Raw genomic sequence first — 55,373 nt, 5'->3', positions numbered from 1 at the left:
CTTCGTCCTCGCCGACCCCGTGCACGGCGATCATGTCGCGATCGTCGGAGGGGGTGGAGAGGGCCGAGCCGTAGAGGGTCTTCAGCCGCTCGGCCGCGGCCATGCGGGTGGAGAGGCCCCGAGCAATGTCCATGGTGACGTGGTGGCCGCCGACCGCCACCGCGTCCACGTGGACAAGGTGGCCGCCCGAGAACACCCCGACGCTGGTCGTGCCGCCGCCCATGTCGACGACGCACACGCCCATCTCGGCCTCGTCGTCCACCAGGGCCGAGAGCCCGGCGGCGTAGGGCGTGGCGATCACCGCCTCGACCCCGAGATGGCAATGCTCGACCGCCAGCATGACGTTGCGGGCGGCGGCGAGCTCGCTGGTGACGACGTGCAGGTCGACCCCCAGCGCCTCGCCGATCATGCCCGACGGGTCGATGACCGCGCCCTGCCCGTCCAGCGCGTAGCCGGTGGGCAGCGCGTGCAGCACGGCCCGGCCAGGGCTGACGCCGTGGGCGCTCGCCGTCTCCAGCACCCGCTCGACATCGCTGCCGGTGACGGTGCCCGACCGGACGTTCACCCGGGCCTGGAAATGCTGCGAGGCGAGCCGGCCGCCGGACATGTTGACGATGACCGACTGGACTTCGACCTTCGCCATCCGCTCGGCGGCGTGCACCGCCTGGCGGATCGCGCCCTCGGCGGCGGCGAGGTCGACGATCGCCCCGCCCTTCAGCCCCAGGGAGCGCTGATGGCCGATACCGATGATGCGGGCGAGGTGCGTCCGGCCGCGCAGGGTCGAGAGCGCTTCGGCCGGCTGCAGCTCGGCGATGAGGCAGACGACCTTGCTGGTGCCGATATCGAGCACCGAGAGGGTGGTCGAGCGCCGGGCGGAGAGCGGCTTCAGTCGCGGCGTGAGGCCGTGTTGGCTGTGCATTGACGCTACCGGACGCAGAAGGCGGGACGGGCGGAGATCGACAGGAAGGGCATCAGCTGGCCGCGCCCTTCTTCTTCGCCTTCTGGGCTTCCGCGCGGGCGGCGGCGGCCTCCTCGGTCAGGCGCACCACGAGGCGGTCGGGCATGCGCAGATCCACCGCGATGATGTCTTTCTCGAGCAGGCCGGCCTCGCGCTCGAACCGGACGAGACGCGCGAGCGCCGCGGCCGGGTCGATCTCGGGCAGCCGCACGTCGACACCGTCGAGCTTGAGCGTCCAGCGCCGGCCCGAGACATAGGTCCCGGCCTTAATCCGCTCGGAGAGCGGGCCGGCGGCGGCGATCAGGGCGAGATATTCCGGCAGCTTGTTGTTGGCGTCGTCGCCGACGACCAGGGGCAGGCTGGCGTAGCGGTCGTCCCGCATGGCGTCGATCACGGTGCCGTCGGCGGCGATCACGTTGATCTCGCCGTTCTTCTGCCAGAGGGCGGCGGGCTCGCGCTCGACCTGGGTGATCGCGATCTCGTTGGGGTAGATCTTCCGGACCGAAGCCTGGGCGATCAGGGGCACGCGCAGAAGCTTCTCGCGCACCGCGACGACATCCAGGAAGGGGACCGAGGAGCGCCAGTCGATGCCGGCCGCGGCCAGCACCTCACGCTCGTACATCCTTGAGATACCCGAGATGGTCACGCGCTCGACGCCGAAGCCGAGGACGCGCGCCGCGATATCGAGGGGCTGGCCCTGCTCGGCCACGAAGGACTCGTAGCGCCCGCTCGCCACGAAGCCGGCGAGCGCCACAGCGGCGAAGGAGAGGGAGACGCCGACGGCGCCGACGCCCCGCGGCAAGCGCTCGGTCAGCTGCTGACCCTTGCGGGACCGGCGCACCGAGAGGGAGCGGGAGGGGACGCGTCCGGTCAGCCGATCCAGCGCTGCGCCGACAAGGCGCGCGGGAAGGCCACGACCGGCAGCGTCACCGCCGCTCAGCGATTCAGAGAAGCGTCCTCCACCATCCATCGGACGAGCTCACCGAAACCAAGGCCCGCATGGGCCGCCATCTCTGGCACAAGGCTCGTCTGGGTCATGCCGGGTTGCGTGTTGACCTCCAGAACCACGAGCAGACCGGTTCCACCCGGTGTGTCGTCGTAGCGAAGGTCGGCACGGCTGACGCCCCGGCAGCCCAGTGCTTGATGCGCCGTTAACGACAACTCTTGGACACGCTGGTAAACATTTGGTTTAAGTTCGGCCGGCAGCACGTGTACCGAGCCGCCCGGGGCGTACTTCGCGTCGTAGTCGTACCAATCCCCCGTGGCGGCCTTCACCTCGATCACCCCGAGGGCCTTGTCGCCCATCACCCCGCAGGTGAGTTCGCGACCGGCTATGTAAGGTTCTGCAAGGACTTGCTCGCCGAAGGTCCATTCCTCGGAGGCGAGGATCTGGGGCGGGTGCGTCCGGCCGTCGCGCACGATGATGACGCCCACCGAGGAGCCTTCGGCGATCGGCTTGACCACGTAGGGCGGCGGCAGCGGGTGGTTTTTTGCGGCCTCGAAGCGGTTAACGATCCGACCCTCCGGGACGTCGACGCCGGCGGCGCGCATCACAGTCTTCGCCCGCTCCTTGTTCATGGCGAGCGCCGAGGCGAGCACGCCCGAATGGGTGTAGGGAATCTTCAGGATCTCCAGGAGCCCCTGGATCGTGCCGTCCTCTCCGTCCGGGCCGTGCAGCGCGTTGAAGGCGACGTCCGGCCGCAAGGCGGTGAGCACCGACGCGATGTCGGGGCCGACGTCGACCCGGGTGACCCGGAACCCCTCCCCTTCGAGGGCCGCCGCGCAGGCCGCGCCGGAGCTGAGCGAGACCTCGCGTTCGGCGGAGGTGCCGCCCAGGAGGACGGCGACGTGCTTGGACATGGTGGGCTCCGGGGAAAGCTGGGTCGGGGATCGGATCACGCTTGGCCAACCATGCCACGGATCGCGGCGTAGACCGCTGCCGCCGCGTCGGGATGCAGGGCGCCGAGGCGGCGGAGGATCCGGTTGGGTTCGATGCAGGCGATCTTCAGCGGGCGCACCACGGAGGCGACGCCCAGGCCGGCCGCGTCGAGATCCGCGATCGCAATGTCGCCGGCCAAGCGGGTGTTGCGGGCGCTGGTGATCATCGCGATCCACACATAGCCGGCCTCTGCGACCGCGGTTCCGGACACGACGAGTGCAGGGCGCCGCTTCTCGGCCAGCCGGTCCGAATAGGGGAACGGCACGACCACGATGGTGCCGGCCGGAACATGCGAGGCATCAGAGGTCGGCATAATCTTCGTCGTCGATGGGGCCGCCCCATTCCGTGAACGCCACGAACGGATCCTCCCCTTCCGGCGGAGCCTTGTCGATCTGGATGCCCTCCGGCGTGATCCGGTAGCGCAGACGATCGCCCGGGCCGATTGCGAGACGCTCGCGCACCTCCGCGGGCAGTACCGTCTGGCTCTTGACGGAGATCTTCGAATAGGCGGTGCGGGCGCGTTTTTCGGGCATGGCCGATACGCCTCCGGCTCAACTTACATCTTACCGGCTTACCATCGTCGAATCTACGCCGATCCGCCGGATCTCCCAGCGCAGCGCGATCCCGCTGGTCTCTCGCACCCGGCGCCGGACCTCCTCGCCCAGCCCCTCGATGTCGGCGGCGGTGGCGCCGCCGGTGTTGATCAGGAAGTTGCAGTGCATCGGCGAGACCTGGGCGCCGCCCCGAGTCAGGCCCCGGCAGCCGGCGGCGTCGATCAGCTGCCAGGCCTTGCCGCCGTCCGGGTTCGCGAAGGTCGAGCCGCCGGTGCGCTCACGGATCGGCTGCGCGGCCTCCCGGGCCGCGGTCACCCGCTCCATTTCGGCCTCGATGGCGGCGCGGTCGCCGGGCTTTCCGCGGAACAGGGCCCGGGTGAAGATCACGTCCTCGGGCGCATCGGAATGCCGGTAGGAAAAGCCCATCGCGGCATGGCTGAAGCGGCGCGACGCGCCCGTCCGGTCGACGCCGTGGGCCTCGACCAGCACGTCGGTGGTCTCACCGCCATGGGCGCCGGCGTTCATCCGCAGGGCGCCGCCGATCGAGCCAGGGATGCCGCGGTAGAAGGCGAGTCCGTCGAGCCCGGCCTCGGCCGCCGCTTTCGCGAGGCGCATATCCGGCACGGCGGTGCCGACCTGCAGCGTGTCGCCCTCGACCGCGATGCTGCCGAACGCCTTGCCGCCGAGGCGGATGACCACGCCCGGCACCCCGCCGTCGCGGACGATCAGGTTCGAGCCGAGGCCGATCACCGTGACCGGCACGTCGGGTTCCAGGGCGGCGAGCAGGCGCGCAAGATCCTCCTCGTCGGCCGGGGTGAACAGAACCTCGGCCGGGCCGCCGACCCGGAACCAGGTGAGGTCTGCGAGCGGCTGGTCGGCGAGCAGGCGCCCGCGCAAGTCCGGCGCGGCGGCGCGGATACGGTCGTGAAGCGATGCGGTCATGGTGTGATCTCCCCTCTCCCCGCTTGCGGGGAGAGGGATGCGACGACCCTGTCGTCGTCGCATCGAGGCGGCAGCCGAGGGTGAGGGGGCGGCTCCGGCAAAGGCTCGTCCGGAGCCGCCCCCTCACCTTCGCCCTTCGGGCTTGCCGCGCCGACGGCGAGGTCGTCGCGGCCCTCTCCCCGCGTGCGGGGAGAGGGGGGAAGCGCGGCCAGGATCGTGTCCAGAACCGCTACGATATCGTCCGCAATCTCGGGGTTCCAGAAGCGCAGGACGCGGTAGCCCCGCGCGACCAGCCATGCGTCCCGGACGCGATCGCGCGCATTGTCCGCATGCTGACTGCCATCGATCTCGACGATCAGACGTGCCTCGCGACAGCAGAAATCCGCGACGTAGCGTCCGATCGATTCCTGACGCACGAACTTGAAGCCGCCGAGGCGTCGGTCGCGCAGCCGGTTCCAGAGACGGCGCTCCGCCTCTGTTTGGGACTGCCGCAGATGCCGACGGAACCAGGTACGTTCCGTCTCGGCCGCTCGCATCCCGCTCACTTCCCCCGCGCGGCGAGTTCGCCCGGCAGCGCGTAGGCCCATTGGGTGATCGTGCCGGCGCCCAGGCACACGACGTAGTCGCTGGGCTTTGCGAGCTCGGCGATGATCCCGGCCAGCTCCTCCGGCCGGTCGAGGGGACGGGCGTCGCGGTGGCCGCGGGAGCGTAGGCCGGAGACCAGGGCGTCGCGGTCGACCCCTTCGATCGGGGCCTCGCCCGCCGTGTAGACCGGGGCGACGATCACGGTGTCGGCGTCGTTGAAGCAGGTGCAGAAATCGTCGAACAGGGAGGCGAGACGGGTATAGCGGTGCGGCTGGACCACCGCGATGACGTTGCCGTCGGTCGAGGCGCGAGCGGCCTTGAGCACCGCCTTGATCTCCACCGGATGGTGTCCGTAATCGTCGAAGATCGTCGCCCCGTTCCATTCGCCGGTGCGGGTGAAGCGGCGCTTGACGCCACCGAACCCCGCGAGGGCCCGGCGGATCGCGTCGTGCGAGACGCCGAGCTCGTTGGCGACGGCCAGAGCCGCAGTGGCATTCAGCGCGTTGTGCTTGCCGGGCATCGGCAGGACCAGATCTTCCATCTCCATGCGGAAGCCCGGGCGCCGGTCGCGGATCATGACGCGGAACCGGCTCTGGCCGCCCCTCAGGTCCACGTCGAGCAGGCGCACGTCGGCCTGGGGATTCTCGCCGTAGGTGATGATCCGCCGGTCCTCGATATGGCCGACCATGTCCTGCACCACCGGGTGGTCGGTGCACATCACCGCGAACCCGTAAAACGGGATGTTGTCGATGAAGCGCCGGAACGCGTCCTTCACCGCATCGAACGAGCCGAAATGGTCGAGATGCTCGGGATCGATGTTGGTCACAATCGCGACGTCAGCCGGCAGCTTGAGGAAGGTGCCGTCGGATTCGTCGGCCTCCACCACCATCCAGTCGCCGTCGCCCATCCGGGCGTTGGTGCCGTAGGCGTTGATGATGCCGCCATTGATCACGGTCGGGTCGAGGTTGCCGGCATCGAGCAGCGTGGCAACCAGCGAGGTCGTGGTGGTCTTGCCATGGGTGCCCGCGATGGCGACGCAGGACTTGAAGCGCATCAGCTCGGCCAGCATCTCGGCGCGCCGGACCACGGGGAGCCGGCGCTCGCGGGCGGCCTGGAGTTCCGGGTTGTCCCGCCGGATTGCGGTCGAGACCACCACCAGGGCGGCCGCGTCGACGTTCTCGGCCTGATGGCCGACGAAGGTGCGGATCCCCTTCTCGGCGAGCCGGCGGACATTGGCGTTGTCCGAGGCGTCGGAGCCCTGGACCGTGTAGCCGAGGTTGTTCATCACCTCGGCGATGCCGGACATGCCGATGCCGCCGATGCCGATGAAGTGGATGGGTCCGAGCTTGTCGGGCAGCTTCATCTGTCGTCGTACCTTCCGTAACGTCATGGTTTCGAAAGGCCTGCGACCTTTCGCGGGTGCGGGCGGGCCCGCCGGTCTCAGGGGCTGCGCCCCGACACCCCGCCAAAGGGCTCAGCCCTTTGGAAACCCCCTTGCTACAAGCGGCGAGCCGTCTCGATGACGACTTCGGCCAGCCGCTCAGCGGCGTCGTGAATGCCTGCGCTTCTGGCCGCATCGGCCGCCGCGGTCAATTTTGCCGGCGTCGCGAAGCACGCGACCAGCTCGGCGGCGAGGCGATCCGGGGTGAAGGCGGTCTGCTTCAGGGCCAGCGCCGCGCCGATCGCGTCGAGGGTCGCGGCGTTGGCGGCCTGGTCCTGATCGAGGGCGCCGGGCAGCGGCACCAGGATCGAGGGCCGGCCGATCGCCGCGAGTTCCGAGACCGTCGAGGCGCCCGAGCGCGAGATCACCAGGTGGCTGGCGGCCATGCGAGCCGGCAGGTCCTTGAAGAACGGTGCCGCCTCGATCCCGGCGAGGCCCATGGCGAGGTAGCGGTTCTGCACCGCCGTCAGGTCCTCGGGCCGGACCTGCTGGACGAGGTGCAGGCGGGCTCTCAGGTCGGCGGGCAGGCGCTCGATCGCCTCGGGCACGACCTCGCCCATGACCCGGGCGCCCTGGCTGCCGCCGAACACCAGGAGCCGCAGGGCATCGCCGGCACCGAAGGCCGGATACGGGATCCCGGCCGCCTCGATCACCGCGGGGCGAAGCGGGTTGCCGGTGTGGATCCGCGGGGCGCGCGCCTTGTCGGGCACGCCGCGGACGTCCTTGAAGCCGGTGGCGATGGTCCGGGCGCCCCGCGCCAGGAAGGCGTTGGCCCGGCCCATCACGGCGTTCTGCTCGTGCAGCACCGTCGGCACCCGCAGAATCTGGCCGGCGAGCACCGGCGGCACGGTCGGGTAGCCGCCGAAGCCGACGATCGCGGCCGGGTTGATCCGGCGGATCTCCTTGGCGGCGACCCCGAAGCCGCGGCCCAGCGTGAGCACGGCGGCGGCCCGCTTCAGCGGCGAACGGCCGGACGGCGTGGCCGAGGCGATCGTGACGACCTCGGAGGCCGGGAACTCGCCCGAGATCGCGTCGACCCGGGCATCGGTGGCGAGCGCCACCCGGATGCCCCGGGCGCGCAGGGCGTGGGCGAGGCTCTCGGCCGGGAACAGGTGCCCGCCGGTGCCACCGGCACAGAGCAGGATCGTGGGGGTAAAGACGGTCACCGCATCACTCCGGCGACGGTGGCCGACGCGGTGCCGGGGGGCTTCTGGCTGAGCAGGACGGTGCGCGGGCGCTTGCGGGTCAGGGCGACGAGGAAGCCGGTGCCGAGCGCCAGGGAGATCATCGACGAGCCGCCGAAGGAGACGAACGGCAGGGTCATGCCCTTAGCCGGCATCAGCTGCGTGTTCACCGCCATGTTGATGCAAGCCTGCAATCCGAACAGGGTGGTCAGGCCGGTGATCGCCAGGCGCGAGAAGGTGTCGTCGGTGCGCCGCGCCAGCTTGAGGCCGCGCAGGACGATGAAGGCGAACAGGGCCACGAGGCACAAGCAGACGATCACGCCGAACTCCTCGCCGGTGACGGAGAAGATGAAGTCGGTATGTGCGTCCGGAAGGTGCCGCTTGGCCACCCCCTCCCCCGGGCCGGTGCCGAACCAGCCGCCCGAGCGGAACGACTCGCGCGACCAGAAATCCTGGAAGCCACCGCCGGAATCCCGATCGAGGAACTTGTTGAAGCGCTCGCGGACGTGATGGAAGAACAGGTAGGCCGCGAACACGCCGCCGAGCCCGAGCACGCCGAGCAGCGCCACCCAGATCAGGTGCAGGCCGGCGACGAAGAACAGCGCGCACCACACCATGGTGATCAGCATGGTCTGGCCGAAATCCGGCTGGAGCAGCAGCGGCACGATGGTGACCGGCAGGAGCAGCAGCGCCAGGAAGCCGCCCGGCATGTCGCGGCGCTGCGCGCCCTCCGAGAACGCCCAGGCGGCCACGACCACGAAGGCGGGCTTCACGAATTCCGACGGCTGCAGGCCGATCGGCCCGAACTGGATCCAGCGATGCGCGCCCTTGATCTCAGGGCCGAACTTGCCGGCGAGTAGGCAGAGCGCGACGCCGCAGATCCAGGTGACCAGCGCCAGCCGCCGGACCCCGCGCAGGGACAGGAACGACACTGCGCAGATCAGCAGGATGGTCGGCGCCAGGTAGAGCGCCTGCCGATTGAGGAAGTAGAAGGTCGGCAGGCCGATGCGCTCGGCGACCGGTGGGCCGCCGCCCATCAGGAAGACCAGGCCGGCCACCATCAGCGCGAACAGCGCTGCGAGCAGCCCGCGGTCCACCGTCCACCACCAGTCGGTGAGGGGTGTGCGTTCCGCGCGTGAGATCATGCCGGGCAACGACTCCAGGCCACACGGAGGCCGGTCCGCGTGGGTCGGGCCGATCCTGTGGGGGAATGGTAAACGGAGCCTTATGACCGGGCGGCCCAGCGGTTGGCGGCGCTCGCGCGGCCGCGGGGAGCTAGCGTATTTGGCCGCCCTGTACTGTGGTCGATGTCATCGAATGTTAATCCTCGCCACGCAACCTTGAGATGCATCGCCATCAGGTTCTGGAAGCGGCCCGTCGCGCGCCGCCGCGCCAGCCCCAATCTCCCCACAGCAGAAGTCGGTCCGCCATGTTCGCTGCCCTGAAGGCTCGTGAAACGTCTGCGAAGCTGGCCGCCCTCGACCGCGTGCAGGGGATGATCGAGTTCGATCTCGACGGCCGCATCCTCTCGGCGAATACCAATTTCCTCGATGCGGTCGGCTACACCCTGCCGGAGGTGGTCGGCCAGCACCACAGCCTGTTCGTCGATCCGGATTACCGGGATTCCGCGGATTACCGGGCGTTCTGGGATCGCCTGCGCGCCGGCGCCTTCGAGTCCGGCCAGTTCCGGCGGGTCGGCCGCGGCGGCCGGCCGATCTGGATCGAGGCGTCCTACAATCCGATGCTCGACGCTCGGGGGCGGCCCTACAAGGTGGTGAAGTTCGCCACCGATATCACCCGGCAGCGCACCGAGGAGGCCGACCGCGCCGGCCAGATCGCGGCGATCCACAAGGTCCAGGCGGTGATCGCGTTCGACCTCGACGGGATGGTGATCGAAGCCAACGACAACTTCCTGGCCGCGATGGGCTACGGGCGGGACGAGGTGGTCGGCCGGCACCACAGCCTGTTCGTCGAGCCCGCCTATCGCGACAGCGAAGCCTACCGGGTGTTCTGGGCGGCGCTCCGGAACGGCACCTATCAGGCCGCGCAATTCCGGCGCCTCGGCAAGGACGGGCGCGAGGTCTGGATCCAGGCCTCCTACAACCCGATCCTCGACGCCGCCGGCCGCCCCTACAAGGTGGTGAAATTCGCCACCGACATCACCGAGCAGGTCCGCCTGCTCGCCGATCTCCGGAAGCTGATCGACACCAATTTCGGCGCGATCGAGCACGCGGTCCTGCACTCCACCGATGCCGCCCGCCTGGCCTCCTCGGCGGCGGATTCGACCTCGGGCAACGTTCAGACCGTCGCAGCCGCGGCCGAGGAACTGGCCGCCTCCGTCGCCGAGATGTCCCAGAGCATCGTGCGCTCCCAGAGCGCCACCGACACCGCCTATGCCTGCGTGCGGGACGCTGACGGTCACACCAAGCGGCTCGCCGACAGCGCGACGGCGATGTCGAGCATCGTCGGCCTGATCCAGAGCATCGCCGGCCAGATCAACCTGCTGGCGCTCAACGCGACCATCGAGGCGGCCCGTGCCGGCGAGGCCGGCCGCGGCTTCGCGGTGGTCGCCTCCGAGGTGAAGGCGCTCGCCGATCAGGCGGCTCGCGCCACCGGGCAGATCAACGGCGAGATCGCGAGCGTGCAGCAGGTCTCGCAGGAGGTGGTCTCGGCGCTCGGCTCGATCGGGACCTCGGTCTCGGTCATGCGCGAGACCGTGGTGACCACCGCGGCGGCGATCGAGGAGCAGAGCGCGGTGACCCGCGACCTCGCCGAGAGCATGCAGAGCGCCGCCGGCGCGGTCACGGCGATCACCGGCAATATCGGGGCGATCGTGCAGGCGGTGGCCGACGTCTCCGAGGCGGTCGGCACCACCCGGGACGCCGCCAAGGTGCTGGCGCGCTGACGGGGATGCCTTCTGAGGGCAATCGCAGGCTCGAATGGAAGATGGTCTTCGAAGCCGCGCGGTTGCGCGAGGGCGTGCTTGGCCCTTGCATTGGAGCCGGGACCCAGCACGCCGTCATGCCGGGGAGGCGGCGCGGAGCCCGGAACCTGGAAACATAGGCCAGCAGAACTTTGCGCCGTCGGCGGCTGCGGATTTGGGGCGTGTCTACGGCGTCCTGGAATGACGGGCAGAGTTCGGGCGTCGATGACGGCCCTTGGCGCCCCTCAGGGCAGCGCCCGCACCAGCTCCCGGAACCGGTCGCCGCGGATCTCGAAATTGCGGAACTGGTCGTAGGAGGCGCAGGCCGGCGAGAGCAGCACCACCGGCTCCGGAGCGCCCGAAGCCGCGGCGTTCTCGGCGGCCTTGGGGACAGCGACCTCGAGAGTCTCGCAGCGGGTGTAGGGCACGACGCCTTCGAGGGTCGCCGCGAAGGCGTCCGAGGCCGCGCCGATCAGGTAGGCGTGGGCGACCCGCTGGAAATACGGCACCAGCGGGAAGATCCCGCCCTCCTTGGCCTTGCCGCCGAGGATCCAGTGGATGTCCCGGAAGGCGGTCAGCGCCTTCTCGGTGGAATCCGCGTTGGTCGCCTTCGAATCGTTGACGAACAGCACGGCGCCGCGCCGTCCGACCTCCTCCATCCGGTGCGGCAGCCCCGGGAACGAGGACAGGCCGGCCTGAATCGCCTCGCCGCTGAGGCCGAGGGCCCGGGCCACCGCCACCGCCACGGCGGCGTTCTGCCAATTGTGCGCCCCGCGCAGCGAGCCGATGCCGTTGACGTCGGCGAGCGCCGTGCCGTCGCGATCGCGGACGATGCCGTCGCGCACGGTTAGGGCGTCGGTGCAGAGGGCGTCGCCGGTGGGCACGTGGACCCGCACGAGGTCGCCCGCGCGCCGCTCGGCGATCGCCCGGCTGGGACCGTCATCGATGCCGACCACCGCCAGGCCGGCGCCGGCGATCAGGCGTTCCTTGATGGCGGCGTATTGCTCCATGGTGCCGTGGCGGTCGAGATGGTCCGGCGTGATGTTCATCAGCACGCCGATCGTGGGGTCGAGGCCCGGGGTCAGGTCGATCTGGAACGACGACATCTCGATCACGTGGACGCGGCCGGCATCCGGCGGCTCCAGCGACAGGATGGCGGTGCCGATATTGCCGCCCATCTGCACGTCGCGCCCGGCCTGGGCCAGCACGTGGGCGATCAGCGCCGTGGTGGTCGACTTGCCGTTGGTGCCGGTGATCGCCACGAACGGCGCCTCGGGCGCCCGCGCCCGGCGCTCCCGGCAGAACAGCTCGATATCGCCGATGATCTCGATCCCGGTCTCGCGCGCCAGCCGGACGGTCCAGTGCGGCTCGGGATGGGTCAGGGGCACGCCGGGGCTGAGCACCAGCGCCGCGAAGCCGGACCAGTCGGCCTCGCGCAGATCCTGCGTGCCGATCCCCGCCTCCCGCGCCCGCGCGACGCTGTCGGCATTGTCGTCCCAGGCGATCACCTCGGCACCGCCGCCCTTCAGCGCGTTGGCCGTGGCCAGCCCCGAGCCGCCGAGCCCGAACAGGGCGACCTTCTGGCCCGCGAAGACGGTGACGGGTGTCATGGGAAACTCAATTCAACGTGGCGACATCGCCGATCCCACCCAACCTCCTCATCCTGAGGTGCCCGCGCCAGCGGGCCTCGAAGGAGGCCTCCAGGGATCGCGCGGCCTTCTGGAGGGCTCCTTCGCGGCGCCCGCTTCGCGGCCGCACCTCAGGATGAGGGCCCGTTTGGGATCGGCCTTCGTAGGATAAGTCTAACACATATTCTCAGCGCAGCTTCAGGGTCGCCAGGCCGGCCAGCGCCAGGATCACCGCGATGATCCAGAACCGGATCACGACCTGCGGCTCCTTCCAGCCCTTCTGCTCGAAATGGTGGTGGATCGGCGCCATCCGGAAGACGCGCTTGCCGGTGAGCTTGAACGACGCGACCTGGATGATCACCGACATCATCTCGAGGACGAACAGGCCGCCGACGATCGCCAGGACGATCTCGTGCTTGGTCGCCACCGCCACCGCGCCGAGCAGGCCGCCCAGCGCCAGCGAGCCGGTATCGCCCATGAAGATTTGCGCCGGCGGCGCGTTGAACCAGAGGAAGCCGAGGCCGGCGCCGATCACCGCACCGCAGACGACGGCAAGTTCGCCGGTGTCGCGGACGTAGTTCACCTGCAGGTAGCTTGCGGTGAACGAGTTGCCGACGAGATACGCGATGATCCCGAACGTGCCGCAGGCGATCATCACCGGCACGATCGCCAGCCCGTCGAGGCCGTCGGTCATGTTCACGGCGTTGCCGGCGCCGACGATCACGAAGGCCCCGAACAGGGCGTAGAACCAGCCGAGGTTCAGCAGCGCGTCCTTGAAGACCGGGAAGGCGAGCTGATTCTGGAGGGCGGCGGGCGAGTAGATCGAGATGGTCGTGCAGGCCGCGATGGCGATCAGCGCCTCGAGCGACAGCCGGAACTTGCCGGAAAAGCCCTTGTGCGACTGCTTCGTCACCTTGAGATAGTCGTCGTAGAAGCCGATCGCCCCGAAGCCGAGGGTCACGGTCAGGGTCACCCACACGTAGTGATTGCGCGGATTGGCCCAGAGCAGGATCGCCACGACGGCGCCCGCCAGGATCATCAGGCCGCCCATGGTCGGCGTGCCGCGCTTGGTCAGCAGATGGGTCTGCGGCCCGTCCTCGCGGATCGGCTGGCCCTTGCCCTGGCGCAGGCGCAGCAGGGAGATGATCCACGGCCCGAACCAGAACACGAACAGGCCCGCCGTGAACAGCGCGCCGCCGGTGCGGAAGGTGATGTAGCGGAAGACGTTGAACGGCGTGAACGTGCCGCTCAGTTCCGAGAGAAGATACAGCATCCGGGCGCTCGGCCCCTTTTGTTCAGGCGCGGGTTTCGGGGGGCGGCACCGATCGTCGCGAACGCTCGGGCGTGCCGATCATCGGGTGGGTCACGGAGCGGTAACGAGACCGCGCCGGGCCGGGTCGACCGCGTAGCGGGCTTTCAGGACCTCGACAATCCGCCCCATGCGGCTGCCGTTCGATCCCTTGACCATCACGGCGTCGCCGGAGCGGAGGTTGCGGGTCAGCGGCTCGATCAGGTCGGCGGCGGTGTCGGCGACGCCGCCGCGGCGGCTCACCGGCAACGCTTCGAACAGGTTGCGCATCAGCGGACCGGAGGCGAAGACCAGATCGATCCGGGCGGCCTCGATCGCCTCGGCGAGGCCGCGATGCAGGTCGGGCGAGGCCGCGCCGAGTTCGAGCATGTCGCCCAGCACCGCGATGCGGCGGCCGCGCGGTCCGGTCTCGATGCCGGCGAGCGTGGCGATCGCGGCCCGGACCGAGGCCGGGTTGGCGTTATAGCTCTCGTCGACCAGGTAGGCGGTGCCGCCGTCGATCTCGAGGGCGGTGCGCTCGCCGCGCCCGACCGGCGGGGCCAGCCCGGCGAGCGACAGGGCCGCCTCGGCCAGGTCGGCGCCGAGCGCGTGGATGACCGCCATCACGCCGAGGGAGTTCAGCGCCATGTGCCGTCCGGCCGTGCCGAGCTTGTAGGTGACCGGCTGCCCCATCACGACAGCGTCGACCACCGATAGATCGGGGCGGAGCACGATCGTCTGGGCGCGCACATCCGCCTCGGGATGCTCGCCGAAGCTCACCACCCGGCCGGCGCGCGACGCCCATGCATGGGCGAGCAGCCGCTCGAACGTCGCGGTGTCGCGGTTGATGATCGCCACGCCCCCGGGCTCGAGCCCGGAAAAGATCTCGCCCTTGGCGTCCGCGATCGCCGAGACCGAGGCGAAATGCTCGATATGCACCGGCTCCACCGTGGTGATCAGCGCGATGTCGGGCCGGACCTGGGCGGTCAGCGGCACGATCTCGGCCGGGTGGTTCATGCCGATCTCGAACACACCGTAGCGGGTGTCCTGCGGCATCCGGGCGAGCGTCAGGGGCACGCCCCAATGGTTGTTGTAGGAGGCCGCCGAGGCGTGGGTCTCGCCCTGCCCGGCCAGCACGTGGCGCAGGGCTTCCTTGGTCCCGGTCTTGCCGACGGAGCCGGTCACCGCCACCACCTGGGCATCGGTGCGCGCTCGTGCGGCCTCGCCCAGGCGAGTCATCGCGGTCAGGACCGGGTCGGCGCCCGAATCCGGGACCGCCAGCACCGGGCCGTGGGCCGAGAGGTCGGCGGCGCGGGCCTCGCTCACCACCACGGCGCCGGCTCCGCGCTTGAGCGCGTCGGCGACGAAGTCGTGCCCGTCCCGTGCCTCCCCCCGGATGGCGAAGAACAGGTCGCCGGGCTCCAGCGTGCGGGTGTCGATCGACGCGCCGCCGATCGGGCGGTCCTCGCCGATCAGCCGGCCGCCGGTGGCGGCTTCGAGGTCGTCTCGGGTCCAGAGTGCAGTCATGGTCAGCCCCCGTCCCCCATTCGGCCGCGCCATCAGCGCGCGGCCTCGGCGATCGCGGCGCGCAGGACCTCGTGGTCCGAGAACGGCAAGGTCCGATCTCCCACGATCTGGCCGGTTTCATGGCCTTTGCCGGCCACGACCAGCACGTCGCCGGGTCCGAGGCGGCGCACCGCTTCGTGAATCGCCGCGGCGCGGTCGCCGATTTCCTCGGCCTTCGGAACGGCTTCGAGGATCGCCCGGCGGATCGTCGACGGATCTTCGGAGCGCGGGTTGTCGTCGGTGACGATCACGATGTCGGCCAGCCGCGCGGCGATCGCCCCCATGATCGGCCGCTTGCCCCGGTCGCGGTCGCCGCCGCAGCCGAACACCACCATGAGCCGCCCCGACGCGAACGGCCGCAACGCGCTCAGCACGCTCTCCAGGGCCTCCGGCTTGTGCGCGTAATCGACCAGGCACAGGCCGCCCCGCGCCTCGCCGACCCGCTCCATCCGCCCCGGCACGCCGGTGAGGTGTTCGAGGGCCGCGAACACGCCGTCCGGATCGGTGGCCCCCGCCGGGGTGGCGAGCACCAGGCCCGCCGCCACCAGGGCGTTCTCGACCTGGAACTCGCCGACCAGGGGCAGGCGCACCGTCCGAGTCGCGCCGTCGTGCGAGAGCGTCACGGCCTGGGCGAAGCCCTCCGTCGTCGCGGAGACCAGCCGGATATGTCGGCCCTCGCGCCCGACCGTGCGCACCGGCCGCCCGGCGCTCTCGGATGCGGCGATCACCCGGTCGGCATAGGCGCCGTCGGCGTTGACGATCGCCGGGCAGCCGTCCGGCAGCAGGTCGGTGAACAGGCGCAGCTTGGCAGCCAGGTATTCCTCGATGCTCGCGTGGTAATCGAGGTGGTCCCGGCCGAGATTGGTGAAGCCCGCCGCGGTGAGCCGCACGCCGTCGAGGCGGCGCTGCTCGATCCCGTGCGAGGACGCCTCCATGGCGAGCTCGGTCACGCCCTCCCGGGCGAGTCGCGCCAGGGTCTGGTGCAGCGTCACCGGGTCGGGGGTGGTCAGCGAGCCGTATTCCGCGCCGCGATTGGTGACGATCCCGACGGTGCCGAGGCTCGCGGCGTCGCGGCCGAGCCGGACCAGGATCTGGCGGACGAAGTCGGCGACCGAACTCTTGCCCGCCGTGCCGGTGACAGCCACCACGGTACCGGGCTGCGCGCCCGCGAGCCGGGCGGCGGCGAGCGCCAGCGCCCGGCGGGCATCCGGAACCGCGATCCACGCCACCGCCTCGGGCAGGTCGGCGGGACGATCCCCCTCCCCGGCCACCGCGACGGCGCCGCGTCCGGCGGCCTGGGCGGCGAACAGCCGGCCGTCGGCCTGGGTGCCCGGCACGGCGACGAACACCGCGCCCGGCACAACCTTCCGGCTGTCGGCGGTCAGCGCCGACACGGTGAGGTCGGCGGCCGGGCCGGCAGCCTCCGGGAAGAGATCGGCGAGCCGGGCGATCACGGGCCGCCCAGCTGGTTGACGTGGTAGGCGTTGAGCTTGACCATCTGGGGGAACGGCCGAACCGGCGGCTCGAATTGCGGCGGGAGGCCCAGGATCGGCGCCACGCGCTCGATCACCTTGCCGGTCACCACGCCCGAGTTCCAGGCCGCGGTGGCGTAGCCGCCCGATTCCGGTAGGCCCTGCGGCTCGTCCATGATCGTGACGAACAGGTATTTCGGATCGTTCATCGGCGCGGCCGCCATGAAGGTGGTGAACAGGCGGTTGTGGATGTAGCGGCCGCCGATCACCTTCTCGGCCGTGCCGGTCTTGCCGCCGACGAAGTAGTACGGGACCGACGCCTTCTTGGCCGAGCCCTCGGCGGCGTTGAGGCGCATGATATAGCGCATCGCCTCGGAGGTCAGGCCCGACAGGACGTGCGTGGCGCGCGCCTTGTCGTCGGGATTCGCCTTGAGGAAGGTCGGGGTGATCAGGTCGCCGCCATTGGCGATCGCCGCCACCGCGGCCGCTGCCTGGATCGGCGCCACCGCGATGCCGTGGCCGAACGCGATGGTGATGGTGTTGATCTCGCTCCAGCGGGACGGGACGATTGGGGCTGCGCTCTCGGGAAGCTCGGTCCGCAGCCGGTCGAGCAGGCCCATCTTCTTCAGGAACGCCTTGTGGCCGGCGACGCCGACGCCGAGGGCCATCTTGGCCGAGCCGATGTTGGAGGAATGCGTGAACACCTCCGGCATGGTGATGACCCGGTTGGTCCCGTGATACTCGTGGATCTTCTGCCGGCCCCAGTTCAGCACGCCGCCGCGGGTGTCGAAGGTCGAGTTGACGTTGTACTTGCCGGAATCGAGTGCCATGGCGAGCGTCATCGCCTTGAAGGTCGAGCCCATCTCGTAGACGCCGACATTCATGCGGTTGATCCGGTCGGGCGAGAGCGCGTCCTTCGGGTCATTCGGGTCGAAGTCCGGCATCGAGACCAGGGCGATCACCTCACCGGTCTTGACGTCGAGGATCATCGAGGCGCCCGCCTTGGCCTTGAAGTGGTCGATGCCCCAAGCCAGCTCGTCGCGCACCGCGAACTGGGCGCGCAGGTCGATGGAGAGCTGCACCGGCTTGAGGTCGGCCTGCTTGCTGACCAGCCCGAAGCTGTTGAGCGCCTGGAGCCCGGTCGAATCGATGTACTTCTCGATGCCGGCGATGCCGACGCCGTCGAGGTTGGTCGCGCCGAGGATGTGGGCGGCGGCGGTGCCGTTCGGATAGACCCGCTTGTGGTCGGGCAGGAAGCCGATGCCCGGGATGCCGAGCCGGTGCACCTCGGCCTGCTGCTTCGGCGTCAGCTCGCGCTTCACCCAGACGAAGCCCGCACCCTTCTTGTCCTTGCGCGAGGACAACTTGGCGCGCAGCTCCGAGGCGTTGAGCTCCGGCAGGACCGCGGTGAGCAGCTCCACCGCCTCGTCCTTGTCGTAGATGTTGCCGGGCTCGGCGAAGACCGAGACGGTGCGGATGTCGGTGGCCAGGATCTCGCCGTTGCGGTCGACGATGTCGGGCCGGAACGCCGTCGAGGAGGCGGCCGCGACCCGGTGCTCCTGGCTGGGCGGATCGCCGAACACAGCCATCATCAGGAGCTTGGCCGAGATTGTCCCGAACACCAAGACGAAGACCAGCCCGACCAGGGCGACGCGCATATGCGAGCGCTCGATGGCGAGCCGGAACATGCTCCGGACGAACGCCTTGGCGCGGGCGGCGCGCAGGTCCGGCGTCAGGGCCCGGGCGGCGGCTTCGAGCGCGGCCGCCTCATGCTCGGACACGGCGTAATGCGCCGCGTCGTGAGCCGGTGCGTCGTGCTGCGAGATCTGCACCTCGGCGGCCGCGTGTCTGATCTGGTCGGCGTCTTCGGACACGGGTGATTACCTCGAAGCGGTATTCGGGGTGCGGGTCGTGGTGACGGTGCGGGTGATCGAGCCGGTGGTGCGCGGCTCGATGCTGCCCTTGTCCTTGGGCGTCGCGGTCGCGGCGAGCAGCCGGCCGATCTCGTCGCCGCGCTCCGGGCGGACGGGCAGGTCCGACAGGCGGGCCAGGTGGCTGGTCCCGATCGGCTCCAGGGCGAGGTGCTTGTCCACCGCCGCCTGCAGCCGGTCCGGCCGGGTTAGGAGCTGCCACTCGGCGCGCAGCACCGCGATCGCCTGCCGCTCCTTGTGCAGGGCGGTCTGCAGCTTGGAGACCTGACCGCCCTGGTAGAGCGTGTCGTACTTGATCGAGTAGGCGTAGATCGCCGAGGCCACGAGGCCGGCGACCGCCAGGAGGTTCAGCAGGCGGATCATCGGCGATGGCCCCCGCGGGCGGCTTCGGGCAGGCTCGCCAGCGCGTGGAGCGCGGCGAGCGGTTCGGGCGTCTCGGATTCGGTGCGCTCGGCGGCCCGGAGCTTGGCCGAGCGGGCGCGCGGATTGCGCGCGGTCTCGGCCTCGCCCGGCAGGACCGGCCCCTTGGTGACGAGCCGGAAGCTCCGGATCGTCTCGGTCTGGCCGCCCGGCAGGTGGCGCGAGCCCTGGGCGGAGCGGCCGCTGCGGGCGGCGAAGAACTGCTTGACGATCCGGTCTTCCAGCGAATGGAACGTCACCACGGCGAGCCGCCCGCCGGGCGCCAGGATCCGCTCGGCGGCGTGGAGCGCGCGCACCAGCTCGCCGAGCTCGTCGTTCACGGCGATCCGCAGGCCCTGGAAAGTCCGGGTCGCCGGGTGGATGTGGCTGCCGGGCTCGCTCCAGACCACGCTGGCCACGAGTTCGGCGAGCTGGGCGGTGGTCTCGATCCGGCCGCGGCGGCGGGCCTCGTGGATGGTCCGGGCCACGGCACGCGAACGCCGCTCCTCGCCGTAATGGTAGATGATGTCGGCGAGCACGGTCTCGTCGGCCTCGTTGACGATGTCGGCGGCGCTCGGGCCGTCATTGCCCATGCGCATGTCGAGGGGGCCGTCGTTGCGGAACGAGAAGCCGCGCTCCGGCGCGTCCAGCTGCATCGACGAGACGCCGATATCGAGCACGACCCGGTCGGCCTTGGCCTCGCCGGCCTCACCGAGTAGCGCGTCGAGGTCGCCGAACCGGCCAGGCACGAGGCGCAGGCGCCCGCCCGCCTCGCCGACCAGGGGCTGACCATTCGCGATCGCCTGCGGGTCGCGGTCGATGGCGATCACCTGCAGCGTCGGGTCGGCGGCCAGCAGCGCGCGGGTGTAGCCGCCGGCCCCGAAGGTGCCGTCGACGGCCAGGCCGCCGTCGAGCTTGAGCGACTCGACGACCTCGTCGAGCAGCACCGGCACGTGGGGCGGGGTGGAGACTGGGCCATCGCAGCGCGCGGCGGCCGCGATCTCGGCCGGGGGGCGGCGCCGAATCATGCGCGCCTCGCCGGGCCGGCGCCGGGACAATCGGGGTTTCGGCGCGATCCGGGAGTTCCGGCGCGGATGCGGCTCGTGCGTCTCATGGTGCCCTGTGCCGGGCCGCGCGAGCGCGGCGCGCGTGACGGGAACGGCACCGGATGCAGAGCGCGCGAAACGCCGCGCACGGACGGGACCTGCACCAGTGCAGGTTACGCCCGGCGATCCGATACACGCCGTTGACGGGAGGATGCCGGGTATCATGGGCCTCGGAGGATCGTCAACGCGCGAGCCTGGCGCTGGCGAGCCGACCGATCTGACCCCGGTACGGTTAACCGAAGGTTTTTGCCGCGCGCGAAATCCGCGCCTTGCGCAGCTCCGGCAAAGCGCGGGCACGCGCGCGTCGCGGCGGGGCTCCGGGGACGGTGGGATCAGCCGGCCTATAAGCCGGGTTCTGTAAGGCCGGAGCGCTCGCGCGCGCCGACGTGGCGGCCATTCCTCTGGGACGGTCGTTGCCGACCGCCTCGAGCAACCAACCCGGGCGACTGGCCTGGAGAGCGGGCCTGCCCTTCTCGCGAAGGGCGCGCCGCCCCTATTCGGTCTTGCTCCCGGTGGGGTTTGCCGTGCCGTCCGCGTTGCCGCGTCCGCGGTGCGCTCTTACCGCACCCTTTCACCCTGACCCCGGACGCATCCGGGGCGGTCTGCTTTCTGTGGCACTGTCCCTGGGGTCGCCCCCGCCGGACGTTATCCGGCACCGTCTCTCCATGGAGCCCGGACTTTCCTCCCCGGACGCTGATGCGTCCGGAGCGGCCGCCCGGCCGGCTGATCCGCGGGCAGATGGGCCCGCACCGCCGTCCGGGTCAAGGGCGCCGGGATCTTTACCAGCTGCCGGTATTCTCCATCGACGCCCACGGCTCCTGCGGCTCCTTGGCCGAGCCCTTCTGCAGGATCTCGATGGAGATCCCGTCCGGCGACTTCACGAAGGCCATGTAGCCGTCGCGGGGCGGACGGTTGATGGTCACGCCCTTGTCCTTGAGCGCGGCGCAGAAGGCGTAGATGTCGTCGACCTGGTAGGCGAGGTGGCCGAAATTGCGCCCGCCCGTATAGGTCTCCGGGTCCCAGTTGTAGGTCAGTTCGAGCAGCGGCGACTTGGTCGCCTGCGCCCGCTCGACATCCCCGGGGGCGGCCAGGAAGACCAGGGTGAAGCGGCCCTTCTCGTTCTCGACCCGGCGGACCTCCTTCAGGCCGAACGCGTCGACGTAGAAGGCGAGCGCGCGATCGAGATCGGCCACCCGGACCATGGTGTGCAGGTATTCCATCAGGCGGCTATCCCTCTGTCGGAGCGAGGGCCGTCGCGACGCCCTCTGCGGAAACGGACATGACCGGCGGGGCCGGTCGCTGTCCTAGCTAGAGCGCGCCTCCCCGACCGAGTAGGCCGCGCCTTCCATGTCACGGCTTCCCGATGCCGATATCGGCCGCCACGTCCTGCAGCCGGTCCGGCGCCCGCTCCTTGCGCTCGCTGTAGCGGTCGACGAGATACCCGGCCCGCTCCCGGGTCAGCAGCGTGAACTTCATCAGCTCCTCGCAGACATCGACCACGCGCTCGTAGAGCGGCCCCGGCTTCATCCGGCCGGCCTCGTCGAATTCCTTGTAGGCCATCGGCACCGAGGACTGATTGGGGATGGTGATCATCCGCATCCAGCGGCCGAGCAGGCGCAGGCTGTTGACCGCGTTGAAGCTCTGCGAGCCGCCCGAGACCTGCATCACCGCGAGCGTCCGACCCTGCGTCGGACGCACCGATCCCTCGCTGAGCGGCAGCCAGTCGATCTGGCTCTTCATCACGCCGGTGAGGTTGCCGTGCCGCTCCGGCGAGACCCAGACCTGCCCCTCTGACCAGAGCGAGAGCGCGCGCAGCTCCTGCACCTTCGGGTGGTCGGCGGTGGAATCGTCGGGCAGCGGCAGGCCGTGCGCGTCGTAGATCCGGACCTCGCCGCCCATCGCTTCGAGGAGGCGGGCCGCCTCGTAGGCGAGGAAGCGGCTGAACGAGCGCGCCCGCAGCGAGCCGTAGAGGATCAGGAAGCGCGGCGCGTGCGCGAAGGGTTGCGCCACCGCGAGCTGACCGGAGGTCGGCACCGCGAAATGCGGCCGGCTCAGGTTCGGGATCCCGTCGGCGAAGGGCTGCGCAGGCTTGTTCACAGGCACGCTTTCTCCTATGATCGCACGATCGTTTGAATGTTGAAACGAAAATGGACGAGCCGCAAGCCCTCGCGGCCTTCATGGCCCTGGGCCAGGAGCACCGGTTGCGGGCGCTCCGGGCGCTGGTGAAGGCCGGCCCGGACGGCATGGCCTCGGGGGCGCTCGCCAACGCCATCGGGGTCTCCGCCTCCACCATCTCCTTCCATCTGAAGGAGCTGCAGCAGGCGGGGCTGATCGGGTCCCGGCGGGCGGGGCGCTCGATCATCTACAGCGTCGCCTACCCGGTCCTATCCGGGCTGGTCGAATTTCTCATGACGGATTGCTGCCAGGGTCACCCGGAGGTCTGCGCGCCGGCGCTGGCCGCCCTGTCGGCCTGCGGCCCCAACACAAAGGACGTGGACCATGCCTGATCGCGCCATCGACGTGGTGATCTACCACAACCCGGATTGCGGCACCTCGCGCAACACACTGGCGATGATTCGCAACGCCGGCATCGAGCCCCACGTCGTCGAGTACCTGAAGACCCCGCCGGCGCGTGGGCTGCTCAAGCAGCTCCTGGCCCGCGCCGGCCTCTCGGTGCGCGACGCCCTGCGCGAGAAGGGCACGCCCTACGCCGAGCTCGGGCTGGGCGATCCCGCGCTCAGCGACGACCAGCTCCTCGACGCCATCGCGGCGCACCCGATCCTGCTCAACCGGCCGCTCGTGGTCAGTCCGAAGGGCGTCCGCCTGTGCCGGCCCTCCGAGGCGGTGCTCGAGCTGCTGCCGGCGCAGCAGGGCGAATTCGTCAAGGAGGATGGCGAGCCGGTGGTCGACGCGCAGGGCCGCCGCGTCGGACTCGCCTGAGCCGCTGCGGACGAGACTCGCTCAAGCATGCTCGCGCTCGCCATCTTCGCCGTCACCCTGGTGTTCGTCATCTGGCAGCCCGGGGGATTCGGGATCGGCTGGAGCGCCCTGATCGGCGCGGGCGTTGCCCTGGCCACGGGGGTCATCCAGCCGGCCGACGTGCCGGTGGTCTGGCACATCGTGTGGGACGCGACCTTCACGTTCGTCGCCCTGATCATCATCTCGCTGCTGCTCGACGAGGCCGGGTTCTTCCACTGGGCGGCGCTGCATGTCGCGCGCTGGGGTGGCGGACGCGGCCGCCGTCTGTTCCCCCTGGTCGTCGTGCTCGGCGCCGCCATCGCGGCGGTGTTCGCCAATGACGGCGCGGCCCTGCTGCTGACGCCGATCGTGCTGGCGATCCTGCTCAAGCTCGACTTCAAGCCTCAGGCGGCTCTGGCCTTCATCGTCGCCTGCGGATTCGTGGCGGATTCCACCAGCCTGCCGCTGGTGATCTCCAACCTCGTCAACATCGTCTCGGCCAACGTCTTCGACCTGAGCTTCGGGCGCTACGCCGCCGTGATGGTGCCGGTCGACCTGGTCTCGCTCGCGGTGACCCTGACGGTGCTGGGTCTCTATTTCCGGCGCGCCGTGCCGGCCGCATACCCGGTCGGCATGCTGGAGCCGCCCCGCGACGCGATCCGCGACCCGCTCCTGTTCCGGGCGGCGTTCCCGCTGCTCGGGCTGCTGCTTGTCGCCTATTTCGTCACGGCGCCGTTCGGGGTCCCGATCTCGGTCGTGACCTGCGCGGGCGCGGCTCTGATGCTGGTTCTGGCCCGGCGCGGCGGCCGCATCCCGATCCGGACGGTGCTGGCCGGGGCGCCCTGGCAGATCGTGCTGTTCAGCCTCGGCATGTATCTCGTCGTCTACGGCCTCAAGAATGCCGGCCTGACCGATGGGCTGGCACGCGGTCTCGTCTGGCTCACCGGGTACGGGCCGGTGGCGGCCACCGTCGGGGCCGGTTTTGGAGCCGCGATCCTGTCCTCGGTCATGAACAACATGCCGAGCGTGCTGATCGGCGCCCTGGCGATCCAGCAGGCCCCGGATCTCGCGCCGCTGATGCGCGAGCTCCTGGTCTACGCCAACGTCATCGGGTGCGACCTCGGGCCGAAATTCACTCCCATCGGCAGCCTCGCGACGCTGCTCTGGCTGCACGTCCTGGCCAGCAAGGGGTACCGGATCGGCTGGGGCCAGTACATGCGCGTCGGCCTGGTGATCACCGTGCCGGTGCTGCTGGCCGCGCTGCTGGCGCTGGCTCTATGGTTGCCGCTGCTCGGCCCCAGCTGATCCGATGGCCGATCGAACTCGCCGCTGGCCGGTGATCTCAGCCCTCGGCGTGGTCCAGATCCTCGCCTGGGGCTCCTCCTTCTACATTCCCGCCGTGCTGGCGGAGCCGATCGCCCGGGACACCGGCTGGCCGCTGGCCTGGATCGTCGGCGGCTTGTCCCTCGGCCTGCTGGTCGCGGCTTTTGCGTCGCCGTGGGTCGGCGCCGTGATCCAGAGGCGCGGGGGACGGCCTGTCCTGGCGGCGGCGGCCCTGCTGCTCGCCGCGGGGCTCGCGGTGCTCGGCCTCGCCCCCACGCTCCCGGTTTTCCTCGGCGGCTGGCTGATCCTCGGCCTCGGCATGGGCTGTGGCCTGTACGACCCCGCCTACGCCACCCTCGGCCGCCTCTACGGCGCCGAGGCGCGCTCGGCGATCACCGCCCTCACCCTCATCGGTGGCTTCGCCAGCACCGTGTGCTGGCCGCTCTCGGCCTTCCTGGTCGCCCATCTCGGCTGGCGGGGGACGTGCTTCGCCTATGCCGGCCTGCACCTCGCGGTGACGCTGCCGCTCGTCCTCGTTTTGATCCCCCCGGCCCCGCCCCCGGCGATGGCGGCGACCGGGCGGGCGCGGCCGGTCGCGCCGCTGGCGCCCTGGCAGGCACAGGCCTTCCTGCTCATGGCGGGCGTGCTGGTTCTCGGCGGCACCATCATGGCGCTGGTCTCGGTGCACCTGCTGACCCTGCTCCAGGCCCGTGGCGAGACGCTGGCGGCCGCGGTCGCCTATGGCGGGCTGATCGGGCCGTCGCAGGTCGCGGCGCGGCTGATCGAGATCGCCAACCGCGGCCGGCACCACCCGCTCTGGACCCTGACCGCCGCCTTCGTGCTGGTCGCCCTCGGGCTGCTGCTCCTGGCCGCGCACGGGCCGGTGATCGGCCTCGCCCTGGCCGTCTACGGGGCCGGCAACGGGGTCTTCTCGATCGCGCGGGGCACCGTGCCCCTCGTGTTGTTCGGACCGGAGCGCTACGCGGGGCTCGTCGGCCGGCTGGCCCGGCCCGGCTTGGTTGCCCAGGCGCTCGCGCCGCCGCTCGGCGCATACCTGCTGGTGCGGATCGGGCCCGACGCCCTGTGGGGCCTGCTGGCGCTGCTCGCCGCGATCAACCTCGTCCTGATCGGCGGGTTGTGGCGGCTCAAGGCCGTCGCCGCCACATCGTCCTGACCCCGGGCCCGCCGCGCCGAGCCTTTCCGATCCTCGATCCGAGCTGCGCGACCGCGTTGCGCCGGGCCGCGCGAGGGACCAGAACGGGCCCGAACCCGATCCGGAGAGAGAGCCGAATGCGCACCGAGACGCCGCCGCTGATCCGCCTGGAGGAATACCGGCCGAGCGACTACCTGATCGACCGCGTCGATCTCGACATCCGCCTCGACCCGCACGCCACCCGGATCGACGCGACCCTGGCCCTGCGTCCGAACCCGGCGGGCCGCGCCGGCGCGCCGCTGCATCTCGACGGCGACGACCTTCGCTTGGTCTTGGCGGATCTCGGCGGCGCGGCGCTCGAAGCGGATTCTTACACCGCGACCCCGTCGGGCCTGACCCTGCACGCCCCACCGCAGCAGCCGTTCACTTTACGCCTCGTCACCGAGGTCGACCCGACCGCCAACACCAAGCTGATGGGCCTCTACCGCTCGAACGGGGTCTACTGCACCCAGTGCGAGGCCGACGGCTTCCGCCGGATCACCTACTTCCTCGACCGCCCCGACGTGATGGCAATCTACACCACCCGCATTGAGGCGGAGCGCGCCGCGGCGCCCGTGCTGCTCGGTAACGGCAACCTGGTCGAATCCGGCCCCGCCGGGGACGATCGGCACTTCGCGATCTGGCACGACCCGCATCCGAAGCCCGCCTACCTGTTCGCGCTGGTGGGCGGCCGGCTCGGCAAGGTCGAGACCCGCTTCACTACCCAGGAGGGACGCGCCGTCACCTGTGCGGTCTATGTCGAGCCCGGCAAGGAGGCCCGCGCCGACTATGCCCTCGATGCCGTGATCCGTTCCATGAGGTGGGACGAGACCGCCTTCGGCCGCGCCTACGACCTCGAAATGTTCAACGTCGTCGCCGTGTCCGACTTCAACATGGGCGCCATGGAGAATAAGGGCCTCAACATCTTCAACGACAAGTACGTTCTCGCGAGCCCCGAGACCGCGACCGACGGGGATTACGCGGCGATCGAGGCGATCATCGCCCACGAGTATTTCCACAACTGGTCGGGCAACCGGGTCACCTGCCGGGACTGGTTCCAGCTCTGCCTCAAGGAGGGGCTGACGGTCTTCCGCGACCAGGAATTCTCGTCCGACATGCGCTCCCGGCCGGTCCACCGGATCTCCGAAGTCCGGTCCCTGCGGGCGCGCCAGTTCCCCGAGGATGCCGGCCCCTTGCGCCATCCAGTGCGGCCGCGGGCCTATGCCGAGATCAACAACTTCTACACGGCGACCGTCTACGACAAGGGTGCCGAGATCGTCCGGATGCTGCGGACGCTGATCGGCCCGGAGACGTTCCGGGCCGGCATGGACCGCTACTTCGCCGACAATGACGGCCGCGCCGCCACGGTGGAGGACTTCCTGGCCGCTTTCGCCGCCGTGACCGGGCGCGACCTCTCAGCCTTCGCCCGCTGGTACGAGCGGCCCGGCACGCCGCGCCTGTCCGTCGCCATGGTCTACGACCCGCAGGCTGCCCGCTGCACCCTGCGCTTCGCCCAGACCCTGCCCGGCGAGACCGGCCAGGACGCGCCGCCCCTGGTGATCCCGGTGGCGCTCGGCCTCGTCGGCGCTTCGGGGCCGCTCACGAACGCCACCTGCCCGGATGTCCGGAACGGGGTCTATGTCCTCGACCGTGCCGAGGCCGAGATCGTGTTCGAGCAGGTCACCGAGAAGCCGGTGCCGTCGCTCCTGCGCGACTTCTCGGCCCCGGTGCGGCTCGATTTCGACCTCACCGACGCTCAGCGCATGCGGCTGCTGGCGCAGGACAGCGACCCGTTCAACCGCTGGCAGGCGGCGCAGGACGTCGCCCTGCGGCTGATCCTCGACCCCGATCCCGCCCGGGCCGACGCCTTCGCGGAGGCGCTCGGGCGCTTCCTCGACGGCGAAGCCCTGGCCGACCCGGCCTTCGCGGCCCTTGTCCTCACCCTGCCGAGCGAGGGCGAGGCCGCCGACGCCCTGTCCGCCGACGTCGATCCCGACGCGATCCACCGGGCGCGGTTCGACCTGCGGGCGCGCCTCGGCCGGACCCTGCGGCCGCGCCTGGAGCGGCTCGACACCGCCCTCGCCCCGGCCGACGGCGCGGCCTACAGCCCGGATGCGGCCTCGGCCGGGCGCCGGTCCCTGCGTAACGCCGCCCTCGACCTGATCGCCGCGGGCGATCCTGAGGCCGGGACGCAGCGCGCGGCCGAGCGCTTGGCGAACGCTACCAACATGACCGACCGGCTGGCCGCGCTCGGCACCCTGGCGCTGATCCCCGGTCGGGCCCGGGAGGAGGCGCTGGCGGGCTTCGCGGAGCGCTTCGCCGACGAGCCGCTGGTCCTCGACAAGTGGTTCGCGATCCAGGCGCAGATCCCCGAGCCCGGCACCCTGGAGCGAATTACCCGGCTGAAATCGCACCCGGCCTTCACCATGACCAACCCAAATCGGGTGCGCGCGCTGATCGGAACCTTGGCGTTCGGCAACCCGACGCAGTTCGCACGGGCCGACGGAGCCGGATTTTCGCTCGTTGCCGACACGGTCGCGGTGCTGGATTCGACCAACCCACAGGTCGCCGCGCGCCTGCTGACGGCCTTCGGATCCTGGCGTCGGCTGGAAAAATCGCGGGCGGCTAGGGCCGGCGAAATGCTTAATCGGATCAAGGCGATCCCGGGCCTGTCGCGGGACACAGCCGACATCGTCGCACGCACCCTGGGAGGTGGCTAAGTACCTGAACCTACGGTAGAAATCGATTCTCTTGCCGAGTCGCTGCCCATAGGGTCCGTCAAGGCCGAATGGTAAAAAATCCGTGGACAAACGCCCCTCGAAGATGGTTCTATCCCGTCAGGTTCGAGGGGCGCGAGACGCCACGGACGGATCGCAGTTCCCTTGGGTGAGGTTCGGCCATGCCGGAGGCGGCTTCCGCTTCCTTCTCCGCGCGTGCGGATTCGAGTCTCGCCGTTTCCTGGCCGATGCGTGTCCGGGATCCGCGGCTCGGTCTGATCGAGCGGTGGCTGCGCTACGCCGTGCCGGGCATTCTGGCGGTGTTCCTGGCCTGCCTGGTCGGGCTCGCGGCGCTCCACATCCAGGGGCAGCGTGCCGAGATCCTGGCCGGCGCCAAGGCCGAGGTCGAGGGCTTCGCCCGCTTGGCTGCCCGGGCGATCGTCCCGAGCGCCGGTAAGGCCTCGGACCTGCGCGTGCTGATGCCGGAGAGCGAGCGGCATCCCGGCAGGCGCCTGCTGCTGGTGCGGCCCGATACCCGTATCGCCGCCGCCCATCCGCCCCTTCCCTCCGACGCCACGACCCTGGCGCAGGTGCTCGGCGACAGCGAGCCGCTCTCCGGGCTCGGCGAGCGCGCCGGCGCCATGGCCCTCGACCTGCCCGGCGGCGAGAGTGTGCTCGCGGCCATCCACAGCCTGCCCGACGGGGCCGGACAGGTCGCGGTGCTGCAGCCGATCGAGCCGCTGATGCGCGGCTGGAGCGCCCGGGCCCGGGACCAGATTGTCCTGGTCGGGGCCGCCATCCTGGTGATCGTCGGCGTCGGCCTGGCCTACGGGCTGCAGAGCCGCCAGGCGGCTCGGGCCGACCGCGCCCGCGAGCAGATCCGCGGCCGGCTCGAGACCGCCCTGCGCCGCGGCGCCTGCGGATTGTGGGATTGGGACATCGCCCGTGGCCGGATCTACTGGTCCGATTCGATGTACGCCCTGCTCGGCTACCAGCGGCAGCACGAATATCTCTCTTTCGGGGCGGTGAATGCCCTGGTCCATCCCGATGACGGCGACCTCTACAGCCTCGCCCGGGGTCTCGCCGCCGCTCAGACCTGCGTCGACCATGCCTTCCGGATGCGTGGCGCCGACGGCGCCTATGTCTGGCTGCGCGCCCGGGCCGAGGTCATGCCGGACGTCACCGACGGCGGGCGTCACCTCGTCGGCATCGCCACCGACATCACCGAGCAGCGCGCCCTGGAGGAGACCAACGCGGCCTCCGACATGCGCCTGCGCGATGCCGTCGAGGCGATCTCCGAGGCCTTCGTCCTCTGGGATACCGGCAACCGCCTGGTGCTGTGCAATTCGAAATTCCGCCACCTCCACGCTCTCAGCCCGGAGGATGCGCAATCCGGCCGGAGCTACACCGACGTGATGGGAAGGGGCGTGCTGCCCCAGGTCCGACGGGAATCCCCCGAGGCCGGCCTCGCCCTCACCGACATGGCCGCCCGGACCTTCGAGGCCGAACTCACGGACGGCCGCTGGCTCCAGATCAGCGAGCGCCGCACCAAGGATGGCGGCTACGTCTCGGTCGGGACCGACATCACCAGCCTGAAGCGCCACCAGGAGCAGCTCCAGGCGTCCGAGCGCGAGCTGATCGAGACCGTCAAGGACCTCAAGCGCTCCCGCCGCACCCTCGAACTCCAGACCCAGCAGCTCGCCGATCTGGCCGAGCGCTACCTCGACCAGAAGGCGGCCGCCGAGGCCGCCAGCCAGGCCAAGTCCGAATTCCTGGCCAATATGAGCCACGAGCTGCGCACGCCGCTCAACGCGATCATCGGCTTCGCCGACGTGATGGAGAACGCGGTCCTCGGGCCGCTCGGCACCCCGCGCTACACCGAATATTGCCGCGACATCCGCGAGAGCGGCTCGCACCTGCTCTCGATGATCGATGACATCCTCAACATGGCCCGGCTCGAGGCACGCCGGGTGCGGCTGAACCCGCGGCCGATCCCGGCCGAGGCCGCCGTCGCCTCCGCGCTCGGGCTGGTCGAGGCGGCCGCCCGGGACAAGGGGATCGCGCTGGGCGTCGACGTCCAGCCCGGGATCGAGCTGCTGGCCGATCCGAGCGCGATGCAGCAGATCCTGGCGAACCTCGTCCAGAACGCCGTGAAGTTCACGCCGGCCGGGGGACGCGTCGCGGTCCGGGTCCGCCGGGCGGGCGCCAGCACCCACCTGTTCGTCGAGGATAGCGGCATCGGCATCCCCCGCGCCGACCTCGCCCGGCTCGGTCGGCCGTTCACCCAGGTTGAGGCTCAGATGACCCGCAGCCACAAGGGCTCGGGGCTCGGCCTGGCGATCACCCGCTCCATGGTCGAGCTGCACGGCGGCTCGCTGCGCATCCGCTCCGAGGAAACGGTTGGCACCATCGTCCTCGTGCGCCTCCCGGCCCCGGCGGCCGAGCAGAAGGAGCAGCCGGGCCGTGCCGCCGGCACGAAGTGGGAGGCCGTACGTCCGGGCGCACGCCGGTCGGCCGCGGCCTGAGCCGGCCGCGCAGTCACCGGCGCGGGTCGAGGCCGCCCAGACGCGCCAGCCGACCCTGCTCCACCTGCCAGCGCGCATCCGCCACCGCCCGGGAGAGGCGCCGGATCCGCCAGCGCCGGTAGAGCCTCAGGAGAGCGGGGCCGCCGCGCCCGGCCTGGTGATAATGCAAGCGTCGCAGCAAATCTGGCAGCACCGACGCCGCCGCATCGGCGGTGGCGATCTCGATCGCCCGCAATTCGGCCCGCAACCCGGCCTTCCAGTCCTCCATGGCGACTCGGGCCCCCGCGGCGAGGAATCGTCCGAGCCGGCGGAGCAGGATCCCCCCGCGACACGGATGCGCCCCCGAGAACGCGCGTCGCGCACCGGCGTTTCCCCCTCAGAGGATCCGCCCGGCGGGTCGCCATGGGAAGAGACGATTGATGCGCTCCAGGACTACGCTCCGCTTCACCCTCGCGGCCCTGCTCGGGCTGGCCGCGGCCCCGGCTCTGGCGCAGAGCGTCGGCTACGCCACCGGCTTTCCCGGCAAGGACCCGGCCGGCGACGAGGAGATCGGCTGGGGGCCGGCCTATCGTCCGGAGACGAGCTTCGCCCAGCCCGGCACGCCGCCCACTCCCGGCCAGATCGCCGGTCGCGCCTATCGGGCCCGGACCGGACACGGCGTCTACGACCAGGTCCAGGGCGAGGGGCCGTACCGCAACCGGTAGGCGAAGGGTTCAGCGCCGCCGCAGAGCCCGCTTGGCCGCGGCGCGCGCCGCGTGCTCGAACCGGGCCAGCCGCAGGCGTCGCTCCAGAGACAGGGTGCGATCCCCCGGCGGTAGGGCGATGAGCTCAGCGATACGGGTTCGCTCGCGGTAGAGGCTCTCCAGAGCCGAGCCGTCGAGCGTCGCCGAATCGAGTATGTCCGCAAAGCCGGTCTCGTGGCAGGCGCGCACGATCTCCGCCTCCAAAAGCAGGCCGGGGGCGTGGCCGCGCAGATCCTCGTCGTAGGCGGTCTTCAAGAGCGTTGCGGTGCCCCCACCGACCAGGGCAAGGCTGATCGCGATCGGCCGGCCGTCGAGCGTGAGGGCATCCACCCGGACGCCGACGGGTCCGGGTCTTTCGGCGAAGAGAGCCCGGGCGAGTGCCGCCGTGTCCGGCCGGCAGGCCATGGCGGTGCCGGCCTGACCCTTCCAGCCCTTCTGCTCGAGGGCCAGAAAATCGGCCACAAGCCGCGCCAGCTCCGGGCCGCCCGCGGCGCCGACATGGGCCACGGTGCCGGCCTCGGAGAGGCGGCGGGTGCGCCGACGCAGATCCTTGAACCGGGACCGGTTCGGGTGCCCGGCCAGGAACGCGTCGTAATCGGCGCGTCGCACCATCAAAGGGCGCTCGAACGCCGTCACAGTGCCGATGGCCCAGCCGCGCGCCCGCATCGCCGCGAGCATCTCGGGGACCGCCCCGTCTTCCGTCGGCAGGAGCGGCCAGCGCCAGGCCCGTCCGCCGGACGCCTGTTCCAGCCCGGCGACCAGGGCCTGGATCGCCGCCGCGCGCTCGGGTCCGTCGATCACCAGGGGCGCTGTGGCGGTCACCAGGGGCGACAGGAACGGCTGCGCTACCCGGCCGCCGAGACCGGCGAGATCGCGCCGCAGCGTGAAGGGCAGGAGCGCGACCGGATCGCCGCTGCGGTGGACCGTGACGAAGCCGAATGCCCCGGGCAGCAGCCCGGCTTCCCGATGGGCCGCGACCGCGTGGTGCGTGTAGTGCGGGTGCTGCGGGGCGGCGCTCGACGCGAACAGCGCGTCCCACGCTGCCGGCTCGGGCGCGGGGCCGATCGAGACCGACAGGCCGGATGTCATCCGCTTGGATTGCGCCACGGCGTTCACCGGATCGCTCCCGCGGACCAGATCGGGGTCGGCAGCCCGTGCAGGCGGCCGGCGGCTCGGGCGAGCAACGCGGCGCGCGCGATTGTGGCCAGCGCCACCGCCAGGGCCGCGCCGAGGGTGCCAAAGGGCGGGATCAGCATCAGGCATAGAGCGCAGGCCACGACCAGCATGAGGGCGGTTATGCCGGCGCAGAGGCGCTCGCCGCCCAGCATGGTCAGGAGGTCCTCGCCCGGTCCGAACAGGCTCGCCACGACGCTGCCGGCGACCAGCACGGCCAGGATCGGCACGCTGGAGCCGAGGCCGGGGCCGAACATCGCCAGCAGCAGGGGGCTCAAGCCCACGATCGCGCCGCCGACCAGAGCGGTGGCGCCCGCGGTCAGCCGGCCCTGGCGGCGAATGAGGTCGGCGAGCTGGGGACGGTCGGCCCGGGCCTGGGCGGCGCTGTAGCGCTGGAGCGTCGCCGCGCTGGCGGCAAAATGCACGAACACCACGAATTGCTGGATCCGGGTCGCGGCGAAATACAGGCCGAGCTCGGCCGGGCTCACCAGGGCCCCGAGCACGATCACGTCGACGAAGGTGAAGCCGGCATTGGCGAGGTCGATCCCGGCGATCGGCAGGCTGGTGCCGAGCCAGGTCCGCCACTGGTAGCGCTGCGGCCCGGCGGGCAGATCCGCCCGCAGCCGCGCCACGAGCAGGCCGGCCTGCAACGCGGTGGCGATGGCGGCGGCGACCAACATGCAGGCCATCGCCACCTCGGCCCGGGGGGGCGCCCCGAGCAGCACGGCCCCGACCATGCAGGCCATCATCAGGCTCTGGCGCAGCAGGTAGGGCGGCGCGATGGCGAGCCCGACCCAGTTCTGGCTGCGCGCCACGCCCTCGAGATAATCCTGGAGCGCGAAGAGCGGCATCACGCCGAGCGCGACGGCGATCGGCGCCCGGTAGGCCGGCGCGAACAGGCCTGGCTCCAGCCACAACAGGGCGGCGCCGAGGCCGGCCACGGTGAGCGCCGCCCCACCCGTGACGAGGGCACCGGCCCGGATATAGCCGCGGGCCAAGTCGAGATCGCCCCGTGCCTGGTCGGTCGGCACGAAGCGGCAGGCGCCCTGCGACAGGCCGAGCGTCAGCGTGTGGCCGAGCATGGCGGTCCAGACCCAGACGGCAGCGAACACCCCGTAGGCGTCCCAGCCCATCAGCCGGGCGGCGAGCACCTGGGCCGCGTAGGCGAAGCCGGCCGCCCCGACCCGGATGGCAAAGACGGTCAGCGCCGCCCGCACCGGGCCGCTCCGCAAAGCGTGGAGGCGCCGGCCAGCGGCGGCGAGCTTGGTGGGGGCTGGGACGGCCGTGGCTGACACTACGCACTCCGCGCCGGGCTCGGAGCATCATCCCGAAAGGCGGCCGCCGGATCGGAAACAGACGATGTCCCGTCAAACCCGCTGGAGCATCGTCCGAGATCCAATATCCGGGGCGATAGCCCAGTGATCGTGGGTGAACGATCGCGGGTTTCCGGGTCTAGCCCGGGGCGCGTTGCGGCTCGGTTAAGGGCGGCGCGCCCGGAGCGAGCTTCGGGTCCGGAGCCGGGTCGGTGCGCATCAGCGAGGTGGCGATGGTCAGCGCCACGTGCTCGGCCATGCAGCGCAGGCCGAGATCGTTGAGCCGGAACTGGCGGCCGAGCATGTGGCCCTCGCCCTTGTCGCTGCGGCTCGACAGGTAGTGCAGGGCCTCGTAGCGGCGCACCAGCGGCACCTGCTGCTGGGCCGCCACCGTCCGGACCGCCTCGACGATCCGGTTGTAATCGACATCCGCGGCCATGCTGGCGGTGTAGATCGGGTCGACCAGCACCACGTCGATCCCGTGCGAGCGGATCCAGGCCACGGCCTCGCTGAGCGCGCTCGCGAACGCGTCGGCATCGACTCGCGCGATGGCGTCGTGGGTGCCGACCTGCCAGACCACGAGGTCGGGCTCGGCCTCCGCCACGATGGTGCGCAGGCGCTCGGCCGCTCCGGAGGCGATCTCGCCCGGCAGGCCGCGATGGTCGATTGACACGTCGGTCTTCGGCAGCGCCCGTTCCAGGGCGGCTTCGAGCTTGGCCGGATAGGAGGCCGAGGCGCCCGGCGCGGCACTGCCGCCGATCGCCAGGATCCTGAGCGGACGGTTCTCGCCGAGCGCGGTCCGGACCGCGCCCAGCTTGGCCATGGTGTAGAGCTGCGCGCCGGGGACCCGGCATTCCTGCGACAGGCCGGGCTGGTCACCGGCGCCCATGTCGGCCGGCTGCTCCGCAGCCGCCCCCGGCACCAGCGCGCCCAGGATCAGCGCGGCCAGCGCCCAGCGGGGTACGGGGACGCGCGCACACCTCACGACCGGGCCGGGGACGACTTGGTGCGGCTGCGCCATTCGACGAACCATGCGGTGAACCCCAGACCGACCAGGCCGCTTCCGGCGACCAGCATATCGACCAGCACGCCGCCGCCGGTCTGGAAACGCACGAGCTGCCCGATCAGGCTCAGGATCGAGCCCATGGAGAAGACCGCCAGGGAGTTCCGGCCCAGCTGACTCAGATAGCGCCCGACCACCCCGATTCGGGGAGCCAGAAATGCGTAGAGCGGCGCGAAGGCGAGCAATACCCCCAGGAAATGAAGAAGCCGCGCCGGTGTCAGGTAGGTTTTCTCGAACGTGAACAGCAACCGCGGCTCGGGCACCATCAGCGGATCCGGCCGGAGACCCGTCACGGCGAGCGCGATGCCCAGGATGACGATGATAACGCCGGCCGGAATCAGGCGTCGCGACCAGCGGCGCAGGGTATCGGAGCGCAGGTTCCAACCCTGGAGCACGAAGCCCAGCACCAGCAGAACCTGCCAGCAGAACGGATCGAAGAACCAATCCCCCTCCCCGGGCCAGGACGGGACGTTCCACTCGAAGACGAGGCTGGCGAGATAGATCGCCCCCGACAGCGCCAGGGCCGCGATCAGGCTGACGCGGCCGACCAGCACGAAGATCGGCGCGATGCCGATCAGCACCACGTAGAGCGGCAGGATGTTGAAGAAGCCGAGCTGGTAGGTCATCAGCGCCATGCCGCAGACCGACTGGATCGGGTCCGCGAAGAAGCCACCGGCATTGTGCCATTCGAGGATCAGCGGGTTGTCGAGCAGCAGCGCCGACCCGGCGATGAGCGCCAGCGCCAGCAGCATCACGGTGAGCTGCGCGCGGTAGACCTCGACGGTGCGGGCGAGCAGCCGGACCACGCTCTGGCCGGCCGGCTCCGGGGTCCCGTCGCGCCGGCGCGTGGCGATGCCGATCGACCAGCCCGCCAGGAACACGAACAGCTCGGCGGCATCCGAGATGCCGTATTGCGAGAAGGTGTAGCGCTCGAAGGTGTTGCCCGGGATGTGATTGACGAAAATCGTCACGAGGGCGAAGCCGCGCCAGAAGTCGATCGCGTTGGGGTCCCGCATCGTCGCGGCGGCTCCGGGGTTTCGACACTGGATCGGGGATGCGCGCTCCTGATACGGCGCCGGGCCCGGTCTGCAAAGGCGAACAAACGGGGAGTTCGACCGGAGGCGCGAACCGGGTGGTCACGCTCGCGTTAGGTCCGGGCAAGGAGATCCGGACAGATGACCCGCACCCTGACGATCCTCGGCCTCTCGGCCCTGCTGCCGATCCTGGCCGCGACGGCCGCCACGGCGCAGTCCCAGACCGGAACCGGTGGCGGACCGACCTCGACGGTCACGGCGCCGCACACCTCGACCGTGGGCCGCACCATGCCGCCCGCCTCCGGCGCCGGCGCCGCCACCCCGAACGATCGGCGCGACCGCACCCAGCAGCAGATCCAAGACGACAAGATCTCTCAGGGCATCTGCATCGGTTGCAGCCCGAAGTGACAGATGCGGCCAGACGCCTGCGCTGCGTTACGCTTGAGGGTCAGATCCCTGTATCTTACCCTTATATCATGAATCAGAGGCTTCATCATGGCGACGCTGACCGTGACGGCCCGCGGCCAAGTCACCTCGCGGAAGGACGTGCTGAAGCATCTCGGCATCGAACCCGGCGATAAGATCAGGCTCGACCTGCTGCCTGACGGGCGGGCAGAACTCAAAGCCGATCGGGCCCAGGGGTCGTGGGAGAACCTGCGCCACTTCTTCTCTGGGACGACAAGCGGCGCGAAGCTCTCGATCGAGGATATCAACGACGCCATCGCCGAAGCGGGTGCTGCCGCCGGCGCTGGCGAGGAATGAAACTCACGGCCGATACGAATCTGCTGCTGCGCCTCGTCACCCCCGATGACGCGCAGCAGCAAGACATCGCGATCGGGACGTTAGAGACCGCCGATCTTGTCGCGATCAGTGTACACGTCTTCTGTGAATTAGCGTGAGTGATGGAGCGCCGCTATGGTGCACCTCGAACCCAGATCGCGCAGGCGATCCGGAAATTCATGGAGACACGAAACGTGGTCTTCGATCGCCCCGCGGTCGAAGCGGGGCTTGCCTTGCTGGAAGCCGGCGGCGACTTCGCGGACGGCGTGATTGCCTTCGACGGTCGGCGGCTCGGCGCCGAGACCTTCGCGTCGTTTGACCGGAGGGGCGTGAAGCTGCTCGCCGAGCGCGGGATCGACGCCTTCCTGTTGTCTTGACGACGGGGGAATGCGTCAACCCCGGCCCTGTTTCGGCCTTCCGAATGCGGTGGGCATGCAAGGATCGCCGCCGCACCCGACATTTCATTCTTGGGGCCAGCCCCGCGCCCTCACCGCAGCGCGAGCTCATCCTCGCTCTCGCGGGCGAGGCGGAGCAGGTTCTGGCCGTAATTGGTCTTGGCGAACATCTCGCCGCGGGCGATGAGCTGATCGCGGGTGATGAAGTTCTGCAGGAAGGCGATCTCCTCCAGGCAGGCCACCTGGAGACCCTGGCGGTTCTGCAGGGTGCGGACGAACTCGCTCGCCTCCAGCAGGCTGTCGTGGGTCCCGGTGTCGAGCCAGGCATAGCCGCGCGACATCCGCTCCACGTAGAGCTGGCCGCGCTCGAGATAGGCCTCGTTGACGCTGGTGATCTCCAGCTCGCCCCGGGCCGAGGGCTTCACCGCGGCGGCGATGTCGAGCACCTGGTTGTCGTAGAAGTACAGCCCGGTCACCGCCCAGGTCGATTCCGGGTTCTGCGGCTTCTCGACGATCTTGGTCGGGCGCCCGGTCTTGTCGAGATTGACCACGCCGTAGGCCTGCGGGTTGTCGACGTGGTAGGCGAACACCGTCGCGCCGGCCTTGCGGGCGCGCGCCTCGTTCAGCAGCTCACGCATGCCGGCGCCGAAGAACAGGTTGTCGCCCAGAATCAGCGCCACGTCGTCGGTGCCGACGAAGTCGCGCCCGATCACGAAGGCCTGGGCCAGGCCCTCCGGCCGCGGCTGCACCGCGTAGGTGAACTGCAGGCCGAACTGCTCGCCGGTGCCGAACAGGCGCTTGTAATTGTCGAGGTGCTCCGGCGACGAGATGATCAGGATCTCGCGGATGCCGGCGAGCATCAGCACCGAGATCGGGTAGTAGATCATCGGCTTGTCGTAGACCGGCAGCAGCTGCTTGTTGATCGACAGCGTCGCCGGATGCAGGCGCGTGCCGGATCCGCCGGCCAGAACGATGCCCTTCATGGCTTGGAAGCTCCCTCTCGGACCGGTCCCACGAGCCGATCGAGGATGTCGTCGAGCGCCGCCTGCCAGGGCCGGGGCGTCATGCCGTAGGCCGCCGTCAGGCTGTCGGTGGACAGGCGCGAATTGGCCGGCCGCCGGGCCGGGGTCGGGTAGGCGGAGGTCGGGATGCCGGTGACCGGGATCGACCGGCCGCCGCGCCGGGCGGATCCCGCCACGATCGCCTCGGCGAAGCCGTGCCAGGTGGTGGCGCCGGCATTCACGTAATGGAACGTCCCGGTGGGCGCGTCCGGATCCTCGGCCAGGCGCCGGGCGATCGTCGCCAGCGCGGTGGCGAGGTCGAAGGCGGAGGTCGGGCAGCCGTGCTGGTCGTTGACCACCGTCAGGGCGTCGCGCTCGCCGGAGAGCCGCAGCATCGTCTTGACGAAGTTGCCCCGGTGCGGGCTCACCACCCAGGCGGTGCGCACGATCGCGTGGCGCGGGTTGGCGCTGCGCACGGCGAGCTCGCCCGCGGCCTTGCTGGCCCCGTAGACGCTCTGCGGATCGATCGGCGCGTCCGGCGCGTAGGCGCCGTCCGGCTCGGTGCCGGCGAAGACGTAATCGGTCGAGACGTGCACGAGCGGGACCGCCTTGGCGGCGGTCGCGGCTGCCAGGATCGCCGGGGCGAGGGCGTTGAGGCGCCAGGCCTCGACCACGTCGGACTCGGCCTTGTCCACGGCGGTGTAGGCGGCGGTGTTGATCACCGCCCGGTAGGCGCGCGCCTCCAGGGTCCGGGCGACAGCGCCCGGGTCGGTGATGTCGAGCTCCGCCCGGGTCGGCGCGTGCACCGAAACGCCGGCCGGCCAGGCCAGGGCCTGCAGCTCGGTGCCGACCTGACCGGCGCCGCCGAGGACCAGGATGTCCATCAGCGGGTCAGCCCCAGGCGCTCGCCCGTGTAGCGGCCCTCGCGGATCGGGCGCCACCAGCTCTCGTTGTCGAGATACCAGGCCACGGTCTCCTCCAGGGCCTGCTCGAAGGTCTTCTGCGGCCGCCAGCCGAGCTCGGTCTCCGCCTTGGTGCAGTCGATGGCGTAGCGCCGGTCGTGGCCCGGCCGGTCGGTGACGAAGCTGATCAGCCGCTCGTGCGGGCCGTTCTCGGGCCGCAGCCGGTCGAAGGCCGCGCACAGCGCCTTCACCACCGCGAGGTTGTTGCGCACCGCCCGGCCGCCGAGCAGGTAGGTGTTGCCGATGCGGCCGCGCTCCAGCACGGCGACCAGGCCCCTGGCGTGGTCCTCGACATGGATCCAGTCGCGCTCGTTCAGCCCGTCGCCGTAGACCGGCAGCTTCTTGCCCTCGAGGGCGTTGAGGATCATCAGCGGGATCAGCTTCTCCGGGAAGTGCCGCGGCCCGTAATTGTTCGAGCAGTTGGTCACCAGCACCGGCAGGCCGTAGGTCTCGTGCCAGGCCCGCGCCAGATGGTCGGAGGCGGCCTTCGAGGCCGAGTAGGGCGAGCGCGGGTCGTAGCGGCTGTCCTCGGTGAAGAACGCGTCCGGGGGCAGCGAGCCGTAGACCTCGTCGGTGGAGACGTGCAGGAACCGGAAGGTCGTCTTCTCCGCCTCCGGCAGGGCCTCGTAATAGCCCCGCGCGCCGTCCAGCATGGTCTGGGTGCCAATGACGTTGGTGCGCACGAACGCGCCCGGATCGGTGATCGAGCGGTCGACATGGCTCTCGGCGGCCAGGTGCATCACCGCCTGCGGCTTGAACGCGGCGATGGCGGCCTGGACGGCGGCGCGGTCGCAGATATCCGCCTCGACCAGCCGGTGGCGCGGGTTGTCGGCCAGCGGCGCGAGGGAGATCGGGTTGGCCGCGTAGGTCATCGCGTCGAGGGTGCAGACCTCGTGGCCGAGATCGTTGACGAGATGCAGCACCAGCGCCGAGCCGATGAAGCCGCAGCCTCCGGTCACGAGAATGCGCATGGCGGGTCCCCTTCGGATCGATCGCGGATGGAAATGAGCTGCCGGCAGCTAAAGACCGCCCGGCGTGACGAAAATACGGCCCGGCCGCAGGGCGGCCGGAAACGCCGTTCAGAACACCTGGCCGACGTCGGCGAGCTTCGGCGCGCGGCGGTCCTTGTCGGACAGGATCGCGGCAGCACCGGAGACCGGCCACGGGATCCCGATCTCGGGATCGTCCCAGGCGAGCGCCCGGTCGTGCTCGGGGCTGTAATAGGCGTCGACCTTGTAGGCGACCATGACGTCGGGGGTCAGGGTACAGAAGCCGTGGGCGAAGCCGTGCGGGATGTAGAGCTGCTCGCCGTTCTCGGCGTCCAGCGTCACGGCGACGAACTTGCCGAAGGTCGGCGAGGTGCTGCGGATATCCACCGCCACGTCGAGGATCGCCCCCTGGAGCACCCGGATCAGCTTGGCCTGGGCCTGGGGGGCGATCTGGAAATGCAGGCCGCGGATCGTGCCCTGCGGGGCCGAGAAGGACTGGTTGTCCTGCACGAACGGCGTGGTGATCCCGGCCTTTTCCATCGCGTCGACCCGGAACGTCTCCGAGAACCAGCCGCGGCTGTCGCCGAAGCGCTTGGGCTTGATGCGCTTGACGTCCGGAATCTCGGTCTCGATCACGTCCATGCCAGCGCGCCCCTCTCCGCGGATGCCGTCGGCCAGCCCCGCGGACATCTCCGTCCCGGCCGTCCCGGGCATTGCGCCCGCCCCGCCGAGAACAACCTCGATGATCGATCCGCGACTTCCGGTCATTCGCCGGCCGTGTCAAGGCGTGTTGCCAGCGGGGATGTTCGCCCGATCGGTTTTTGCCAGCGCTGGTCTTGCGTTATGGGGCGCCGATGACGGGCGGATCGATCGAGTCCCTGCTGCGCGACCACCTCGCCGACCCGGCCTGTGATTGGAGCCTCGGCGCCTATGGGGCGGTGGCGGCCTTCGCGCGGGATCCGGCCGAGCCCGTGGCGATCCGCGCGGATGGCCGGATCGGTCTGGCGACCCCGCGGGGCGCGGTCGCATTCACCGCGTCACCGGAGTTGGTGCCGTTCGCCTACGAGACCGGCTTCACCGGCGGCTGGAGCCAGGCGGTCGCCCTGTGCCTGCCCGAGGCGGATTGCACCATGGGCCGGCGCGTGGTGCTGACGGAGCTCGGGCCCGACGCGGCGGCCGCGCGGGTGCAGGATCGCGGGGCGATCCTGTTCGACCTCGGCCTCGGGCTTCGGGCGGTCGATGCCTGCCTGCGCGTAGCCGATCCCGGCTTGATCGATGCCCTCCGGGCCGCCGCCGGCCGGCCGGTCTTCGCGCCCGGCAACCCGATCGGGCCGATGCTCGTGGCGGCGAGCCCGCATCGGGTGTTCCTGGCCCGTTTCGGCCGGATCGAGGTCTACACGCCGATCCCGCCGGCCGGCGTCGTGAGCGCCCCCGGGCCGCACAGCCACATCCTGCCGAAACTTCTGCGTCTCGGTCGGACCCATGCGGCGACCGCGCCGATCCCGGCCGGCCTCGTGCCCTGCGCAGCGCTCCATCCGGCGCATCCCGCCAAGGACGCGGCCGGCCGCCGGGCCGGCTTCGACACCGCCCGTCACCGCGCCTTCGGGCGCCTGCTCGACGCCTGGGGCGATCCGGCCCTCACGGCGCTTCGACGTACCGTGCTGGCCGGCGGCGAGCCGGATCCCGCCCTGGTGAACGGTCGCTTCGCCCGCTCGGCGATCCGGGCGTCGCAGGCGCAGGTTTTGGCGATGCGTGGCTGAGCGCCACCATCGTCAACCGAGCACTGCCTCAGCGAGCCGGCGGCGGCGGCGGCGGTGCTAGGAGCGGGGCGAGCGCCGGGTGGTCGCCGGCGGCGATCCAGGCGCCGCCCTGCGGGTGGATCTGGGTGGCCGCGCTCAGGGTGCCGGCGCGCGCCTGGGCGGCCAGTTCGGAAAGCGGGAACGGGCCTTCGACCGTGTCCCGGTAGACGTAGAAGAGCGCGGCCGGCGGCGGTGGCGGCGGGGCGGACGCGGCCGGGTTGGCCAGTCGCAGCAGCCCCTCCGTGGTGAAGGAAGCGGGCTCGATCACGCGCTTGTCCACGGCCCGCAGGGCTGGCGGGTCGGCCGGGTCGCGGTTGGCCTCCTCGGCGGGCACGTCGGCGAGGCTGCCCGGGATCGGCTTCGTCCAGGCGTCGATTTGGGCGAGGAACGCGTCGAACAGCCGGTCCGGATCGCCCGGCAGGCCGCCGGCCTCGACGGCGCCCTGACGCCAGCTCCGGCTCAGCGCGTCCGCCACCGCGTGGCCGATCCCGCCGACCCGGGCCTCGGCGTCGAAATTCACCGTCTCGCGCCGGGGCGCGTAGGCGCGCTTGGCGGTCCAGGCAAAGAGCGCCGCCATCGCGAGGTTCTGGACCGGCGACAGGGCCGCCTCGGCCTCTGCGAGCTGGGCCGCGATCGCCGCGCGCTGAACCCGGTCGAACAGCTTGCGCCGCAGGGTCCGCTCCGAGCCGACGCTGCGCCAATCCCCCGGTTCGAAGGCGAAGCGCCACAGCCCGGTTTCCGGCGCGCGCTGGAGCAGGCCGAGGCAGACCGCGCGCAGGAACAGCGACAGGGTCTCGCGCAGGGCGTCGGATTCCTCGGCCGAGGGAGCGACCGGGTCCGGGAAGCGCAGATAGTCCTTGTGATTGTGGAGCGGGATCGCGTCGAGGCGGTCGAGCTCCTGCGCGTAGGCGTTGCGCCAGTCGCGCCGCAGGGGGCCGAGCACGTCGAGCGGCACGCCGGACAGCTCGCAGTAGCAGACGATCCGGCCACGCTGGCTGGATTCGAGGAAGCCGATCTCGCCGGCGCCGAGCACCGGCGGCAGGCTCGCCCGCAGGATCGGACCGAACTCGGCCTGGAAGGCGCGCGCGCCTTCCACCGCCAGGATCGTCTTGAACTGGTCGCCGCCCGGGCTGAAGGCGTCGAAGCGCGCGTAGATCCAGGGCATGCAGCGCAGCAGCATCAGCTCCAGGGTCTCGCGCTGCCGGGCGGGGGGCAATTCCCGCAGGGCGTCGAGCGCCGAGGGGATGCGGGCGCGGTGCGGCCCGAGCCGGCGCCGGGCCATGTCGCGCACCGCGTTGAGCAGGTCGGCCCGGGTGTCTTCCTCGCGCAAGAGGGCGAAGATCGCCCGCGACCCGCCATAGGCCCGGAACGCCTCCCGGGCCCAGGCGAGCTGCTCGGCGGGCGCGACCGCGATCTTGTCCGGCAGGTCGCCCGAGGGCAGGACCAGGAAGGTGCCGCCCGAGGGGCGCTCGATGGCGTTGCGGATCTCGGCGATGTCGAGGCGCAGCTCGCGCATCAGCCGGCCGACATCCTCGTGGCCCTGGTTCAGGGCGCTGAGCAGGCCGTCGTAGCGGGCAGAGCCGGTCTCCGGGTCGCGCCCGGTCCGCGTGCCGAGCTTGGCCGAGACCCGGCGCAGCAGCTCGGCCGCCTCGCGGGCGGCGACCGAGCGGATGCGCAGGACGCAGGAGCCGCGCAGATCCTCCCGGGCCTGCTCCAGGTAGCGCTCGGCGTCGCGGCGGTGCGAGAAGATCAGGCCGGGGCGGACCTGGTCGAGCCGGCTGAGCGAGGCGGAAAAATGCTCGGCCAGCATCTCGTCGGCGAGCCGCGCATAGGTGTCGGCGGCGGCATTGAGACGGGCGAGCGCGCCGCCATCGGCCTCGATCAGCTCCTTCACCCCCTCGATCAGCGCCCGGGCGTAGTCGAGGCCGCCGCGCTCCTGATCGTCGAGCAGGCGGTAGAGGGCGGCGGGCAGCGTCCCGTCCTGGTCGGAGAGCCAGGCCGCCTCGAGCTTGGCGCGCACGTCCAGCACCTCGGCGCCGCGGGGGCCGTAGGCGGCGCCCGATCCGGTGCGGCCCAGGATGTCGTCGCGCAGGCGCTCGGCCTCCTTGCGCAAATTCGGCGCCCAGTCCCGGGGGCTGGCGATCTCGGTCCTGATCGCGTCCACCGCCTCCTCAACGCCGAGCGCCACCGATTCCTGGATCGAGGAGCCGTCCGCCCGCTGCAGTAGGGTACCGACGAGGTCGTATTCAGGGATGCCGGGCGGGGCCGGCCGCAGCACCTTCGGGAAGGCCTCGAAGGCGGAAAAGCGCAGGGCGAGCTGGTCGGCGGCGAAGCGGTCGCGCTCCTCGACGGTGGGGATGTGGCGTTCCCCCTGCCCCCGGGCGACGCCGAAGAACGCCTCGACCATGCCCAGACCCGCCCGGGCGGCGTGCTCCTCGAATTCGAGGCTGCCGCGGGTGGCCAGCACGGCCTGGCCGAGCGCCGAGTAGTTCAGGGAGAACAGGGCGGCTCGGCCGGCGCGGTCCGGGCTCGGCGGCGCCCATTTGCGCATCTTGTGCTGGGTCTGGTTGACGCCGGTCGAGCGCTTGCGCCCGGAGAACTCGGAATTGCCGAAATCCTCGAACAGCACGTCGGCCATCATGTCGTAGAGGTCGCCGATCGCGGCGGTGCGCTGGTCGGCGAGGTTCTGGGTGTCGAACAGGTAGACGTCGCTGAACGGCCGCTCGACCCCGCGGGCGACCCGGGCGTGGTCGCCCCAGCTCTCGACATAGGGCGGCTCGGGATTGCCGCGCATGGCGTATTCGAGCTCGGACAGGGTCGCGACGCCGTTGGCGAAGACCCGGTCCTTGTTGGCGCCGACATAGCCCGAGGGCAAAACGAGGAAGAGGTCGACCGCGTCCGGTCGCTTGGGCGTCTCCAGCGAGGAGATCGCGTAGCCGGCGTCGATCACCGCTCCCGAGCCGGTGCCGCCGGCCACCGACGCCACCACGACGACGCGCAGGTCCGTGGCGGTGTCGAGGCCGAGCGCGCGCAGCTGCGCCTCGTTCGAGACGTTGGCCAGCACCGAGCCGGCCTTGGCGGTCAGCCGGTCCATGAAGCTGCGCACCTCGTCGAAGAACAGCAGCCGCGCGATGGCGCGGATCTGCCCGGCGCCCTTCGAGGCGTCGATACGCGACAGGTCCCGGGCGGGCAGCCAGGAATCGATATGCGGGTAGCTGCGCCGCTCGGCCTGGTAGCGGGCGAGGTTGACCGCCTTCTGCAGGGTCTCGCCCTCGCGGAACGCGACCTTGGCCGAGAGCGCGTCGGTGGCCGCCGCCCGGCCGGCCTCGCGGGCCTCCAGGGTGTCGGTGTCGAAGTAGAGGAAGGACGCGGCCGGGAACTGGTCGAGGGCGCTGATCCGCGTCCCGTTCCAGTCGGCCTGGAGGATGCGCCGGCGCAGGCGCAGCAGCACCTCCATGCCGGTGCCGCCGAGCGCCACGAACACGGTCGGGCGGACCTTCAGGAGCGTCTCGGTCTCGGCGGGCCGGGCGTCAGCCATGGTCTCAGCGCCTCCGGTCGGGTGCGCGCAGGAACAGCACCAGGGCGGCGCCGAACAGCACGAGGCAGAGGGCGAAGCCGGCCGCCAGCCCGGCCCAGGCCTGCCAGAGGCGGCCGACCGTGGCGCTGACCAGGATCGCGGCGGTGAGCATCAGCGCCGAGAACAGCATCCAGCTCGCACCGTTGGCGGCGTCCAGCGTCGCCCGGCGGTTGATCAGGTGGGTGCGCACGCCCTGGCGGACGAACAGGAACAGCACCGCCAGAACCACCAGGGCGGCGGCGCCGAGCGCGAATTCCATGGTGGTCGGCCCCCGTTCGAGGGTGCTGAACGGGTTCGCCCCGGTGCTCGTCCCGGCGGGGGGCGGCGCGGTCTGGATCGGATCGGCCTGCGGGGCCGGGTTCTGCGGGGCGGGAATGGCGAAATCCTGCCCGGTCCGCGCCTGGACGTGAACGAGTCCAGGAGGCCCCAGGCGGTCGAGATGCAAACGAATCATGCGCCGGGTCCGGGCTCCTGCAGGCGGGTGGCGCGGGCCGGCCCCCACAGCCCCGCCCGCACCTGCCAGCGGCTGCCGTCGGGGGCGCGCAGGATCTGGGTGCGGTACGGCCGGAGGCTCACCCGCTTCGGGACGGTGCCGAGCATCACGGTTTGCACCCGCGCCCGGGCGAGCGCGAGGGCTCCGAGCCCGGCCGCGGCGGCCAGCGCCAGGGCGGCGGACGCGGCGGCGATCAGCGGCCAGGGCGAGAATGCCGCCTCGATCCGCACCGGCAGGCTCACCGACGCCTCCGAGATGCCGCGATAGTCGCGGAACAGGCCGGGCAACCGGCCCTCCACCGCACTCGCATCCCCGACCGGCCCGCCCATCTGGTCCCCGGACAACAACCCGCTGCCGAAGATCGGCCGCACCCGTTCCAGGAAGGCCGGATCCAGCGCCAGGCGCAAGTCCGCGAGCCGCAGAGTCAGGGTGCCATCCACGATGCGGCCGTCGGAGAGCAATCCGGCGAGGCCGCTCGGGCGCGGAATCGGCGGCAGGGTCAGCACCACGGAGAGCGGCCCGCTCTCGGCCTGCGGCGCCAGGTCGGCGATCTCGGCGGGCGAGACCGCGGCCTGAGCCAGGCCCGCCTCGGTGCCGACCTCGCTCCAGCTCAGGGCGAGCCGGGCTGCCGCGACGCGCTGCGGGTAGAGGCCGTTGCGCAGATGGGCGGTCAGCCGCAGGGCGGTGCCGGCGGCGGCATCGGCGCCGCTCACGATCAGGACGCCGTTCTCCAGCCCGGCCTGCAAGCCGCCGGTGTCGAGCCGATCGAAGCGCAGGGTCAGCCCGCCGGCCAGCACCGGCTTCAGGCTCACCGGCGGGTGGCTGAACAGGGCCTTGAGCGCCGGGGCGCTGACGGCGGTCTCGAGGGCCCGGCCGCCGGCCGCGCCGTAGCCGATGCCGTAGATGACGAACCCGCCCTCCGAGAAGTTGCGACCTCTGAGGGGCATCCGCACCGGGTAGGCGACGATCCGGCTGATCGCCGCCGAGTCGCGTAGGGCCGCGTAGAAGGCGGCGGTGTTGCGCTCGACCTCGGCGCTGTTACCTGGGCTGTTCTTGTTGTTGGTGACCATCCAGATCACCCCGGCGCGGCCGCGCAGGCCGGTGCGGATCGCCCCGAGCAGCGCGCCGTTGAAATCCGCATCGGCATAGGCCGTGCCGCCGGCCTTGCGCGGCAGGTCGATCAAAGCGATCGCCGCCCGGACCCGCGCGGCGTCGTAGGCGCCGTCATACAGGATGCGCGGCGAGGGTCGGCCCGGGACCTGCCCGTCCTGGTCGAAGGTCGCCACGGCCATATCGGCTCCTGGGACCCGGGCCGCCGCCACCAAGGCCTCGACCAGAGCCCGGAACTGCGACCCCTCCGCGGTCAGGAACGGCTCCATCCAGCCGGAATCCTGCACGAGGAAGACCTGCCGCACCGGCGCCTCGGCCCGGGCGTGTCCGCCGAGCGCGAGGACGAGCATCAGAACGGCCCGCAGCAGCGCACTCATGCCGCGCGCAGCCGCAGGGCGTGGCAGCGGCATTCCGACCGGCTCCAGAGATAGAGCACGCCGTCGTGCAGCAACGCCCGCGCGTCGCCGATCCGCGACACCGCCAGACCCACCGGGAGGCGGCGCAGCCCGGCTCCGTGGGCGTGGTGGAGGACGTGGCCGGTCACCGGCGCCGGCAGGCGCTCGCCGCGCAGGAAACCGCCGCGCGGGCCGGGAATATCGAGGGCGAGCAGGATCGTGTCGCGGGCCATCGACAGGCGGGGCACCAGAAGGTTGCCCGCATGGGTGCCGAGATTGAGGGCCTCCTCGGCGGCCTGCCAGGGCACGTTGAACCGCTCCGCGCCGGAATAGGTGCAGGGTCCGGCCGCCAGATGCGGCCCGTCGAGGCGGTGCAGGTCCGGATCCGGCGTCAGCGCGGCGACATGATAGCGGCCCTCCGCCATGCCGAGCTGATGATACAGGTCGGCGCGGTCCCGCCAGGGCGCCTGGGCGATGATTGGCGTGAAGCCCCCGGGCCAGGAAGTGGCCGTGGTCTCGTCACCGAGCGTCCGGCAGGCGACGAACCCGTCCGGGCCGGTCCAGACGGTGTCGCCGAGCCGGTTCATCCACGGCCCGGCGAAATCCGCATCGGGGGCGGCGCGCCCGAGGTCGCGCAGGTCGAGGGCGTCCGAATCGGCCACCCGGCGGCAGAGGACGAGGCGCCCGCCCCGCTCGCCGAGGACGAGGAGGTCACCGCCGCGCCAGCACGGCGCCGACAGGAACCGCAGGCCCGCCGCCCGGGCCTCGGCGTGGACCAGACCGCGCCCGAGTTGCGGCAGCCTCACGCCGACCAGCACCTCGGCGGTGGCGTAGGCGATGCCCCTGCGGCTTGCGGTGATGCCGGTTCCGACCGGATGCGGCGGCAGCCGTTCGTGGCCCACGAAATTTCGGCCGTCCCATTCCGCGAACGCGCCGAGATTCTCCTGGAACAGGTACAGCGCGGCCGGGTGTCCGGCCCGGATCAGCGCCGGCACGCCGCTCGGCAGCGGCACTTCGGCGAGGCTGTCCAGGTCGATGTCGAGGATCTCCGGGGCCGGAATCGGGACCGGCGGGCCCAGCGCGGCGCCGGTCTCGGGCGAGTGCGCGAAGGCGGCCGGAAACGGCTGGCCCTGCCCGTCCCGGCGGATTCCCAGATAGGCGATCCGGGCATCGGTCGCCGGGACCAGGGTGCCCGCGACCTCGGCCGCGCGGGCCCGCCCGCCCCCGAAGCTCCAACGCTGGCGCCCAGGCAGATCCGTGACCCGCGGGTCCGGATCGATCGGCCAGATGCCCTCCGGTGCGGCGTGGGCGAGCGGCGATGGATCGTCCAGACTCAAGGGCACCGGTCCAGGGGCGGGAAGGTGGCGGGGATCGTTCCCGATTTTTGGCGGGATGGGAAGGGTGGGGGCGATGGGATTGCCCGTTCATACCAGAACGAAGCGCGGGTCCCCCCTCTCCCCGCACGCGGGGCGAGGGGAGATGCGCCCGCACGCCAGAGCTACGCCGGCCGGCCACCCCCTCACGGGATCCCGATCATCTTGTGGGTCTGCAGCGACAGGCGCCAGCGGGCGTCCTGGCGGCAATAGGCGATGGCGGCCTGGGTGCTGGCACCCTGCTCCGGCCCGTCCAGCGGCTGGAGGAAGCGGTGCCGGAAGGCGAGGCCGACGAAATCCGCCGGGTCGGCATCGACCTGCGGATAGACCAGCTTCAGCTCGTGGCCGGTCGTCTGTGCCAGGGGATTGGCACCCTTGGGGCTGACGCAGATCCAGTCGATACCCGGAGGCGCCGGCAGGGTGCCGTTGGTCTCGATCGCGATCTCGAACCCATGCCCGTGCACGGCGTCGATCAGCGCGGAATCGAGCTGGAGCAGCGGCTCGCCGCCGGTGAACACCACGTAGTGGCACTCCGGCCCCCCGGCCCAGGTCCGGGCGATGGCATCCGCCAGCGCCGTCGCATCTGCGAAGCGGCCGCCGCCCTCCCCGTCCATGCCGACGAAATCGGTGTCGCAGAACCGGCAGGCGGCCGCGGCGCGATCCGCCTCGCGCCCGGACCAGAGGTTGCAGCCAGCGAATCGGCAGAACACCGCGGCCCGTCCCGCCTGGGCGCCCTCCCCCTGAAGGGTGTGGAAAATTTCCTTGACCGCGTAAGCCACCGTGTCCCCGAAACCTTTTCGCTCGACCGCAATCCCGCACATAAGCGGCGCGGGCCTTCCGGACCACCGACAACCAGGCGGCGCAGCCCCGCGATTGTGTCTCGCCTTGCTCTTGCCACGGTGGAGACGTTGATGCCGTGATGCAGCACGATGGCCGCCCCGGCGGTTGGGGCTGCGCGAATCCCGGCCGGCCGGCCGGAAGAGCGGTGCCTCGCGGTGCCGACCCTGGCGATCCTCTGACGAGTCGGGCTCGAATGTCCTCTTCACTCCTCCGGCGCGTGACCGTCGGACTCGCGGCGATGACGGGTCTTCTCGGCACGAGCCTGATCGGGATTCAGGCCGCCAACGCGGTCACCGCGCCGATCCTCGTGGTCGATGTCGGTTCCGGCAAGGTGATCTATTCCCAGGCCCCGACCGATCCTTGGTACCCCGCCTCGATCACCAAGCTGATGACCACCTACGTCGCCCTGGACCTGGTGCGGCAGGGCAAGGTCTCGCTCGATTCAATGATCACGATCTCGGCGGCGGCGGCCTCCGAGCCGCCCTCCAAGATGGGCTTCAAGCCGGGGACCCAGCTCACCCTCGACAACGCCCTCAAGATCATCATGGTCAAGTCGGCCAACGACATCGCCTACGCGATCGGCGAGAATCTCGGCGGCTCGATCGAGGGCTTCGCCGACCTGATGAACGAGACCGCGCAGCGGATCGGCATGCGCGACAGCCGCTGGACGAATCCCAACGGCCTGCCCGACCCGCGCCAGTGGACCTCGGCCCGCGACATGGCGGTGCTGGCCCGGGCGCTGATCCGCGACTTCCCGGATTCCCACGACCTATTCTCGATCTCGGCGATCCAGTTCGGCCGGGCGGTCATGGCCAACCACAACGGCCTGCTTGGGCGCTATCCCGGCGCCGACGGCATGAAGACCGGCTTCATCTGCTCGGGCGGCTTCAACGTGGTCGCGACCGCTTCGCGCAACGGCCGCCGGGTCATCACCGTCGTGATGGGCCAGCCGAGCCCGCGTGAGCGCGACGTGAAGGCCGCCGACCTGTTCGATTACGCCTTCACCCAGAGCGCCGGCTGGACCAGCCCGACCCTCGACGCCCTGCCGGCCTCGGCGCTCGGTGCGCCCCCGGACATGCGCCCCTTCGTCTGCGGCGGCAAGAAGCCCCCGGCGATCGACGATGGCCCCGGCGCTGTCAGCGCCCCCGGCTCGGCGGCGCAGCTGATCGGCGGCTCTGCGGCCAATTCCCCGGCGCTCGCCATGGCTGCCTTCTCCAGCCCGGCTCTGCGCGCCCGGACGCTGCCGCCCCGGGCGCCGCTCCAGCCGATCGCGGTCTGGATCGGCCGCAACCCGGCCGAAGGCCAGCAGATCCTCGAGGCGCAGGAGAACGCTCAGAAGACGGCTGCCGCCAACACGCGGGCCGCCAAGCTCGAGGCCGCCAAGGCCAAGCGCGAGGCGGCGCTGCAGGCTGCCAAGCAGGCCCGCGAGGCTCGGCTGGAACAGGCCAAGGCCGCCAGCGCCGCCAAGGCCGCGGCCAAGCCGGCCTCGAAGATTGCCGCGAAGCCGGCCCACGGCCTGCCGCGCAATGCCAGCGCCTACACGTTGTCGGTGGAGACACCCGGCATGCCAGAGGCCAAGCCCGGCAAGGGTCTCTCGAAGCCCGCCGCCCACAAGGCGCCGGCCAAGCCCGAGGCCCGGAAGGCCGAGGTGAAGAAGGCGCCGGCCAAGAAGGCGACCGCCGAGGAGTAGCGGCCTTCCGGCATCGCGCCCCGGCGCGTTGCCTCCGTCCCCGAAAACCCCCATCTGCGCGGTCATGTCCCTGACCGCCTCGCCCGCCCCGGATCCGCGCCGCCCGGAGCCGATCCCGCTCACCGTGCTCACCGGCTTCCTGGGGGCCGGCAAGACCACCCTGCTCAACCGGCTGCTGCGCGATCCGGCGCTCGCCGACACGGTGGTGATCGTCAACGAGTTCGGCGAGATCGGCCTCGACCACCTGCTGATCGAGACGATCGACGAGGACATGGTCCTGCTCGGCGCCGGATGCCTGTGCTGCACGGTGCGCGGCGACCTGATCGCCACCCTCGAAGACCTGCTGCGCAAGCGCGACAACGGCCGGATCAAGCCGTTCCGCCGGGTGGTGATCGAGACCACCGGGCTCGCCGACCCGGCGCCGATCCTGCACGCGCTGATCTATCACCCCTATCTCGTGCTCCGGTACCGGCTGCAGGCGGTGGTGACGGTGGTCGATGCGGTGACCGGCGCCGCCTCCCTCGATGCCCATCCGGAGGCCGTGCGCCAAGCCGCGGTGGCCGACCGGATCGTCCTGACCAAGGCCGACCTCGCCGACGACACCGCCGGGATCCGGGCGCGGCTCGCCGCCCTCAACCCGGCGGCTCCGATCCTGCCGCCGGATGCGCCGGCCGAGGACCTGCTCGGCGGCCTGTTCGGCCTCGACGGTAAAGGGGCCGACGTTCGCGCCTGGCTCGGCGATGCGGGCTTGGAGGACGCGCACCACCACCCCGGCGACGTGAACCGCCACGACGCGGCGATCCAGGCCCTATGCCTCACCAGCGCCGCGCCGGTGCCGCGCCCGGCCTTCGAGATGTTCATGGACCTGCTGCGCTCCGGCCACGGGCCGAAGCTTCTCCGGCTCAAGGGGATCGTGGCGCTGGCCGACGACCCGGAACGCCCGATCGTGGTCCACGGGGTCCAGCACGTGTTCCACGCCCCCCTCACCCTGCCGGCCTGGCCCGATCCCGACCACACCTCCCGCCTCGTCCTGATCCTGCGCGACCTCGACCCGGCCTTCGTTCAGCGCCTCTGGGACGCCTTCCTGGGCCGCCCGCGCGTGGACGCACCCGACGCCGCGGCGCTGACCGACAACCCGCTGGCGATCCCCGGAAGCTGAGCCGCTTGGCGGCACCATCCTTGAAGCCACCGCTCCGAACAGCGCCTTCGGGCGCCCCGCCGTCCCGGAATGGGACGGTTGGTCGAGAGGTCGGGACAGGCGATGGCGCGACGCTTCACCGTGATACAGGGCGGCCTTTCCGGGACGACGGCGCTGCAACCCGCGTCGGACCGGCCGCGCCCGTTGCTCGTCCTGGCCTGGAGCCGGGACGCTCTCACCGTCCAAGCGGCCCCCGTCCTGCTCGGTGCCGACGCCGCTGCGGCGGTCGACCGGGCGATCCGCGCTCGCCTGGCGGCGCTCGGTCGCGCAAGTCGGCCCGCCGCCCCCGTCCCCGCGGTGGATCGCACCCGCCGGCCGCGGGCGATCCCGGCCGAGAATCTGCTCGGCGTGCGGCCCGTGGGCTGGGCGCCGCCCGAGGTCGCCGTGCCGGTCGTCGAGGATCGAAAGCCGGCCGTCGCCGCGCGGTCCGAAAACATCTGGGGTCGGCTCTCGGCCCGGAGCGGCGCCCTACGATCGGCATTCCTGCGCCGGGTCGAGGGATTCGCGGCCGGCACCTTCGGCCTCGGCGCGGGCTCCGTGGCCTGGCGCCGGGTGCGCGGCTGATCGGGGCCGTCAATCCGCCGCGTGTCGGGCTGGCCGTCCCGGCCCTAGCTGCTGGCCATGACGCGCGACACAACTCACGGCCTCCGGCCAGCACCGCGACGGACCAAGGCCCGCGCCGTGCCGCAATCGGATGAGGTAGGCCGGGTCGCGGCGGTGCTGGCGCGGCTCGCTGAGGCCGATCCGGAGCCGAAGGCCGGGTTCGACGACACCGATCCGTTCCGGCTGCTGGTGACCGTGCTGCTCTCGGCCCAATCCACCGGCCCGACGGTGGCGCGCATCGCCGACGCGCTGTTCGCGCGCGTGAAGGACCCGGCCGGGATGCTGGATCTCGGCGCGGTGCAGATCACCGAGATCATCCGCCCGGTGGGGCTCGGGCCGTCCAAGGCACGCAACATCGTCAAGCTGTCGGCGGCCCTGATCGAGACCTACGGCGGCGCGGTGCCGCGCAGCGCGGCCGAGATGCGAAAGCTCCCGGGGATCGGCCGCAAGAGCGCCGAGGTGACGGCGAATTTCGCCTTCCACGAGCCGGTGATCGCGGTGGACACCCACGTGTTCCGGGTCTCGAACCGGATCCCGCTGGCCCCGGGCGCCACGGTGGACGCGGTAGCCGATAAGCTCGCCGAGGCCGTGCCCGAACGGTTCAAGGACGGCGCCCATATCTGGCTGTTCCGGCACGGGCGCGACACCTGCACGGCCCGCAAGCCCGCCTGCACGCGCTGCCCGGTCTCGGACCTCTGCACCTGGCCCGGCAAGGAGACCTGAGCCGGCCTACTCGTCCTCGCCGAAGCAGTTGGCGAGCAGCGCCTCGATCGTGTCGAGGCAGGTCTCCGCATCCGGGCCGACCGCGGTGACGGCGATGCGCGTGCCCATGGCGGCGCCGAGCGTCAGCAGGCCCATGATCGAGCGGCCGCCCACCGTCTCGCCGGCCCGGGTCACCGTCACGGCGGCGTCGAACCGCTCGACGGTCTGGACGAACTTCGCCGAGGCCCGGGCATGGAGGCCGCGCCGGTTGATGATCGGCAGCATCCGCAGGAAGCCGCCCTCGGGCACGGGAAGATTGTCGTCCGTCTCGAACAGGTCGTCCATCGCCCTTCGTGTTTCCCGCCCGGATTCCGGCTGATCGCGCCGCTTGCTTCGACACCTAAGCAGACTTGGCCCGGCCGGCCAACGGATCTTCGGCCGAGGTGTTTGAGCCGATGGGGATTTTGAACGCGAAACCGCGCCGCGGTGTGGTGGAGTTCGAACCGATCATTGGTCGATCGCGGCGATACGGCGGGATCAAGGGGACGAGAGATTCTTACCGCTCGGCGTCGGGCCGGTGTGCGCCTGCGGCAAAATCGATCCCTCCGTCATCCCGGGGCGCTGCAGGCGAGCCCGGGATCCAGAAACGCCGCTGGTGCAAGACCTTCACCTGTCGGCGGCTCTGGATCCCGAGCTCCGCTACGCGGCCCCGGGATGACTGCGAGGATGATCGAATGGTTCAGGCAGATCGCGAGACGAAGACAGACGTCCGGTGCGCCCCCGCTTCTACCACTCGTATTCCGCCCCCACCCCCAGGCTGGTCCGGCCGTCACTGCCGGCTTCTCCCTTCAGCTTGATCCGGCGGGTGACGTCGACATCCACCCCCACGGCGGTGTCGGCCGGATTGGCCCCGGCCTTCACGCCGACGCTGACCCGGTCCGAGATGTAGCGCGAGGCCCCGAGCGCCGGGCCGCCGCTCGCGCCCGTGGAGACGTCGAGGCTGTCGAGGCCCAGCCCCTTGCGGGCCTGCTCGAACACGTCCGGGCCGGCGGCCCCGCCCGAGAGCTGCGCCACGGCCTGGGCGAGCTGCAGGGCCTGGAACGGCGACAGCCCGCCGGCCGCCTTCTTGAACAGCAGGCGCGACAGGATCTCGTCCTGCGGCAGCACCGGGTCGGAGGTCAGGGTGAATTGCGGCGCGTCGGCGAAGCCGCTCACCGCCACCCGGGCGGTGACGTCGCCGGCCTTGGTCTCGGCGGCGAAGTCGAGGGCCGGAGTGGCGAGGCTGCCCGCGAAGGTCAGGTTGCCGCGGCTGAAATCCAGGCGCTGGCCCACGAGCTGGAACACCCCGCGGCGCAGGCCGAAGCCGCCCACCGCGTTCGGCGACCGCGACGTGCCGGTGACCCGGAGCGACCCGCCGAGCTCGGCGTCGATGCCGCGCCCGCGCACGAAGATCCGGCTCGGCGCATCGATCCGCACGTCCAGGGTGGCGTCGAACGGCACGGCGGGTTT

52 protein-coding genes and 1 other RNA gene (1 of these 53 running past the window's edge) are annotated in these 55,373 nt (G+C 71.1%); 17 read left to right on the top strand and 36 right to left on the bottom strand.

Annotation, left to right across the window (positions count from 1 at the left end):
* The 10 genes from ftsA to AKJ13_RS07555 form a co-directional block, all read right to left on the bottom strand.
* Positions 1-919, bottom strand: partial view of a cell division protein FtsA gene (gene ftsA / locus AKJ13_RS07600; protein WP_007562333.1) — the 5' portion only. It extends 404 nt beyond the left edge of the window; 919 of the gene's 1,323 nt are visible here — the first part of the coding sequence; it begins with the start codon at positions 917-919; its stop codon lies off the left edge, out of view.
* Positions 920-971: 52 nt separating this feature from the next.
* Positions 972-1,928: a cell division protein FtsQ/DivIB gene (locus AKJ13_RS07595; RefSeq protein WP_050732818.1), complete on the bottom strand. Its 957-nt coding sequence runs from the start codon at positions 1,926-1,928 to the stop codon at positions 972-974.
* The gene (locus tag AKJ13_RS07590) at positions 1,895-2,818 is read right to left on the bottom strand and encodes a D-alanine--D-alanine ligase (RefSeq protein ID WP_007562331.1); all 924 of its coding nucleotides are present in this window, start codon (positions 2,816-2,818) and stop codon (positions 1,895-1,897) included. The genes AKJ13_RS07595 and AKJ13_RS07590 overlap by 34 nt, the downstream gene beginning before the upstream one ends.
* Positions 2,819-2,853: 35 nt before the next feature.
* Complete coding sequence (locus AKJ13_RS07585; RefSeq protein WP_050732817.1) at positions 2,854-3,210, bottom strand: type II toxin-antitoxin system PemK/MazF family toxin; 357 nt, start codon at positions 3,208-3,210, stop codon at positions 2,854-2,856.
* Complete coding sequence (locus AKJ13_RS07580) at positions 3,197-3,430, bottom strand: AbrB family transcriptional regulator (protein WP_050732816.1); 234 nt, start codon at positions 3,428-3,430, stop codon at positions 3,197-3,199. The genes AKJ13_RS07585 and AKJ13_RS07580 overlap by 14 nt, the downstream gene beginning before the upstream one ends.
* Before the next feature lie 30 nt (positions 3,431-3,460).
* Positions 3,461-4,393: a UDP-N-acetylmuramate dehydrogenase gene (gene murB, locus AKJ13_RS07575; RefSeq protein WP_050732815.1), complete on the bottom strand. Its 933-nt coding sequence runs from the start codon at positions 4,391-4,393 to the stop codon at positions 3,461-3,463.
* Positions 4,390-4,929 carry a DUF559 domain-containing protein gene (locus AKJ13_RS07570; protein WP_050732937.1) on the bottom strand — a complete coding sequence of 180 codons (540 nt, stop codon included), beginning with the start codon at positions 4,927-4,929 and terminating at the stop codon, positions 4,390-4,392. Before AKJ13_RS07570 ends, murB begins: the two co-directional genes overlap by 4 nt.
* 5 nt (positions 4,930-4,934) lie before the next feature.
* Positions 4,935-6,341 (bottom strand): UDP-N-acetylmuramate--L-alanine ligase, encoded by a 1,407-nt coding sequence (gene murC, locus AKJ13_RS07565; RefSeq protein WP_050732814.1) that lies wholly within the window; start codon positions 6,339-6,341, stop codon positions 4,935-4,937.
* Between the two features lie 134 nt (positions 6,342-6,475).
* Positions 6,476-7,585 (bottom strand): undecaprenyldiphospho-muramoylpentapeptide beta-N-acetylglucosaminyltransferase, encoded by a 1,110-nt coding sequence (murG, locus tag AKJ13_RS07560; protein ID WP_050732813.1) that lies wholly within the window; start codon positions 7,583-7,585, stop codon positions 6,476-6,478.
* The gene (locus AKJ13_RS07555; RefSeq protein WP_050732812.1) at positions 7,582-8,748 is read right to left on the bottom strand and encodes a putative peptidoglycan glycosyltransferase FtsW; all 1,167 of its coding nucleotides are present in this window, start codon (positions 8,746-8,748) and stop codon (positions 7,582-7,584) included. Before AKJ13_RS07555 ends, murG begins: the two co-directional genes overlap by 4 nt.
* Before the next feature lie 284 nt (positions 8,749-9,032).
* Here AKJ13_RS07555 and AKJ13_RS07550 point away from each other — a divergent pair, with 284 nt between their 5' ends.
* On the top strand, positions 9,033-10,508 hold the full coding sequence (locus AKJ13_RS07550) for a PAS domain-containing methyl-accepting chemotaxis protein (RefSeq protein WP_050732811.1): 1,476 nt from the start codon (positions 9,033-9,035) through the stop codon (positions 10,506-10,508).
* Between the two features lie 263 nt (positions 10,509-10,771).
* Here the strand turns inward: AKJ13_RS07550 and murD are convergent, their stop codons facing one another.
* The 10 genes from murD to arsH all read right to left on the bottom strand — a co-directional run bounded on the left by murD (position 10,772) and on the right by arsH (position 22,013).
* Positions 10,772-12,136, bottom strand: coding sequence for a UDP-N-acetylmuramoyl-L-alanine--D-glutamate ligase (murD, locus tag AKJ13_RS07545; protein ID WP_050732810.1), 1,365 nt, complete (start codon positions 12,134-12,136; stop codon positions 10,772-10,774).
* 205 nt (positions 12,137-12,341) lie between these two features.
* A complete protein-coding gene (gene mraY, locus AKJ13_RS07540) occupies positions 12,342-13,427 on the bottom strand; it encodes a phospho-N-acetylmuramoyl-pentapeptide-transferase (RefSeq protein WP_007562319.1) in 1,086 nt (361 codons plus the stop codon).
* A 90-nt stretch (positions 13,428-13,517) separates the two neighbouring features.
* A complete protein-coding gene (locus tag AKJ13_RS07535) occupies positions 13,518-14,969 on the bottom strand; it encodes a UDP-N-acetylmuramoylalanyl-D-glutamyl-2,6-diaminopimelate--D-alanyl-D-alanine ligase (RefSeq protein WP_050732809.1) in 1,452 nt (483 codons plus the stop codon).
* A gap of 32 nt (positions 14,970-15,001) precedes the next feature.
* Positions 15,002-16,462, bottom strand: a complete 1,461-nt coding sequence (locus AKJ13_RS07530; protein ID WP_050732808.1) for a UDP-N-acetylmuramoyl-L-alanyl-D-glutamate--2,6-diaminopimelate ligase — start codon at positions 16,460-16,462, stop codon at positions 15,002-15,004.
* Positions 16,459-18,216: a penicillin-binding protein 2 gene (locus AKJ13_RS07525; RefSeq protein WP_244471547.1), complete on the bottom strand. Its 1,758-nt coding sequence runs from the start codon at positions 18,214-18,216 to the stop codon at positions 16,459-16,461. Before AKJ13_RS07525 ends, AKJ13_RS07530 begins: the two co-directional genes overlap by 4 nt.
* 144 nt (positions 18,217-18,360) lie before the next feature.
* Positions 18,361-18,774, bottom strand: a complete 414-nt coding sequence (locus tag AKJ13_RS07520; RefSeq protein ID WP_050732806.1) for a hypothetical protein — start codon at positions 18,772-18,774, stop codon at positions 18,361-18,363.
* Complete coding sequence (gene rsmH, locus AKJ13_RS07515; RefSeq protein WP_050732936.1) at positions 18,771-19,838, bottom strand: 16S rRNA (cytosine(1402)-N(4))-methyltransferase RsmH; 1,068 nt, start codon at positions 19,836-19,838, stop codon at positions 18,771-18,773. Before rsmH ends, AKJ13_RS07520 begins: the two co-directional genes overlap by 4 nt.
* 406 nt (positions 19,839-20,244) lie before the next feature.
* Positions 20,245-20,643, bottom strand: an RNA gene (rnpB, locus tag AKJ13_RS08480) — RNase P RNA component class A.
* Positions 20,644-20,695: 52 nt separating this feature from the next.
* Positions 20,696-21,136, bottom strand: a complete 441-nt coding sequence (locus AKJ13_RS07510) for a VOC family protein (protein WP_050732805.1) — start codon at positions 21,134-21,136, stop codon at positions 20,696-20,698.
* Positions 21,137-21,266: 130 nt separating this feature from the next.
* On the bottom strand, positions 21,267-22,013 hold the full coding sequence (arsH, locus tag AKJ13_RS07505) for an arsenical resistance protein ArsH (RefSeq protein WP_039902715.1): 747 nt from the start codon (positions 22,011-22,013) through the stop codon (positions 21,267-21,269).
* A 50-nt stretch (positions 22,014-22,063) separates the two neighbouring features.
* Here arsH and AKJ13_RS07500 point away from each other — a divergent pair, with 50 nt between their 5' ends.
* The 6 genes from AKJ13_RS07500 (at position 22,064) to AKJ13_RS07475 (ending at position 30,631) form a co-directional block, all read left to right on the top strand.
* A complete protein-coding gene (locus AKJ13_RS07500; RefSeq protein WP_050732804.1) occupies positions 22,064-22,423 on the top strand; it encodes a metalloregulator ArsR/SmtB family transcription factor in 360 nt (119 codons plus the stop codon).
* Positions 22,416-22,856, top strand: coding sequence for an arsenate reductase (glutaredoxin) (gene arsC / locus AKJ13_RS07495; protein ID WP_200905602.1), 441 nt, complete (start codon positions 22,416-22,418; stop codon positions 22,854-22,856). The genes AKJ13_RS07500 and arsC overlap by 8 nt, the downstream gene beginning before the upstream one ends.
* Before the next feature lie 27 nt (positions 22,857-22,883).
* Positions 22,884-24,179 (top strand): arsenic transporter, encoded by a 1,296-nt coding sequence (locus tag AKJ13_RS07490; protein WP_050732803.1) that lies wholly within the window; start codon positions 22,884-22,886, stop codon positions 24,177-24,179.
* Between the two features lie 4 nt (positions 24,180-24,183).
* Complete coding sequence (locus tag AKJ13_RS07485) at positions 24,184-25,371, top strand: MFS transporter (protein ID WP_050732802.1); 1,188 nt, start codon at positions 24,184-24,186, stop codon at positions 25,369-25,371.
* A 116-nt stretch (positions 25,372-25,487) separates the two neighbouring features.
* Positions 25,488-28,109, top strand: a complete 2,622-nt coding sequence (gene pepN, locus AKJ13_RS07480) for an aminopeptidase N (RefSeq protein ID WP_050732801.1) — start codon at positions 25,488-25,490, stop codon at positions 28,107-28,109.
* A gap of 179 nt (positions 28,110-28,288) precedes the next feature.
* Positions 28,289-30,631, top strand: coding sequence for a PAS domain-containing sensor histidine kinase (locus AKJ13_RS07475; RefSeq protein WP_050732800.1), 2,343 nt, complete (start codon positions 28,289-28,291; stop codon positions 30,629-30,631).
* 13 nt (positions 30,632-30,644) lie between these two features.
* Here the strand turns inward: AKJ13_RS07475 and AKJ13_RS07470 are convergent, their stop codons facing one another.
* A complete protein-coding gene (locus AKJ13_RS07470) occupies positions 30,645-30,899 on the bottom strand; it encodes a hypothetical protein (protein ID WP_050732799.1) in 255 nt (84 codons plus the stop codon).
* A gap of 151 nt (positions 30,900-31,050) precedes the next feature.
* Between AKJ13_RS07470 and AKJ13_RS07465 the strand changes: the two genes are divergently transcribed.
* Entirely contained in the window at positions 31,051-31,335 is a 285-nt protein-coding gene (locus tag AKJ13_RS07465) for a hypothetical protein (RefSeq protein ID WP_007562288.1), read from the top strand.
* A gap of 9 nt (positions 31,336-31,344) precedes the next feature.
* Here the strand turns inward: AKJ13_RS07465 and AKJ13_RS07460 are convergent, their stop codons facing one another.
* The 4 genes from AKJ13_RS07460 to AKJ13_RS07445 form a co-directional block, all read right to left on the bottom strand.
* Positions 31,345-32,463 carry a GNAT family N-acetyltransferase gene (locus AKJ13_RS07460; protein WP_050732934.1) on the bottom strand — a complete coding sequence of 373 codons (1,119 nt, stop codon included), beginning with the start codon at positions 32,461-32,463 and terminating at the stop codon, positions 31,345-31,347.
* A 23-nt stretch (positions 32,464-32,486) separates the two neighbouring features.
* Entirely contained in the window at positions 32,487-33,842 is a 1,356-nt protein-coding gene (locus AKJ13_RS07455) for a lipopolysaccharide biosynthesis protein (RefSeq protein ID WP_050732798.1), read from the bottom strand.
* A 157-nt stretch (positions 33,843-33,999) separates the two neighbouring features.
* A complete protein-coding gene (locus AKJ13_RS07450; RefSeq protein WP_050732797.1) occupies positions 34,000-34,881 on the bottom strand; it encodes a GDSL-type esterase/lipase family protein in 882 nt (293 codons plus the stop codon).
* Entirely contained in the window at positions 34,842-35,939 is a 1,098-nt protein-coding gene (locus tag AKJ13_RS07445) for an OpgC domain-containing protein (protein WP_050732796.1), read from the bottom strand. The genes AKJ13_RS07450 and AKJ13_RS07445 overlap by 40 nt, the downstream gene beginning before the upstream one ends.
* Positions 35,940-36,098: 159 nt before the next feature.
* Here AKJ13_RS07445 and AKJ13_RS07440 point away from each other — a divergent pair, with 159 nt between their 5' ends.
* The 4 genes from AKJ13_RS07440 (at position 36,099) to AKJ13_RS33230 (ending at position 37,114) form a co-directional block, all read left to right on the top strand.
* Positions 36,099-36,365 carry a hypothetical protein gene (locus AKJ13_RS07440; RefSeq protein WP_050732795.1) on the top strand — a complete coding sequence of 89 codons (267 nt, stop codon included), beginning with the start codon at positions 36,099-36,101 and terminating at the stop codon, positions 36,363-36,365.
* Positions 36,366-36,452: 87 nt separating this feature from the next.
* A complete protein-coding gene (locus tag AKJ13_RS07435) occupies positions 36,453-36,719 on the top strand; it encodes an AbrB/MazE/SpoVT family DNA-binding domain-containing protein (protein ID WP_050732794.1) in 267 nt (88 codons plus the stop codon).
* The gene (locus AKJ13_RS33235; RefSeq protein WP_348270934.1) at positions 36,716-36,856 is read left to right on the top strand and encodes a hypothetical protein; all 141 of its coding nucleotides are present in this window, start codon (positions 36,716-36,718) and stop codon (positions 36,854-36,856) included. Before AKJ13_RS07435 ends, AKJ13_RS33235 begins: the two co-directional genes overlap by 4 nt.
* A gap of 3 nt (positions 36,857-36,859) precedes the next feature.
* Positions 36,860-37,114, top strand: a complete 255-nt coding sequence (locus tag AKJ13_RS33230; protein ID WP_348270933.1) for a hypothetical protein — start codon at positions 36,860-36,862, stop codon at positions 37,112-37,114.
* 110 nt (positions 37,115-37,224) lie between these two features.
* On the opposite strand, the gene rfbA is transcribed toward AKJ13_RS33230, so the two are convergent.
* The 4 genes from rfbA to rfbC form a co-directional block, all read right to left on the bottom strand.
* Positions 37,225-38,115 (bottom strand): glucose-1-phosphate thymidylyltransferase RfbA, encoded by an 891-nt coding sequence (rfbA, locus tag AKJ13_RS07425; RefSeq protein WP_050732793.1) that lies wholly within the window; start codon positions 38,113-38,115, stop codon positions 37,225-37,227.
* Complete coding sequence (gene rfbD / locus AKJ13_RS07420; RefSeq protein WP_050732792.1) at positions 38,112-39,017, bottom strand: dTDP-4-dehydrorhamnose reductase; 906 nt, start codon at positions 39,015-39,017, stop codon at positions 38,112-38,114. Before rfbD ends, rfbA begins: the two co-directional genes overlap by 4 nt.
* Complete coding sequence (rfbB, locus tag AKJ13_RS07415; protein ID WP_050732791.1) at positions 39,017-40,066, bottom strand: dTDP-glucose 4,6-dehydratase; 1,050 nt, start codon at positions 40,064-40,066, stop codon at positions 39,017-39,019. The genes rfbD and rfbB overlap by 1 nt, the downstream gene beginning before the upstream one ends.
* A 108-nt stretch (positions 40,067-40,174) precedes the next feature.
* Positions 40,175-40,726 carry a dTDP-4-dehydrorhamnose 3,5-epimerase gene (rfbC, locus tag AKJ13_RS07410; protein WP_050732933.1) on the bottom strand — a complete coding sequence of 184 codons (552 nt, stop codon included), beginning with the start codon at positions 40,724-40,726 and terminating at the stop codon, positions 40,175-40,177.
* Positions 40,727-40,938: 212 nt separating this feature from the next.
* Here rfbC and AKJ13_RS07405 point away from each other — a divergent pair, with 212 nt between their 5' ends.
* Complete coding sequence (locus tag AKJ13_RS07405) at positions 40,939-41,844, top strand: hypothetical protein (protein ID WP_050732932.1); 906 nt, start codon at positions 40,939-40,941, stop codon at positions 41,842-41,844.
* A gap of 28 nt (positions 41,845-41,872) precedes the next feature.
* Here the strand turns inward: AKJ13_RS07405 and AKJ13_RS07400 are convergent, their stop codons facing one another.
* From AKJ13_RS07400 to queE, 5 genes are all read right to left on the bottom strand, one after another.
* Positions 41,873-45,421 (bottom strand): tubulin-like doman-containing protein, encoded by a 3,549-nt coding sequence (locus AKJ13_RS07400; RefSeq protein WP_050732790.1) that lies wholly within the window; start codon positions 45,419-45,421, stop codon positions 41,873-41,875.
* A 4-nt stretch (positions 45,422-45,425) separates the two neighbouring features.
* Positions 45,426-45,914 carry a hypothetical protein gene (locus AKJ13_RS07395; protein ID WP_050732789.1) on the bottom strand — a complete coding sequence of 163 codons (489 nt, stop codon included), beginning with the start codon at positions 45,912-45,914 and terminating at the stop codon, positions 45,426-45,428.
* Positions 45,911-47,440, bottom strand: coding sequence for a hypothetical protein (locus AKJ13_RS07390; protein WP_244471541.1), 1,530 nt, complete (start codon positions 47,438-47,440; stop codon positions 45,911-45,913). Before AKJ13_RS07390 ends, AKJ13_RS07395 begins: the two co-directional genes overlap by 4 nt.
* Positions 47,437-48,801: a hypothetical protein gene (locus AKJ13_RS07385; RefSeq protein WP_244471540.1), complete on the bottom strand. Its 1,365-nt coding sequence runs from the start codon at positions 48,799-48,801 to the stop codon at positions 47,437-47,439. The genes AKJ13_RS07390 and AKJ13_RS07385 overlap by 4 nt, the downstream gene beginning before the upstream one ends.
* Before the next feature lie 176 nt (positions 48,802-48,977).
* Positions 48,978-49,610: a 7-carboxy-7-deazaguanine synthase gene (gene queE, locus AKJ13_RS07380; protein ID WP_050732931.1), complete on the bottom strand. Its 633-nt coding sequence runs from the start codon at positions 49,608-49,610 to the stop codon at positions 48,978-48,980.
* Positions 49,611-49,909: 299 nt separating this feature from the next.
* Here queE and AKJ13_RS07375 point away from each other — a divergent pair, with 299 nt between their 5' ends.
* From AKJ13_RS07375 to nth, 4 genes are all read left to right on the top strand, one after another.
* Entirely contained in the window at positions 49,910-51,361 is a 1,452-nt protein-coding gene (locus AKJ13_RS07375) for a D-alanyl-D-alanine carboxypeptidase family protein (protein WP_244471539.1), read from the top strand.
* Between the two features lie 64 nt (positions 51,362-51,425).
* Positions 51,426-52,520 carry a GTP-binding protein gene (locus AKJ13_RS07370; RefSeq protein WP_050732785.1) on the top strand — a complete coding sequence of 365 codons (1,095 nt, stop codon included), beginning with the start codon at positions 51,426-51,428 and terminating at the stop codon, positions 52,518-52,520.
* Between the two features lie 102 nt (positions 52,521-52,622).
* Entirely contained in the window at positions 52,623-53,123 is a 501-nt protein-coding gene (locus AKJ13_RS07365) for a hypothetical protein (protein WP_050732784.1), read from the top strand.
* Between the two features lie 117 nt (positions 53,124-53,240).
* Positions 53,241-53,885 (top strand): endonuclease III, encoded by a 645-nt coding sequence (gene nth / locus AKJ13_RS07360; protein WP_244471538.1) that lies wholly within the window; start codon positions 53,241-53,243, stop codon positions 53,883-53,885.
* Positions 53,886-53,891: 6 nt separating this feature from the next.
* Here the strand turns inward: nth and AKJ13_RS07355 are convergent, their stop codons facing one another.
* Both AKJ13_RS07355 and AKJ13_RS07350 read right to left on the bottom strand, forming a co-directional pair.
* Complete coding sequence (locus AKJ13_RS07355; protein ID WP_050732782.1) at positions 53,892-54,209, bottom strand: HPr family phosphocarrier protein; 318 nt, start codon at positions 54,207-54,209, stop codon at positions 53,892-53,894.
* Between the two features lie 441 nt (positions 54,210-54,650).
* Positions 54,651-55,373 (bottom strand): translocation/assembly module TamB domain-containing protein (locus AKJ13_RS07350; RefSeq protein ID WP_200905601.1); only part of this gene is annotated, 723 nt, incomplete at its 5' end.

The sequence above is a fragment of the Methylobacterium sp. ARG-1 genome (assembly GCF_001262595.1).
Taxonomy (GTDB): Bacteria; Pseudomonadota; Alphaproteobacteria; order Rhizobiales; family Beijerinckiaceae; genus Methylobacterium; species Methylobacterium brachiatum.
The sequence above is the reverse complement of the archived record's forward strand: the minus strand, read 5'-3'. Positions and strand labels throughout refer to the sequence as shown.

Bases quoted from the DNA above. Each gene is read 5' to 3' on its own strand.
- AKJ13_RS07595 (WP_050732818.1), bottom strand. From the start codon at position 1,928: ATGGATGGTGGAGGACGCTTCTCTGAATCGCTGAGCGGCGGTGACGCT.
- AKJ13_RS07590 (WP_007562331.1), bottom strand. From the start codon at position 2,818: ATGTCCAAGCACGTCGCCGTCCTCCTGGGCGGCACCTCCGCCGAACGC.
- AKJ13_RS07585 (WP_050732817.1), bottom strand. From the start codon at position 3,210: ATGCCGACCTCTGATGCCTCGCATGTTCCGGCCGGCACCATCGTGGTC.
- AKJ13_RS07580 (WP_050732816.1), bottom strand. From the start codon at position 3,430: ATGCCCGAAAAACGCGCCCGCACCGCCTATTCGAAGATCTCCGTCAAG.
- murB (WP_050732815.1), bottom strand. From the start codon at position 4,393: ATGACCGCATCGCTTCACGACCGTATCCGCGCCGCCGCGCCGGACTTG.
- AKJ13_RS07570 (WP_050732937.1), bottom strand. From the start codon at position 4,929: ATGCGAGCGGCCGAGACGGAACGTACCTGGTTCCGTCGGCATCTGCGG.
- murC (WP_050732814.1), bottom strand. From the start codon at position 6,341: ATGAAGCTGCCCGACAAGCTCGGACCCATCCACTTCATCGGCATCGGC.
- AKJ13_RS07555 (WP_050732812.1), bottom strand. From the start codon at position 8,748: ATGATCTCACGCGCGGAACGCACACCCCTCACCGACTGGTGGTGGACG.
- AKJ13_RS07550 (WP_050732811.1), top strand. From the start codon at position 9,033: ATGTTCGCTGCCCTGAAGGCTCGTGAAACGTCTGCGAAGCTGGCCGCC.
- murD (WP_050732810.1), bottom strand. From the start codon at position 12,136: ATGACACCCGTCACCGTCTTCGCGGGCCAGAAGGTCGCCCTGTTCGGG.
- mraY (WP_007562319.1), bottom strand. From the start codon at position 13,427: ATGCTGTATCTTCTCTCGGAACTGAGCGGCACGTTCACGCCGTTCAAC.
- AKJ13_RS07535 (WP_050732809.1), bottom strand. From the start codon at position 14,969: ATGACTGCACTCTGGACCCGAGACGACCTCGAAGCCGCCACCGGCGGC.
- AKJ13_RS07520 (WP_050732806.1), bottom strand. From the start codon at position 18,774: ATGATCCGCCTGCTGAACCTCCTGGCGGTCGCCGGCCTCGTGGCCTCG.
- rsmH (WP_050732936.1), bottom strand. From the start codon at position 19,838: ATGATTCGGCGCCGCCCCCCGGCCGAGATCGCGGCCGCCGCGCGCTGC.
- AKJ13_RS07510 (WP_050732805.1), bottom strand. From the start codon at position 21,136: ATGGAATACCTGCACACCATGGTCCGGGTGGCCGATCTCGATCGCGCG.
- AKJ13_RS07500 (WP_050732804.1), top strand. From the start codon at position 22,064: ATGGACGAGCCGCAAGCCCTCGCGGCCTTCATGGCCCTGGGCCAGGAG.
- arsC (WP_200905602.1), top strand. From the start codon at position 22,416: ATGCCTGATCGCGCCATCGACGTGGTGATCTACCACAACCCGGATTGC.
- AKJ13_RS07490 (WP_050732803.1), top strand. From the start codon at position 22,884: ATGCTCGCGCTCGCCATCTTCGCCGTCACCCTGGTGTTCGTCATCTGG.
- AKJ13_RS07485 (WP_050732802.1), top strand. From the start codon at position 24,184: ATGGCCGATCGAACTCGCCGCTGGCCGGTGATCTCAGCCCTCGGCGTG.
- pepN (WP_050732801.1), top strand. From the start codon at position 25,488: ATGCGCACCGAGACGCCGCCGCTGATCCGCCTGGAGGAATACCGGCCG.
- AKJ13_RS07475 (WP_050732800.1), top strand. From the start codon at position 28,289: ATGCCGGAGGCGGCTTCCGCTTCCTTCTCCGCGCGTGCGGATTCGAGT.
- AKJ13_RS07470 (WP_050732799.1), bottom strand. From the start codon at position 30,899: ATGGAGGACTGGAAGGCCGGGTTGCGGGCCGAATTGCGGGCGATCGAG.
- AKJ13_RS07465 (WP_007562288.1), top strand. From the start codon at position 31,051: ATGCGCTCCAGGACTACGCTCCGCTTCACCCTCGCGGCCCTGCTCGGG.
- AKJ13_RS07460 (WP_050732934.1), bottom strand. From the start codon at position 32,463: ATGACATCCGGCCTGTCGGTCTCGATCGGCCCCGCGCCCGAGCCGGCA.
- AKJ13_RS07450 (WP_050732797.1), bottom strand. From the start codon at position 34,881: ATGGCGCAGCCGCACCAAGTCGTCCCCGGCCCGGTCGTGAGGTGTGCG.
- AKJ13_RS07445 (WP_050732796.1), bottom strand. From the start codon at position 35,939: ATGCGGGACCCCAACGCGATCGACTTCTGGCGCGGCTTCGCCCTCGTG.
- AKJ13_RS07440 (WP_050732795.1), top strand. From the start codon at position 36,099: ATGACCCGCACCCTGACGATCCTCGGCCTCTCGGCCCTGCTGCCGATC.
- AKJ13_RS07435 (WP_050732794.1), top strand. From the start codon at position 36,453: ATGGCGACGCTGACCGTGACGGCCCGCGGCCAAGTCACCTCGCGGAAG.
- AKJ13_RS33235 (WP_348270934.1), top strand. From the start codon at position 36,716: ATGAAACTCACGGCCGATACGAATCTGCTGCTGCGCCTCGTCACCCCC.
- AKJ13_RS33230 (WP_348270933.1), top strand. From the start codon at position 36,860: ATGGAGCGCCGCTATGGTGCACCTCGAACCCAGATCGCGCAGGCGATC.
- rfbA (WP_050732793.1), bottom strand. From the start codon at position 38,115: ATGAAGGGCATCGTTCTGGCCGGCGGATCCGGCACGCGCCTGCATCCG.
- rfbD (WP_050732792.1), bottom strand. From the start codon at position 39,017: ATGGACATCCTGGTCCTCGGCGGCGCCGGTCAGGTCGGCACCGAGCTG.
- rfbB (WP_050732791.1), bottom strand. From the start codon at position 40,066: ATGCGCATTCTCGTGACCGGAGGCTGCGGCTTCATCGGCTCGGCGCTG.
- rfbC (WP_050732933.1), bottom strand. From the start codon at position 40,726: ATGGACGTGATCGAGACCGAGATTCCGGACGTCAAGCGCATCAAGCCC.
- AKJ13_RS07405 (WP_050732932.1), top strand. From the start codon at position 40,939: ATGACGGGCGGATCGATCGAGTCCCTGCTGCGCGACCACCTCGCCGAC.
- AKJ13_RS07400 (WP_050732790.1), bottom strand. From the start codon at position 45,421: ATGGCTGACGCCCGGCCCGCCGAGACCGAGACGCTCCTGAAGGTCCGC.
- AKJ13_RS07395 (WP_050732789.1), bottom strand. From the start codon at position 45,914: ATGATTCGTTTGCATCTCGACCGCCTGGGGCCTCCTGGACTCGTTCAC.
- AKJ13_RS07390 (WP_244471541.1), bottom strand. From the start codon at position 47,440: ATGAGTGCGCTGCTGCGGGCCGTTCTGATGCTCGTCCTCGCGCTCGGC.
- AKJ13_RS07375 (WP_244471539.1), top strand. From the start codon at position 49,910: ATGACGGGTCTTCTCGGCACGAGCCTGATCGGGATTCAGGCCGCCAAC.
- AKJ13_RS07370 (WP_050732785.1), top strand. From the start codon at position 51,426: ATGTCCCTGACCGCCTCGCCCGCCCCGGATCCGCGCCGCCCGGAGCCG.
- AKJ13_RS07365 (WP_050732784.1), top strand. From the start codon at position 52,623: ATGGCGCGACGCTTCACCGTGATACAGGGCGGCCTTTCCGGGACGACG.
- AKJ13_RS07355 (WP_050732782.1), bottom strand. From the start codon at position 54,209: ATGGACGACCTGTTCGAGACGGACGACAATCTTCCCGTGCCCGAGGGC.